Raw genomic sequence first — 57,671 nt, 5'->3', positions numbered from 1 at the left:
GCAATCACATGCCATTGCAGACCCAGATTGGCAGACTCCTGTGAATGACCACTGATATGCATGGCCAGCGGAGCAGACGTCATCAGAAAATTCATCAACATATAAGCGACCGCGCCACTGATGGCCGCCGCGATGAATCGCGGTTGCGATGCGATAACAGAAAGCGGACGCCCTCCAGCCTGCTCGCTTACCGTAGGCGCTGGCAGACGCACGCCCAGCAACAACACCGCCGATAGCACTGCCACTACAGCCTGCACCAGGAAAGTTGCGGCAAATTTATAAGGAATCCACATGTCCATGGTCCAGGTCACCAACTGCGGACCGATGACACCAGCCACGACCCCACCAGCCATGACAAGGGAAAGGGCCCGCGCACGTCGGGCTTTTTCCACCCCATCGGCCGCGGCAAAACGAAACGTCAATACCACCGCGGCATAGCTGCCACCAAAGAACGTGGCCAGACAAAACAGCCAGAACCAGGCCTGGATCACAGCAACCATCGCCAGCAGACCAGTCAAGACACCAGCGCCGGTTCCCACCAAAAAGGCGGCTCGCCGACCATGACGCTGGGCAATTTTGCCCACCGGCAAAATGCATGCGGCCATGCCTACAACAAAGATGGAAATGGGCAACGTCGCCAGCATCGGCGTCGGAGCCAGATTCTCGCCCACAATGGCCCCGGTAGCATAAACCACGACAGAGTTGGCGCCTGCCAGCGCCTGCGCCGTGGACAAACGCCAGATATTGCCTCGCTGAACGCTTTCAGGGAGTATTAAAGAAGCGTCTTCAATGGTCGCGTTGCTGGATGTCATGTCAATCGTATCGGTTGTGAATTTGATATTAGGACCAGATCCATACCTTTCTGCGCAATGCCACGGCATCACCAAAATGACCCGACTAACAGCGCTGGTTATTATTTCTGGTTATTAACGTATTATTCTAAGTCATTAACGATGAGCATCGCCCATTAGTCGGTCGGCTACGGAAAAATCGATTTGGCGGTGAATTTATTTAGGCCAGCTAGCCGCTCGCATTTAACGATGATTGTCCGGGATAGCCCATACGCAACCGTACGCAAGCAATAAAAAACCCCGCAATTCAATGAATGAATTAACGGGGTATTTTTACTATGCCCAACTTGAGCATATGAATTTTGGCGGAAGCTGTGAGATTCGAACTCACGGAAGGTTTAACCCTTCGCCGGTTTTCAAGACCGGTGCATTCAACCGCTCTGCCAAGCTTCCTGTTGATGCGAGACCCATCTCTGGTGCACTCGGCCGGAATCGAACCGGCACGGGCGCAATGCCCGAGAGATTTTAAGTCTCTTGTGTCTACCTATTTCACCACGAGTGCGTGAACTGGAGAAACGAGAATATAGCACATCTGATTTACGGACGTCTACACACTCACCGGAAAAATCTCACAAACCCGTTATTGCACCACTTATTCGTGACGTCAATGCGACACCACTGCCCCGCTCGCAACGCTTTTGCGCATAGCCATAAAAGGCCTTATCTCGCTACTTAATAACGTCTTGTTTTGTTACTCGAGATGGCGGCGCAAGGTATCCCTAACATGTCCCCACGCGTTGCGGACGTCGCCAAAACGAATAGCCAAACAACGCGCCGCTTACGGGCTGCCAGCGCACTACTTCATGCAGGATACTACGTTGGCGACAACCAACACGCCGCAGGCAATACCGCTAGATGGGCCCTGTTTTGCCGGCCAGCAAGCATTTCGATTCATTACGAACTATCTTATTATTTATCAAAAGCTTACATAAATAGAAGGCAATTTGTAACAGGCCGGACCTCATACTTTGCATCTGTCGTATTTCAGAAACACATTGGACACACAATAAGAACGATAATCAGCGTAACGGTATCTCGTTTACATATTGGTAAATGGGATATATGCTTTTGTATAGCAAGACAAACAAGAATTTTCAAATCTGGAGGTCGATATGAGAAAAATATTGGTCATGTTTTTGGTAGCACTGGGAGCCCTAAGCGGCTGTGTCGGCTACGCTGGCGACGGTTACGGGCGTTATTCTGACGGTTACGACGGGTACAGTGGAGGTTCAAGCTACTACGGGAGCGGTTATCGCAGTGGTTACCGGAATGTAGACTATAGGCGCGGTGACCGCCGCGACTGGGAACGTCGTCAGGAAGCACGGCGAGATTCCGATCGCCGTCGCGACAGAAATGATTGGCGCGAGCGCCGGGATCATGATCGCAGCAACTGGAATAACCGGCGAGATAACGACAGACCAAGCCGCTCTTCGTATCGCCAGACTCAGCGTGGCATGGAAGGCGCCAGCCGCAGACTGGAGCAAATGCGCAACAATCAGGGACGCTAAGCAGGTAAAAATGTAGATTTTAAGGCACACCCCACTTGTCATTAAATCGAAGTTTATGTTAATATCCTTTTCTTCGCTGATTTAGTGAATACGTCGGGGCATAGCGCAGCCTGGTAGCGCATCTGGTTTGGGACCAGAGGGTCGTAAGTTCGAATCTTACTGTCCCGACCACAAAAATATTAGTGATATCAAATACTTAAGTCGTTTAAAGAGTCGAATTCTTTAAGCGGCTTTTTTATTGCTGTGGGACTTTTGTGGGACTCGGTTCGCATACCTAATCTGCGCTTGTCGGATCATCGCATGCAGATTGAGCGTTTCCTCATCTTCGCCTGGGTGTGCAATACCCTCTAATGCATCATAAATCTCACGCAGCTGAGCAATTGCATAATGCGAGTTCATGGACTTATTGCTGTGCCATAAAATCACATCCTGCGTGCGCTCCCCTACTCCAGTCAGTCGAAGCCGCATGCCAACGGTATGCCGTAGATCGTGGACATGCAAATCCTCCACGCCCTCACGCCTTTCTGCCAGGCCGTATTGTTGATAAAGTTTACCGGCTAATGCTTCAGATCCACTTTATCTTCACCTTTACGTGGTCGCCAATAGGTAAAAACAGCTTCCTTATGCAGACCTCGCTGTGATTCGACAATGGATTGTGCGACTGAATTGCATACAACAATACGCTCAGATTTTCGCCCTTTGACATTTACTCGAGGTATAACAAAGACGGAAACTGGCAAATTTGGCTGCAGATTGATTTTAAGCTCCCAATCCCAACGCAGGGAACAAACAACGTCTTCTCTGAGACCTGTATTCAGGTCAAACAAGACCATATTTCGAAAATGCTCCGGAAGTTGCTGTAATAGTTTTTCTTGCTCATTCCACGTGATTGGCCTGGGAAGTCTCTTAACATCTTCATCGAGCAAGGCCACCTACCCTACTTTCCGTGCGGCATTTCATGAGCACACACCACCGATTGACTCTAGTCCCGTATCGAATGCTGCTTCATCGAAAGAACACAGTGGCGCGCTGGTGGAAACTTAATCCGGATCAACCATCCGAATACCTAATTGATCCACCTCGCTGCGGTTTGCAGGTTCTCCCGCTCTTTGGCGCCGGAAACATCCGCCGATCATCGTTGGCGATGGCTTAAAACCTATCCGCAAATAATGTTTAAACTCGGCGGGACCAGCAGCTCCGCCCGCTTCCAGAACTCGTCCGTCACCAGCCACGAAACGACTCGCTTAGCCAAAACTCTCGCTCCGAGCCTCATTCAATGAGGCTCGGAGCGTCAGTTTGTCTATTTACGGATAAATTCCAAGGCGTGAATCCAACGCATAGGCTCCGCCGTCCCGTGCAACTACATAGCGTGCCAAGAACCCCATCAGTACCGGGAACTCGATTCCACGGCCAAGTCGGCCCAAGGGCGTAGCTGATTCCTGCCATCTCCAAAGCGACAAGCAACGCAACCGCGCGAGCACAAAGACAGAGCGCGAGCGAGATAAGCAGCGGAAGAAAATTCTGACGGCCTTCACTCTCGTGGGAGTTCATCTTTAGGCACAGTGAGAAATTCAAGTTTGGCCGGTGTTTGCCAACGCTTCGGCGTGCAACGCTGGACGAGATCATCCACCACTTCGTAGAGCACGGGGATCACCAGCAAGCTCAGGAAGGTCGAGGTGATAAGGCCGCCGATCACGACGATGGCCATCGGCGCGCGAAAGCTTGGGTCGGCACCAAAGCCCAGCGCGATGGGGAGCATCCCGGCGCCCATTGCCAAGGTCGTCATCACGATGGGCCGTGCACGTTTGTGGCAGGCGTCGAGCAGCGCGTCGAGCCGGGACATGCCGTGATCGCGCTGCGCCACGATGGCGTACTCCACCAGCAGAATGGAGTTCTTGGTGGCGATGCCCATCAGCATGATCATCCCGATCATGGCGGGCATGCTGAGGTTGGTGCCGGTTACGAACAGGGCCAGGATCGCTCCCGGGATCGATAACAGCAGCGCCCCGAGAATCGTCACCGGCTGCAGCCAGGCGTGGAACAGCAGCACCAGCACGATGTAGATGCAAGCCACGCCCGTGCCCATCGCCAGCAGGAAACCCTGGCCGAGTTCGTTGGACGTTTCCGCTTCGCCGATGTCGTACTTGACCAGGCCAGGCGGCAGGTGGGACAGGCTGGGCAGCGCGGCGGCGCGCTGCTGCACATCGCCCAAGGCCTGACCGTTGAGTTCGATCACGAAGTTCACGTTGCGAAGACGGTCGAGGCGATTGATCTGTGCGGGACCGCTGGCGATCTCTACCTCCGCCACATCACGCAGCGGCACCGGACCGCGCGCACCCGGCACCGTGAGCTGACGCAGCAGTTCCAGGTTTCTCGCCGCGTCTTCGGGCAGCCGCACCACAATTGGCACTTGGCGCTGGCTCAGGTTGAGCTTCGGCAGAAACTGGTCGTAGTCCCCTAGGGTCGCCACACGCACCGTCTCTGCAATGGCGACAGTCGTCACTCCCAGATCCGCCGCGCGGGCAGTGTCCGGGCGCACGATCAACTCGGGGCGCTGCAGACTTGAGCTGCTGGTCACCTGGCCGATTCCAGCCAGGCTGCGCAGTTCCTGCTCCACCGTGGCCGCGTGTTGCGCCAACAGGTCACGGTCCTCGCCGGAGAGCACCAGTGTGTAGACCACATTGGCGGCCACTTTGACGCGTGCGCCGGCCACGTCCTGCAGGCGCGTATACAGCTCGCGCTCGATGTGCTGCTGGCTCAGGCCCGGGCGTTCCTTGCGTGGCGTCAGGTTCAGCGTCAGATTCGCCGTGCGCGCTTCGGCCACACCGCCTATCGAATTACCTCCGGCGCTGCCCGCGCCAACGGCCGTGTAGACCATCGTCACATGCGGATGCGCTGTCACGGCCGCGCGCACCTGCTCGGCGATGGCGCGCGTTTGTTCGAAGGTGCTGCCCGGCGGCAGCTCGACGCTGATCTGTGTCCGGCTCAGGTCTTGCGGCGGCATGAAGTCGCTCTTGATCGCACCAGCAACCAGCGGCATGCAACTGGCGATTCCAAAGACCGCCAGGATCGTCAGCGTCGCGCGCTTGTGCGTAAATGCCCAGCGCGCAGCCTTCAGATAGGCCGGCATCCAGAATGGTTCGGCATGGGGCCGGGGCGGCTTCTTCAGTAGATAGGCCGCCATCATGGGCGTGAGCAGGCGAGCCACGATGAGCGAGAAGAACACGGCGATGGATGCCGTCCAGCCGAATTGCACGAAGAACTTGCCAACCAGACCTTTCATGAAGGCGGTGGGCAGGAAGACGGCGATCAGCGCGAAGGTGGTGGCGATCACCGCCAGCCCGAGCTCGTCGGCTGCCTCGCGGGCGGCCACCAGGGGCTCCTTGCCTTGTTCGAGGTGGCGCATGATGTTCTCGATTTCGACGATGGCGTCGTCCACCAGGATGCCGACCACCAGTGACAGCGACAGCAAGGTAATGAGGTTCAGCGTGAACCCCATCCAATGCATGAACAGGAAGGTGGGGATGATGGACAGCGGCAGCGCTACGGCGGCGACGAACGTCGCGCGCAGATCGCGCAGGAAGATCCACACCACCAGCACCGCGAGCAAGGCGCCTTCGATGAGCAGCGACATGCTGCCTTCAAAATTCTCCAACACCTGATCGACGGCGTTGAACGCCTCGGTAATTTCGATGTCGGGCTGTTCCGTCTTCAGTACGGCGAGCGCCTGGCGCACGCCGTTGGCAACGTCGATATCACCGGCGCCCGTGGTGCGCAGGATCTCAAAGCCGACCACCGGCTTGCCGTTGAGAAAAGCGCCACTGCGTTGCTCGGCCAGCGCATCGGTCACGGTGGCCACCTGATCCAAGCGCACGACATGCCCATCGGGCAATGGGATTGCAATGGCGGCCAGGGCGGCGGCCGAGGGTGCCGTGACGACCATGCGCACAGTCTGTTCGCTACTCCCCAGCCGTGCACGTCCACCCGGGGCTTCACGTTGCATCTGGACTAGCAAGCGCGAGACATCGGCAGCACTCAGACGCAAGGCCAGCAGCCGATCAGGATCCAGTTCCACCCGCACTTCGCGGCTCACCCCACCCACGCGGGTGACGGCACCGACGCCTGGCACGGCGAGCAGGCGCCGGGTGATCTTGTCATCGACAAACCATGACAGCGCTTCATCGTCCATACGTGGCGACGCCACCGTATAAGTCAGGATCGGATCATTCTTGAACTCGATCTTGCTAATGATGGGATCGCGCAAGGCCGCAGGCAGGTCTGCTCGCACCCGGGCCACGGCGGCTCGGGTATCGTCCAACGCTTCCTGTGGCGGCTTCTCCAGGCGGAACTCGGCAGAGACAGTGGCCGTGCCGTCCTGGACCGTCGTATGCAGGTGCCTGAGCCCCTTCATTGTGGCCATGGCGTTCTCCAGCTTGCGCGCGACCTCGGTTTCCATCTGGGCCGGGGCGGTGCCTGGCAGGCTGGCCATGACGGTGATCATGGGCAGATCCACGTCCGGGAAGTTCTGAATCTTGGCGGCGCGGAACGCGAACAGCCCGGCCACCGTGAGCATGACAAATAGCAGGATGGCCGGCACGGGGTTGCGGATCGACCAGGCGGAGAAGTTCATGATCGTCCCGTTCAACGTGTGGTGGTTTGGGTGGGCGTATTCGGACTTATGCCGGCGGCGACGCGCACCATCACGTTGTCCGCCAGGAAACCGACGCCGGACTCGACGACCGCCGTGTCGGCGGCCAGCCCGTCGCGGATTTCCACCCGGTCACCGCGCCGCACGCCTAGCGTCACCTTCTGCTGCCGCACCTTGTCGCCCTCGAGGCGGAAAACATAGCTGAAACCGTCGCGCAGCAAGACCGCGGTTTCGGGCAGCGTCAGCACCGTATGCTGATCCAGCAGAAGCTCGCCGCGGGCAAACATGCCTGCGCGCACTGCAGCGGCGGGCTCGAGGTCCACGTACACGATGCCGGTGCGGCTTTGCGGATCGACCTGGGGCGAGATCATGCGCACGCGGCCTTCTATGGCCTGCGTGCCGCCCAGTTTGAGGAGCACGACCTGGCCAGGTGCCACGCGCCCGAGTTCTGGCCCCGGCAATTGGGCACGCCACTCCAGCCGGCCCTGGCGTTGCAGGCGCATGATTTCTGCACCCACTTGAACGAGCGCTCCTTCAACCGCAGGCCGGACGCTGATCACACCGTTGTCCGGCGCGCGCACCTTGGTGTAGGCCAACCGCAGCCTGTCGGCCTGCACGCGCGCACGGGCTGCGGCCAGACGGGCTTGCGCGGCATCGCCGGCCGCCAAAGCTTGATCGATGTCCTGGGCCGACAAGGCCTCGGTGCCCTGCAGCGCCCGGGCGCGATCGGCTGCGCGCCCCATCTCTGCGGCATTGACCTCAGCCTCCTGAAGCGCAGCACGGCTGGCGTTCAGGTCGGCTTCGAGCGTGCCAGGACTGAGTTGCGCCAGAAGCTGCCCCTGCTTCACTTGGTCGCCGACATCGACCAGCAGCCGCGTCAGGCGCCGTCCGCCGATCTCGGCGCCGATCACGACTTCCTGCCAGGCAGCAATGGTGCCAACGGCGTTCAGCGTCTGAGGCCATTGCTGTGCGGCGGCAAAGATGCGCTTGACCGTCAGTGCCGATGGCGCAGCCGTTGACGAGGTGGGTTCAGCGCCGCTGCGCGTGGTCACGATCAGCGCGGCGGAAGCAACGGAAAGACAGACGGCCGCAGCGACGAGATACATGTGGTGATGCTTCATGGTTGAACTGCCAGTTTTTCGGTAGGGCTAGGTTCGGCGCTCCAACCACCGCCAAAACTGCGGTACAGAGGAAACCAGGCTTGTGCCTGATCAGCCTGCGCGGTAAGTAGGTCGCTGTGCGCCGTCAAGGTATTGCGTTGGGACGTGACAAGCTAGTACCGCGCTCGACGCCATCGACACCCGGGACGAGCGGCAGCCCCTCGCTGCTGGAGCAATGAACGCCTGAAGCTTGGCCGCGAGTGACGTGATGCAGACCGGCCGCGAGCATTTCTCCGGGGCCATTTGGCACGGGATCGGCGCAGTCGCTGTAGTGCGGCGGTTGGTCGAGTGAGGTAATGACAGCAGCTTTCACGGGGTCTCCTTCGAGGTCAGGTAAGCTATATAGTTCGTATTACGATCTATTATTGATCTGCAATACGAACTATGTCAAGATAAAACCATGACGAAAGAGAAAAAATCCATGAAGCAAGCCACCGCGTCCAATGAAGGGCTGGCCGATGCACTTGTGACGACCGCCTTTGTTACTATGGCCGTGATCAACAAAATTGGCGCCGAGAACGACTTGTCCCTCTCGCTGATCCGCGTTCTGGGCATCCTGTGGGACCGGCGTCCTCGAATGGCCGAACTCGCCGACTACCTCGGGTTGGAGAAGCAGACGATATCAGGGCTTATCGCCCGAGCAGAAAAGCGGGGACTGGTAGCGCGTGCGCCGAACGAAGAAGATGGCAGGGCGACAGACGTGTTTCTGACGGTCGACGGGGCCAAGCTCGTCAAGCGGCTACATGTCCAGGGGCAACAGGCACTGGCCCCGATCATCGAACAGCTCAGCGCGTCAGATCAGCAACTCCTTCAGAAGTTGCTTCAGCGTATGCTCGAAACTCGGAAGCGTTGAAAACCGAAGGGGCGGCTAATCGGGCGGCCATAGCTCTCTTAAAATGACATCAATGCAGTCCCTGCCAGCGATTGTGGTGTGCCATATCGCCAGGCCCTGAAAATTGTGTTTTTCGTTAGATGGGCCTCTTGAGACAATAACCAAAAGGTTTATGTGAATCCTATCATTTTCATCATTATTGTTCCTATTATTCATTAGCCAATGATGCTTGTTTTCACCTGATTATTTTCCCTGCCTTACTCCTCTTTTGCAACGGCTAAGCTGACTCGTATTAGTGTACGGGTGAATACCCTCAAGGCTGAGAGTTCATAGGGAAACCACCCTGAGGGTTTACCAAACCCGCATCAATATTAGGTTTTAGCCTTGAGGGTTCGATGTGGTTTCCCCGTCAAACGATCAATAGGGCAAGCTACATTTTCAACAGCAGACACCACGGCACCGCTGACAGAATACGTGTTTTTTTAACCAATTAAGAATAATTTCTTGGTCGGGAACTTTGTCTTTCAGATCGAAACGTTCAGGATGAAAATACATCTGTTGTACGAGCGGCACTAGTTTTAAATACTCCGTGACATGCTAGAAATTCAGACCTTGATCACATGTTCGGCCAGACTCTCCTTTTACCTTCAGTTCCGCGATTTCAACTCTCAGCGCGTCAATTTCCAGTTCCATCTTCTGTAATTTATCGGCCTGGCACTGGTATTCGGGGATCTGTTCCTGTAACCTCTTTACCTGAGCCCGCAATTGTGTCACGTCGGTACCTGATGGCCTCTCCTGTTCTCCCCCCACGGGATAGGCCAAGCTAAACCATTTTGATGACATAGGCATCTGACATCTATCATAGAGAGCCGCCAATAATTGACTGGCGTGCCAGTTACCGCATTTTTAAAATAAAGATGGTAGACATAAAACTACAGACCCAGGAATCTGAACGGTTTTGACTCTTTGAATTGGCCATTTGCCATGCCCGAGTATATTTTTGACTGATTAGGCCCCAATTCCAGTGTCAGTACTTTTCCTGTTTTTTCCGAAAAATCTAGTTGTTTCAGGTCGATCCAGAACACATTCGGGGCCAGCGCAGACTCAAAAAAGTATCGCATGCGCTTTTGGTCCGCAACGGTACGCCAACGGGTCGAGGAAATATTCGGTTCGTTCTCTGTCGTCAGGCCATAGGGGACCGACACATTGCGGATGACGGAAAACACGCTGGCAACTGATTCAACTTCGTCCTCGCTTTTTGGAATCGCATTCACGTAGAACATCGCCCGGGCATAACGGTCCGCAGCGCGATTGGTGCCGGGCAGCATGACTGTGCCGCCGATTTGCTTCCAGTATTCTTCCATAGCTAGCTGTTTTTCGAAAATCGGCGAGTTAGTCATTACCTGGTAGTCGCGGCTATGGTGAATAACCTGCGTGCCGTCAATGTATTCGATGATTGCGCTATCGCCTGACGCATCCGAAAGCGACAAGTGCAAAGTAGCAAGCCGGTCTTGGCCTGGAACATTGTCCGTCACCACGGTGAACGGTTGCTTCTGCAGTACCTGCACCGCCTCCTGAACTGTGGCGAAGTTATCCAGAACATATTGCGCCCAAGCTGCGATCGACAAACCTGGGGTTTTGACGTCGTATTCCGGGTATGAAGACTCCGCCAACCAAAGTACATTGGCGACCAAGCCGGCCTCATTCATCCCATCTGTCGTGGAAATGTCATAGCCCGAAGCGATCACGCTTCCGTACTTTGACGTCCACTTGACCGAATTAGGCCCAGCCTCCCCGTTACGCGCCATTCCCCGTGGGAAGACCCATAAATTGGTGCCAACATCCGTTTTCCAATCCATGGAGCGCGCCGTAATCACCTCGCCTTGTACGCCGTGGTAGACAAATCGGGTGCAGGCTTGCACTGAGGTCACGACCATACTGGTCGCCAGCGCCGTAGCTGCGCAGATCCTAGAAAACGACTGTGAGCGGAGGGACATGTATGTTTCTCTATCAAATTACTATAAAAAATTTCAAATGAAACTAAAGTATACTAGTATTCTCAAATTTCGGCGAAAACGACCGATGCCTGCGCAGGCATCGGATTCTTGCATACTTACCCTGTGATAGGCACAAAGTTGCAGTAACACGCGTAGGAAAGAATCAATGCACAGCAGATGTTTGCTTGTTTTACCCGTCATTCTGACGTTATATGGAGCTTGCGTCGCTAATGCTGCCGAGCCGACGATGACTCAGACCCCGCTGCCTACTTCGGTATCAGATAGCAAAGCCGGCTGGGCATTACAGATAACGCCGTACCTGTGGGCTGCCGAAATGCATGGACATATCTCGCCTTTTCGTCGTGGCCCGACGATCAGTGTCGACAAATCCTTTTCCAATGTTCTTGATGATTTGAGGGTTGGTGGTTTCATTGATATCTGGGGACGTTCAGGTCGTTACGTTCTATCTGGCGACATTACCTATGTTGATACGAAGGAAGGCCGGGCATCGGGCCCATTGCCCAGATTAGGACCGTTGCCGCCAGGAACGCGCGTAGAAGGCGCGGTTAATTCCAAGCTGTTCACGGCGACTTTGCTGGGCGGCTATCGCGTTGTCGATACGCCGACGCTCACGCTCGATGCGCTGGCGGGATTGCGAGCCTGGCATGTTTCAAACAAGGTCCAGGTGAGCGCGCTTGGCCGTTCCCGCAGCTACAAGGAAAGCTTTGGCTGGACCGAACCGGTAATCGGTGCGCGCGCGTTCACGCAACTGACAGACCGGCTCTCTTTGCAGGGGCAGGCCAACATCGGCGGATTTGGTGCGGGCTCCAAGTTCGTATGGTCCGCACAAGCGACCTTGAATTACGTTTTCACCGACAAGCTCTCGGTTTCTGCTGGATACAAGGTGTTGGATATCAATTACGATCACAAGGGGAATGTCTATGACACACGCATGCATGGCCCAGTTCTTGGATTAACTTATCGGTTTTAAAAACAGACCGAGAAGTAATAAAGATCGGCATATGAATTGGGGTCGCTACCAGGCAGGAATCGACCCCGATGCCAATGATGGTCGATCGCATTGTGGAGTCATTTAAAATCGTAGACGCTGGTCATGGCGATGATGTTATCTTTCCTAACGCAAGGGTACGCCCGAAATCGGTGATCGTATATTCGACTTTGGGTGGCACCTCCCTGAAGTCGTGTCGCGCTACGATGCCCTCCGCGGTAAAATCGCGCAATTGCTGGATCAGCACTTTCTCGCTGCGATCGAGTACGCGCGTGGTGAGCGCCAAAGCATGGGGCCGGTGTCTGGAGGGGGAAAAAACGATGTTAGGTACTTTTGGCGTACTGCTTCTACTTTGAGCAAACGTTCCTGCGTTGATCCTGGGTCCGGCTTACACACTTGACCCGACAGTCGTGGCGTTTCTCGGTCTTTTCATCCTGATTATCACCGGCACAATTAACTGGGATGACGTACTTTCCGAGAAAAGCGCATGGGATACGCTGATTTGGTTCGGCGCGTTGGTGATGATGGCAGAACAGCTCAACAAGACAGGCGTCATTGCGTGGTTCTCCAGTATGTTGAGAAATGGCATCGCTTCCGCGGGAATGGGTTGGGAATGGGCCGCTATATTGCTCGTCCTCCTGTTTGTGTTCTCACATTATTTCTTTGCTAGTACAACAGCGCACATTAGCGCAATGATGTTGGCCTTCCTAACGGTGGGCGTTGCATTGGTGCCTCCAGATTATGTGGTGCCTTTCTTGCTCATGATGGTGGCGGGCTCCACGATAATGATGACCTTGACCCATTATGCGACAGGTACATCACCGATCATTTTCGGCAGCGGGTACGTTACGCTTGGCACGTGGTGGCGGGTGGGTTTCATAATGTGTATTATCGAACTCACAATTTACGCAACGATTGGGATTGTGTGGTGGAAGGTGCTTGGATTGTGGTGACTTACGAACATGAAAGAGCACATGGCGAAAACTGTGCCAATCGTGCAAGCCCAAATGGGACCTCACACGCCCAATTTTATGGCTGCTACAACAGCGCTGAGCGTTGATTTTAAAATACAAGTGCCTAGCCCAAAATTACGCCACAACAGGTATGACAGGAACCATGTTTAGGAATGCACGTCTTAGTTTACCCAGGAATAAAAAGCGATCCTGCGGCGATAGCTCCTTGCCTGATCTACGAGAGTTTGTCACGAAAAAACCGTGTAGCAACCAGATGAAAAGAACAGATTTGTCCACGCGGCGGTCTTTTTACTGATAGCCCTGAACAAGCAACTCTTATGCCTTGGCCTTTTGTTGCGCCAGCTGCGCCTCGCCCCACGTGCACATCAGGTTGATCACAGGTAGCAGGGACTGGCCTCGCTGCGAAAGGCTGTACTCGACTTTTGGTGGAATTTGCGGATATTCCTTACGGATAACCAACCCGTCATGCTCCATTTCCTTGAGCGTGCTGCTCAGCGTCTTGTATGAAATGGTCCCGATGCAGCGCTGCAGTTCGTTGAATCTGAGCACCGGCTTGTGTTCGGATAGCCAATACATGATTGTCATCTTGTACTTTCCGCTGACCCGCGCCAGGGTGTAGCCAAAGCCAGTCTCTTCCAGGGGAACTTCCATGGCAAAGCAACTGGGCTGCTCTTGGCGAGTAGGTAGGTTTGCATTCATTATATTATCCCTGCTTGTACTATCATTTAGGTTAGTATATAACGTAAATGTGCGTACTTATATTTTTTACCATAATCTATATCATAGTAGCGTCACCACTCAATATGGATCGCTCGAAATGAAAACATTGATCGTTGTCGCCCACCCCAATTTGGAAAATTCACGGGTCAACAAAGCCTGGGTCGATGAGCTAAAAAAACACCCCGACCTGTACACGATTCACGACTTATACGGCAAGTACCCGGACTGGCAATTTGATGTTGCCCACGAGCAAGCGCTGATCGAAGCGCATGACAAGGTTGTCTTGCAATTTCCCGTGTTCTGGTTCAATTGCCCGCCTTTGTTGAAAAAATGGCTGGACGATGTTTTTATCTATGGCTGGGCCTATGGGTCGAAAAGTGGACACAAAATGCGCGGCCGCAAGTTGGCGCTGGCCGTATCGGCTGGCGTGCGGGAACATGATTATTCACCCCAGGGCCGCTACCAATACCGCCTGGCAGACATTCTCAGACCGTTCGAAATTACCGCCAATTACGTTGGTGCCGATTACCAGCCGTTTTTTGCCATGTACGGCTTCGAAGATGAACCGGGCGAAGAATATCAATTTAACCAGCCGGCGCTACGCAGGGGTACCGCGGACTACCTCGCTTATCTTGCCGAAGCCCGCTAGCGCAGTTAGCTACCTGACCGCAGGGAAAGCCAGCAGTTGCCCACATGAAATGGTGGAATGGGCGTTCCCGGTTATACACTTTCAATGCCCAATTACCCACTCAAACTTTGTAGCCAAAGGCGGAGCACTGGATTTCTCGTGATCGCCGCATCTGGCTCAAAAAGCTGGCGCAGCTTTGCCTTCCATCCTGACATTGATACATGTCGCGCCATGGTTATCGACCGCTTGCTTAAGTATCTCATCCAGTTGCTCAGCTTGCTCTGCGTAAGCGCCTTGAGCGCCAAGCGCAGATGCCAGCAGGTCATAACGGGCGGAGTCGTTCAAGGTGCATCCGTACAGCCTGTCAGGGCCGTACTCGCGCAATTGGATCATATACTCGGCATTCCAGCGAGAGTCGTTTCCGACAACTGCAATAAACGAAGCGTTTTCCCGGGCCGCTGTTTCAAACTCGGTACTATGAAAGCCCACCGTCCCGTCACCCATCATGGCAATGATCGTTGCATTTGGTCGGGCGATACTCGCAGCGACTGCATAACATAAGGCACCGCCAATCGCGCCTGACAAGCCGTTGATAATTCGGGTCGGTGCCTGGCAAAATGCCTGCGCCCATTGGCCGAACTCTCCGCCATCAGATATCAGAATGGGGTCTGCCGCCTCATCCAGTATTTTCTGAACCGCCTGGCATATCGCTTGTGGCCCGGGATTGGCTGTGTTTTCATCAGATGGCGACTTCAGCGTCCGGTTTGAAATGGCGCGATCAACCTCATCCAGCCATGCGTCGCGCTTGCCAGGATAGGTGTAGTCACTCAGCTCGCGTAATGCGGCGTCCGAATCGGCTATCGCCTGCATGTACAATCGCGCTCCCAATAGTTGTTTGGCACGGTCGATCATCGTTTCATCGGGATCGATAACAATGATGTCCGCATCCGGATGCATACCTGCAGATCGTCCGAAGTCCAGAGTGAAGTCTAGTGTTTTGCCAACCAGAACGACCAGATCCGCTTTTTTCAGAACCTGAGGAAAATTCCCCAAAGAGGGATCTCGCAGGCCGCGAGGGCTTTCCATGGCAATAATCGGCGCCTGCAGAACGTTGATCGTATCCTTTCGTAAACCAGGAGCACGACTCGCATTGTTCATCGGCCCCACCAGCACCAATGGCCGTTCTGCCTTCGCGATTCGCTCCTTGATTTGCTGTGCATCAGCCTGCGACAGGGATGTGCTGACCCGCGCGGGCACCTGTCCGCGCTGTACTTTGCCAATATCGACCTCTTCCTGCAAGAGATCAAACGGCATCGCAATGTGAACAGGACCAGGTCGGCCAGATAGTGCCAGAGATATTGCAGATGTAATATCTTGGTCAATCTGTTCGGCGCGGCCGAATCGCATTGATTTTTTTACCAGCTTTTTTGTGACATCTGTCTGGTCCAATTCCTGGAATGCGCCCATGCCGTCCTGCGAGACTGGTGAATCGCCCGAGAGCAGCAAGATGGGGCTTTCAGCCAGACGGGCGGAAAATACCGGCGACAGGCAATTGGTAATGCCCGGCGCTGCCGTTACCAGCGCTACGCCAATTTCACCAGTCAGTTGCGCCCACGCATCGGCCATATATACCGCAGCCGCTTCGTGACGCACATGAACAATGCGAATGCCGGCATCAATGCAAGCATCATAGATGGGCATAATCTGATTGCCTGACAGACTGAATATCGTTTTGACACCTGCACGTTGCAATGCGTCTGTAACAAGATGAGCACCTAGCATAAACACGATTACCTTCAAAAAATTAAATGGTGGCGGCCCAACAACGGCAGGCCATCTTAAATCCCTGGCCTCTGAAATATCGTTTCTCACATATCCGATATCAAGGCGTATTCCCTCTTCAATTTGTCACACTTTGGTCCATTGTGCCATCAGTGATTACCTCGTTTAAGTCACGGCGCTATCAAGCTTGCAATTTATCTTTAATTGAACGGATCACTTTGGATTGATTTTCTGCTCTGCGATAATTGTTTTCCAGGATGCCAATTCATTCGTGATCCTTTGCGTCATATACGCCTGCCCGTGCTCTGCTGCCGTCAGGCCAAGATCCTGGAATTTTTTTGTCATGCGTTCAGAAGCCATTGCCGTTTTGATGCCTTGCTCCATCTTGTCCACGATATCATCTGGCGTCCCTTTCGGAACAACCACACCAAACCAACCCTGAGCGTCGAATTCCTTATCAAGCTGCTCTTTTACCGTTGGAACGTCAGCCAGCGCAGCGGATCGTTCGCTGCTGGTAACGGCGATTGCCTTTACGTCACCAGACTTTATAAAAGGCATGAGCGCAGCCAGATTTCCTGTTACTACCTGAAGCTGGCCGGCAATCAGGTCTGTCAGCGCCAGCGTTTCACCGCTATAAGGGATGTGCGTCATCTTGCTGCCAGTCTCATGCATCAACATTTCGGATGCCATATGCGTCTGACTTCCGACGCCGGATGATCCGAAATTGACACCCGACTTGTTCTGCCGAATATAAGAGAGCAGCTCTACAAGATTATTGGCGGGGACCTTTTTGTTTGTTGCCACAACAAATGGCCCAATGGAAACGATGCTGACATTTTTAAAATCGTCGACACGATAGGGAAGATTCTTATATAAATTGGGGTTTACCGTGAGCATGCTCCCGGAAACCATCAGCATGGTGTACCCATCTGGCCGAGCCCTGGCCACCTGTGATGCAGCCACGGCACCACCCGCACCCACCTTATTTTCCACGACAATCGTCTGCTTCCATTGCTCACTAAGCTCCTGCCCCAATGATCGAGACAGAATATCTGCAGTCCCGCCTGCGGGGAAAGGAGAAATCAGGCGTACTGGCTGGTTTGGCCAGTCGCCCGCAAACGCCGGGGCGCCCATTAGAAAACAGCTTGTACAGGCGGCGATACAGCGAAAAATCAGCCATGTAAATACGCTTCTTGCTTTGCACATCTTTGCCTTCTCCTTGAATTACTTTTGAAATAAATAAATCCGGATCCAAGCAAAAGGCGCTGTCATAAAAAAATGTGTGACGGCGATGTTGCCACCTTTTGTTACTGTTTATTATTGTTTAAAGACAGGGCAAAGTAAAAGCAAAAAAAATTTCACTCATTAAAGTTAAATTTTAAATAGTCGATTTAATTGAACTGAAAAATACGTCGCCATCAACAGTAGAAATTGAAGCAGCGATTATTACCAATGTCTGCTTGCGCGCTGGCTTACGCGTCTATCCTGTTTGTCACAATGGCGAATACTCCGACGCACTCCTCAGCGGTGCCTGGGACAAATTGCATTTATGATACGGCGCTGAAGCAGCAACTGCGATACTTTGGGAAGCCATTGTTTTGCTGACTATTACCGACCAGCACATCGGCTTTTTCCAAATCCTTATGCTGCCGCCGGGCTTCAGAGGGAACAGATGATAGCCGTGGCACCAGAACGCATGCCTTTTAATGTGCCCCTCACGATTACAAAACGCAAGATACGAAGACAATACCTGATTGTTGATCTTTCCTCGTTGCGCAGCTTGAGTATTCTATAACCACATTTATGTCATCGTTCCTTACGGGTTTTCCACATATTGCGCCTGTGATTATATTTTTATAATATATCGTATATCATCTTTCATATAGGAATTGAAGATCATGAAAGCCGTATTCGTGTTATTCGATTCGCTCAATCGTCACGCGCTTTCTTGCTACGGCGCAAGCGATATCGTGACACCCAATTTTGACCGACTGGCGGCCCGCGCCGTCACCTTTGACTCGCATTTCGTGGGAAGCCTGCCCTGTCTTCCGGCGCGCCGGGATATCCAGACCGGGCGGCTGAACTTCCTGCATCGAGGCTGGGGACCTCTGGAACCATTCGATCACTCTCTGGCCAACATGCTGCGCGATAGCGGAGTCTACAGCCACCTGATCACAGATCATTATCATTATTTTGAAGATGGCGGCGCCGGATTTCACGGCAGATACTCTTCCTGGGAATTCATCCGCGGCCAGGAGAAAGACAAATGGCGCCCGGCCCTCAAGCCCGATACCGAGCGCTTGAGCAAACGCTACCACGAAAAAATGCAGGATTTCTCGTGCGACATCAACGCCAAGCTGCCCTACTTCGTTAATCGGCAGTACCTTGAACAACGCGGCGACTTTCCACTTGCACAATGTTTCGAATCGGCGGGTGAGTTTCTTGATGCTTACCACGCAGAGGACTCATGGTTTTTGCACCTGGAATGTTTTGATCCACACGAACCGTTCTTCGCTCCTGAGCGCTTTCTACAAGCGTTTCCCGAAGCGCTAAGCGGCAAAATTTTCGACTGGCCAAGTTATGGCCGACTGGATATCGAGCCCGAACTACTGCAAAAGTTGCGGGCCAACTATCATGCGCTGGTACTTGCATGTGACCACTATCTGGGGAACTTGCTGGACCAATTCGATCGTCTGGACTTGTGGAAGGACACCTGGCTGATCCTGTCAACCGACCATGGGCTGCTGCTGGGAGAAAAAGAATATCTGGGCAAGAACCGGCCACCCTTTTTCAACGAAGTAGCACATATACCTTTAATGATTGCAGCGCCAGACGACTCTGGAATTAAAACACGCAGGGAGCCGGCATTAACGCAAACCATCGATCTGATGCCGACCATACTGGATATCTTCGATAAGCCCATACCTGCCGAAGTCACCGGCCACACATTACTTCCGCTCATGCGCACCGGCACGTCCGTTCACAGCGCCGGTGCCGATTGTCCCGGTGCGATCTACGGCCAGTTTGGTGCAGCAATCAACTATACCGATGGCCGCTACACCTACTTTCTCTATCCCGAAGTCCCCTTCGAAACCAATCTTTATCAATATACGCTGATGCCCGCGCACATGCGCACATTTTTCGAAGCAGAGGAATTTTCCGGTGCAGCACTTGTTGAGCCGCTTGCATTCACACAAGGTTTCCCCGTCATGAAGCTGCCCGTGCTAGCTCAATCGAAGGGCAATATGACACGCCGATATCCGCTACTGGAGGCCAGCACTGTGCTATACGACCTCCAAAATGATCCTCAGCAACGGCACCCTATCAAGGATCCCGATATCGAGCAACGCATACGGAAGGATATCGCTGCACACCTGCATGCCAATCACGCGCCGCACGAAATGTTCGTCCGATACGGGCTTGCAAACGATATCGAAATTACTGAAGCTGCCTGATTTTTTTCAACCCTATCGTACGCATCACTATGAATACGCAGCAATCCGGTCTCTCTACCATTCGACCCACCAGCCTGGCGGATCAAGTCCATGCGCAGGTTCAGCATATGATCACCGCCGGACGCTTTGCTCCTGGCGCCGCAATCAATATCGCCCAATTGTCCCGTCAATGCGGGGTGAGTCATACGCCAATACGTGAAGCGCTTGCCAGATTGGCAGCCGAAGGACAATTGATTTTCGTGCGAAATATCGGCTATCGACTTCCGGAGCCACCCACCGTCAAGCAATACACCGATTGGGCTGTCGCTCGCGTTGTGGTGGAATCGAACGCGCTGCTTTACATTCTCGGCCCCATTGATCTTGCTTTGATCGACAAGGCACAGGACATCAACGATCAAATCAGACAGTCCGACTTCGGCAAGACCGCATCCGGTATCCGCAGGTTCAGTGAACTTAACTGGCGTTTTCATGCCACATTGATAGGTCTAGCCGACAATGCAATGCTTGAAGATGCCCATTCGAGGCTTTATGCCTCACCCCAATTTTCTCGTATTTTTCTGGGCCGCGGGGTAATTAACCAAAATGACGTCGCAGAGGAACATGAACGCGTTCTTGCGTGCCTGCGTGACGGCGACTGTCAGGCGGCGGCGCAGGCGCTACGGGACCATATCGTCGATAGTCTTGACCGCGATGCCCAGCAGTCTCATATTTCCGGCTTGATTCGGCGTGCCCTGAATGGACGTCTGTCTGAAGACAATTCCGGCACAGCCTGATATCGATACGAGCGCCCCTAACTGCCGGACTTAAGCACTGATTTCCAGACGCTGTACCAAGATGCCAAAAACAAGAGGAGACACTTGAAATGAAGCGAATGAAATTATTGATGGCAAGTATCAGCAGCGCATTTATCCTGGTCGCAGCGCCGGCGCTCGGTCAACCCTATCCCGACAAGCCGATTACCCTGATCGTAGGATTTCCCCCGGGAGGCGGTGTAGACATGGTTGCGCGCCAGCTCGCGGACCGTCTTGGCAAACAGTTGAAGCAACAGGTAATTGTCGAGAACCGCGCAGGCGCGGCAGGCAATATAGCCATGGAATATATCTCTCATGCCCGCCCTGACGGATATGTGCTACTGATGGGAAATGTCGGGATGCTGACTGCAAACCCGCTGCTGTACCCCAAGCAGGCCGCCGACGCTGTCAAAAAATTGGTGCCCGTGGCACGTTTGGTGGTGACGCCACTGCTCGCCGCTGTGCCGTCCAAAGCGCCGGCGTCAAATATCAAGCAGTTCATCGAGTTGGCCAAAAGCAAGCCTAACGCCATGTTCTTCGGTTCTGGGGGCAGCGGCAACATCAATCACCTGGCGGTGGAACTGCTCAAAATTCAAACGGGCATATCACTCACGCACGTGCCATACAAGGGTAGCGCCCCGTCCGTCACCGCCCTGGCGGCCAATGAGGTACAACTGGTCGTTGATGGCGTAAATGTGGTTCTGCCACAGGTCACCGGCGGTCGAGCGCGCGCGCTCGCTATTACTGGAGAAAAGCGAACACCCGCGCTTCCGGACGTGCCCACAATGAAGGAAGCTGGCTACCCAGATTTAACCATCTACGGCTGGCAAGGCTTGTTTGCGCCTGCAGGCACGCCGCAGTCGGTCATCAACACCTTGACCCGCGAAGTCGATAAGGCATTGGCCAATCCGGACCTTGCCTCGCGATTCGTCAAGCAGGGAACTGATCCGGCCTACCAGAATCCCGAAGCGTTCCAGAAATATATTGCATCGGAGCAAGCGCGCTGGGCAAAAGTGATTCGCAAGGCCAATATCAAAATAGAATAAAGCACCCTGCATTACACGTTGACCCTCCCTGTGTGGCGCATGCCTCTCCAAACCGTCGATAGCGTATCGAAGACAGGTTAGTTTTTCCTCTCTTATGCCCCCAAGTGGGCCCGACGGCCTGGCGATGGGTCAACAACCACCCGCTTAATCGGCTCTGGAACGCATTCGTCAATCGGAAGCGGCAGAACCGTCCAGGTAAGCAAGGCTGCTACGCTATTGACCCGGCCGAAAATTCGCAGTCTTGCTTACTGGCTTCTTCCCGCTTGCATTACCACGCTGCAACCCGCTTCACCCGGCAATACCCTGTTCCTGATGCTGGATCAGGCGTGCGTAAGGTCCATATTGGGTAAGCAACGAATCATGCGTCCCCTGCTCCACCAGTTTGCCATCATCCAGAACCAGGATTTGATCTGCCTCGCGAATGGTCGAGAGCCGGTGCGCAATGATCAGGGTGGTACGCTCACGCATCAGCAAAGTGAGCGCATCCCGTACCTGCATTTCACTCAGACTATCCAAATGCGACGTTGCCTCATCCAGTATCAAAATGGGCGCGTTCTTCAAAAAGGCACGTGCAATGGCAATACGCTGTCGTTGCCCTCCGGACAGCTGCGTGCCGCGCTCACCAACGAGCGTGTCCAGACCTTGCGGCAGCGAGGCAACGAACGCTGATAACGCAGCAGAGGCCAGCGCTTCACGTACCTCGGCTTCACTTGCATCAGGACGGGCGAGCCGGATGTTTGCTAGCAGCGTATCGTTAAACAAATAGGTGTCCTGTGTAACCAGGGCAACATGGTCTCTCAGGTTATCCAGTTCGAGTTGGCGGATGTCGGTGCCACCGATCCGAATTGCTCCGGCACTAACGTCCCAAAATCGCAGCAGCAAGTTGGCAATTGTGCTTTTGCCAGCCCCGGAAGCGCCTACCAGTGCGGTAGTCGTACCGGGCGCAAGCGAAAAGGATAGGGCATCCAGAGTAAGGCGCGAGACCGGCGTATACCGAAAGCCCACCTTATCGAAGTTGATCGATAGTCCTTGCGGTGTGGGCACGAGCCGGGCCGGCCCATTTCTGACAGGAACGGGCTCCTGATGCACCACATGCAGCCGCCGACTGGCGGCCACCGTATCAGCCAACTGGCGACTGACCTGTGATATTTCGGATACGGGCAGAAACGTGGCAACCGCCACGAGCACCAGCAATGGGACCATGGTCGGATCAAGCGCTCCGGCATTGGCCAGCAAGGCGCCGGTAACGGCAACCGCCAATCCACCCAGCCCCATCGCCAACTCGAACCAGGCGCTCTGGGCCGATAAATCATTCAAGATGGCTTGCCGCTGGCGGCTGTATGATTGAGCAATATCCAAAAACTGCTCGCGCCGACGTGCGGTAGCCTGAAAGGCGGTCAGATCGGCCATCCCCTGGATGGTGTCGGTCAGGTGCGCACTCATTTGGCCAAGGGACTGACGGGCCTGTTCCCCCAGCGCGTCAATCCGTCGTCTGCTGCGCACCGGAGACAGCAGCGCATACGCCAGAAATGGCAGCAAGGCCAGAGCGATCGGCCAGCTATAGATTGCCAGAAACCCGAGTACGGTAGCAGGCACAAGCACCGATACAATCGCCGGCGCGATGGTATGGGCATAAAAATATTCAATCATTTCCACGTCCTGCGTGGCCAGGGATACCAGATCCCCTGAGCGACGTTCCAGCAGATACGCGGGCGCAAGCTGCTCGAGCTTGTCATACAAATCGATCCGCATGTTGGCCAGCAATTTATAAGCCATCGCATGCGCGAGCCAGGACTCCAACCAATGAAATAGCGCGGCCAGCGGCGCGACAATCAGCAATGCAATGACCAGCATCTGCGTTGGCTGGCCATTGCGCAGAGCGGCGACAACAAGTGCACTGAGCACGCCCACGCCGATAAAAGCGGCAACCCGTGCCACGCCGAGCAGGATGGTTGCCACCAGCGTCAGCCGCCAGGGCTTGACCACCGACAGCAACGTAGCCAGTACATCTGGCCACCCCACCCTGGCGGCATCTTCCTCCAGTGGTCGTGGTTTGGGACCGTTGGGGCGGTTTGGTGGCGCTATAGGGTCAGCCTGCGTATCGGACTTTTCCGAGATCTGGCTAACACTGGTCTGCTCCCGCATCAATCGATAGTACAGCCCCTCTTGCTGCATCAATGCCTTGTGGGATCCAGACTCAACAATCCGCCCATGATCCAGCACCAGGATTCTATCGGCATTAATCACACTGGCCAGACGGTGCGCCAGGATCAGTGTGGTTCTTCCGGCCATGAGCCGGTCCAGCGCCTCCTGGATCAGGAACTCGTTCTGGGAGTCGACCGATGACAGCGCCTCGTCCAGGATGAGAATCGGCGCGTCCCGCAACAGCGCACGGGCAATACCGACACGCTGCCGCTGCCCGCCAGACAGTTGAAGTCCACGATCACCCACCTGCGTCTCGTAACCATCAGGCAAAGTCATAATGAATGTGTCGATATTGGCCGATCGGGCGGCCGCGCGCACCTGTTCATGCGTCGCATCGGGACGGCCCAACCGTATATTCTCGCTCAAGGTGCCGTGAAACAAGGTAATGTCCTGACTAACCAGGGCAATGCGCGATAGCAATGCCTCTTCGGAGAGATCACGGACGTCATAGCCACCCAAGTATATGTGCCCGCTCTGCGGCGTCACTTCGCGCAAGAGCAATCGAACAAGGGTGGATTTACCTGCGCCACTAGGTCCGACGACACCAATGCGCTGCCCAGCAGCTATTTCGAAGCTCAGCTCACGGTGTGCTATGCGCTCGGGCTGATATGCGAAGGTCACATTATCAAATCGGATATGCGGCTCCAGATCCGTCGGTGACATTGCCCGCTCGGATGCTGTCTTGACGCGACGCGCATCGTTAAGCTCATGAATACTGGCCGCCGCCGACTGCCCAAGCATGCCCTGGTGCAATACCGAGCGCAGGTCGCGCAGTGGGCGAAAAATTTCGGTACCCGCCATCAACACAATCAGAAGCGCTTCCAGGCTCATCTCACCCTGGACCACGCGAGTTGCGCCCACCGCGATGGCAATCGCGGCTCCCATGGCAACACCCAGGTCGCTCATGCCCCGCGTGAGAACGCTAACCGACAGCACCCAAAATGTCTTGTCTGACAAATGCCGTGCTCGCTCAGCCAGCCGCAGGCCAAAACTTTTTCCTTGTCCAAAGGCTTTGAGCGTAGGCAAGCCCTGCATGGCATCCAGAAAATCTTCTCCGAACTCCCTGAGTGCCTGCGCGCGCTCGCGGCTGGCACGCCGGTCCAGGGCATGGACTGCCGCCGGGGCCAACAACGAGAAAAGCGCCGCAACAAGCAATACTGATGCCGTTGGCACGTCCCAGAACGCGATCACGGCAAAGATAGCAATGGGTGCAATGAGCGAAATGGCGACCTGAGGTAAATAGCGACCAAAAAAGGTCTGCAATTGCTCCACACCATCGATGACACTCAACATGACACCACCGGTACGCTGGCTACCAAGCCATGCTGGTCCCAGATCGACAATGCGATCATATAGACCTGCACGCAAAGTAAGCTGAATCCTGGCCGCGGACCGGTTAGCTTCTATAGTTCGTAGATGATCGAGCCAGGCGCGCAGCAGTATCATGGCAACCGCATACAACGCTGGCGCCACCCATTGCTGCCAGGGTTGCTGATCGAACACGCGGGACAATAATTGACCCAGAAAAACGTAACGGGCGATGCCCGCGAGCAAGGCCAGCAGGCCAAGCATTACCCCACCGAACATGCGGGTGCGCAAGCCGGCGGTCATGATCCACAGACGATAGTCAAAGTACATAGCCACTCCTTTACATCACGGTATCTTACTGACTGGACAAGTCAAAGACAATCGATTGTGGCCAGGCGGAGATATTGCAACCGCGGTTATCGTTCAGCCGTGCGTCAAGATAGCGGAGAAACCTTGCTTACATGGTCAGTAAGGGAGGAATGCCGACCGAAAGACCGCGAAATCTTCGTATGCAAAAAACTAACAAGTCACTGCATAAAATTCGTTTGCAGCACACCCCGGTACTCTCTACCATGACTATTGACCAATAAAGCCCGGGATATATGGCAAATCAGCGCTGTTATTAATACAAGCAGCCGCTTCACTGGAGAACAGGAGACAATGCGCGATCAAAATAAAACACCCAGCCGGATCATTCCAAACTTCCCAACACTAGCCGTAGCAGTCATTTTGGCTATCAACTCCGGTATTGTTCTTGGACAAGATTATCCGACTAAACCCATTCGATTGGTATCAGCACATGCCGCAGGCGGAGCGGCCGACACCCTCTCTCGCATCGTGGCAGAGCAACTGGGGGCAAAGCTTGGGCAGCCGATAGTGGTTGAAAACCGCCCAGGAGCCAGTACGGCGCTTGCCGCCGAACATGTAGCCCGAGCAACGGCTGATGGATATACGATACTGATGGCGACCGTGACTACCTTGTCAATCAATCCAACCATCATGCCCAACCTTAAGTATGACCCTATCAAGGATTTCGAGCCCATCACGATTGTTGCTTCAACACCGTTCTTTCTTGGCACCAATGTCAATCTACCTGTTGCGTCAGTAAAAGATCTTATAAAACTGGCTAAACAAAAGCCAGGTAAACTGAACTATGGTTCCTCGGGAAACGGCACTTCATCACATTTGGCTGGGGAATTGTTTAATGACATGGCCAATATCAATATGCTCCAGATCCCATATAAAGCCACCTCAGCCCGTAACACCGACCTTTCGTCTGGCATTATCCAAGTCGTTTTCGGCAATGACCTGCTGCCGTTTTCCGAAACGGGAAAAGTGCGGATTCTTGGCGTAACATCTAAGCAACGCCTTTCAGGTCACCCTGAAATTCCTACGGTGGCCGAAGCCGGGAACCTTCCCGGTTACGAAGCTTCGGTATGGTATGGATTAATTGCACCCAAGGGCACGCCGCCAAAGATCGTAAACCGTTTGAGCTCAACGATTCACGACATTGTGATTGATCCCGAGGTCAAGCAAAAGATCATGGCAACCATTGGCGGCGAAGCAATTGGCAGTTCACCTGAAGCATTCTCCGATCTTATTCAATCTGATACGCAAAAATGGCGCGACGTCATCAAACGAGCTGGCATAGCAACCGTTCAATAGCAAGCATAATCAGAAAATGGACCGGAGCGGTCGCTAGAATGCCATCTGTCGAACAATCGTAGCAGGTGGCTGAAGGCGGCAATTTTGCCGATCCTGCACTTTAAAGCAGTGAAGCGGCTTATTGGCTGGCAGTTCTATGCATTATTCATCACCTACCCCGGATCAAGCCGCCCTTTTTCACAGACGGAAAAACAGATAGACTCTTGGCCTATTCACGGTAGGGAACAGCCTGTTTCGCAGCCGCCCAGATCGCTTTGCCAGAAGGGTTTTCAAGCTCTTCCAGGTAATGGCCAACCAGGCCTGCGGCGCGCGAGACGACGGAATACCCCCTTATGGCGGCAACAGGCACATCTATCGCCAATAAAAGCGCGGCAATCGCCCCTGTAGCGTTAATCGTTATATGACGGCCATATTGTTTATCCACCTCGTCACCCAGACATTGAATTAGTCGCACATACCCGTTAGAACAACCTAATTTGGACGCGATTTTGAACAACTTTAGCGCGCGAGGATCGTCAGGCTGATGCGTACCATGACCAAAGCCTGGAACCACACGCCTCTCCCGTTTATAGCGCCCGACGATCTCCTGCAGTACCGCATCGACGTCTTCTGCTTTTTTCACCCGCTGTTCAATTTCCAGCAACAGCACCGCACATTGCTCGGTGGTACCGGCATAAACGCTGCCGATCGCCAGCAGCCCCGAAGAAATTGCTACCTGAGCCTCCTGTGGAACGCTCATGGCCATGAGTCGCGTAATGACTGCTGATGGAGTCATTCCATGTTCCATCAATGTCACCAGACACGCGTCAAGAACTTCGCACTGGACCCGTGTGGGCATACGGTCGCAGGTCAGAAAATACAGCATTTGTGTAAAACTGGCGGCCCCCATCAAGTCGTTGGCTAAGTTCCGGCCTCGCACTTTGACCTCTTTTGTGAACGAGGCGCCAGTGCGCGTATAGGGTTGTTGGGCAGAAGGTTTCATTGCCATGGCATCAGGCCAGCTCAACGGAACCGACAAGCGTTGTCTCAAATTGCGACTTGCAATGCACTTGATTGTCCGTGGTAATCGTTGTCACCAACTCATCGCCGGGACACACTCCTCGCACGTACTTCACCGTAATCCGGCCTCTATAATGCCAGTCACGGCCGAACTTTTTCGCAGCAAGATCGCAAACATACGCCGTATACATCAGACCATGCCCAAGCGTCCCGCGAAACCCTCGCTCTTTGGCATACGCGTCGTCATAATGCAAAATGTCATTATCGCCATTGAGGATTCCATAGTTGTCAAACAACGTTTGCGTCTGTTTTACGGTTTTTTTTAGCTCTTGATTGCTCATTTTCAGTTACCTTAAAGCGGTTTACACACTATTGATTTAGGATTTCACTTAGCTAGGGAATGCGGACGTGTGATTCACCGCTACCAGCAACTGTCCTTCCGGGGTTTTGAACTCGACGTCGTACTTTATATACTTCAGCCCTTTACGTTCGTACTTGTCAGTGACTCGACCAGTTCCCACTACCGTCGTTTCTTCATCGGCCCAGATAGGATGATGAAATTGAATCGTATTTCCAATCATGATGCCACCCTGCTGCGGTGGGTATTTCCGATACATCACCGCCATCATGTATACCAGCACCACGTTAGGAGGGGCGGCTTGCCGTCCGTCAATCACATAATTTTCCGCATCTGCATTTACCACTGACTTGTACTCCTGCACGATGTCTTGCGTAATCGTGAAAGGCAGCGCATCGAACTCCTGCCCTATCGTCCAGTCCTTATATAACGCGCCAGGCAATTCGCCTTCCCTTGGTTTCACTTCACTGGGCCTTGTCATTTATAGCTCCTTGAAAAATAATGTTGGCTTTTATAAGTTGATCAATCTGGCTGGTCTCATATCCGCAAACCTGAGTCAGAATTTTCCGCGTATGCTCTCCCAATGCCGGCGGGTAAGAAGCAGGCTTGGAGCCTTCATACTTGAAAGGATTCCCCATAAAACGCAACGTGGCCAGCGTCCTGGGATGCACCAGTTCCTCGACCATATTGCGCTCATGAGCCAGGGGTTGAGACGTCGCCTGTGCCACATTATTGACAAGTGCGGCCGGCACTCGCTTGTCAAACAAATGCGCCGCCCAATCCGCCGCCGTTCTGGTTCGAAAGACCTGGTTCAACTCTCGCGTCAGACTTTCCACATTCTCAATACGGCGAACCGGATGATCAAATCTGGGATCATCGGCAAGGTCGGCGCGATCAATTGCCCTGCAAAACGTCTCCCAGAATGTCTGGCCTGTCGGAGACAGGGCAATAAACTGTTCGTCGGCGCATGGATAAATATCGCTGGGAGCGATCACAGGATGACGGGCGCCATTGGCTTTTGGAATCACACCCGAAATAAAATAGTTCTGCGCCTGCCACGTCAGCATCGCGAGCTGGCAATCGAGCAACGACACCTGCAGTAGGTCGCCGCTACCCGATTTCAACGCCTTTAGCATGAGACCTACACAACCGAGCGCCAGATACAACCCGCCGGTCAGGTCAGCGGCCTGATAGCCTAGCCGCACGGGCTCAGCATCTTTGTTTCCCGTAATGCTCATGACTCCGCTCATGGCTTGCACCACCAGATCAAAAGCGGGCGCTTTGCCATAAGGGCCTTCATCGTGCAGGCCGATTAACTGCCCTATCGCGATTTTTGGATTAACAGCCAGTAATGACTGCTTATCCAGGCCCAGACGTTTTGGCACATCAGGGGCAAAGCCGTAAATAATGGCATCGGACTGCCGCACAAGGTCATAAAGTACTTCCCGGCCTTGTTCAGATTTCAAGTCCAGCGCGATACTGGATTTACCTCGGTTCACCGAGAGAAAAAATCCAGAATCTCCTTCGAACACCGTCGAATGACTGGACACCCTGCGTGATAGGTCACCCTCCACAGGTTCTACCTTTATCACTTCTGCTCCAAGCTGAGCAAGCAATTGGCTGGCGAACGGCCCGCCCAGCACCCAGGTAAGGTCCAGCACTCGAAAACCACTTAACATATCAGCTCCGGCGATCTTAATTTGTACGGCACAAAATGTATGACGTGTTCTTATGATGCACGTAAGAGCGACCATCGTAAATCGACTAAAAATCGAAAGATGTGCATTAATCTCACAATAGATTAAGCAAGGCTAAAGAACCTGGGTCGCCATTAAAGGCCGGATAGGCAATCCCTGGCACATGGGAATCTTCTAATATTTATTGAAGCTTTTGGAATTATGCTGATGCCGCCAGGGCATTTAATATGCGGTGGGTTGACATACCATCCGTCGGCGACGGGTGTACACTCATATCGCAAGTGAACCTGGTTACCCCGTCATAGGCGGCGCGATGCCACATATTTATATCACCGTGCCTGCAAATTGATTGGACTGCCGACCCTCTTCTGACAGCCATGAACAAAACTCATTGAGCAAGGCACGATTGTGGCCACGCGGCGTCACAACATAGGCATAATCGGCAGCACTGACATCGGGTCCATCAAATGCAAGCACCAGATTGCCGGCAGCCAGATCGTCAGCGACGAGTGAAAGAGGAACAAGCGCAGTACCCAAGCCCTCCAGGGCAGCTTGTACCACGAAAAACATTTCATCGAATCTTAGAAAATCAGTCGACGGAGGTTTTTCACAGCCTGCTTGCTCAAACCATTGCGTCCAGGCATGTACATTGCTCTTGGCCTCCATGAGACGATGCTTTGTTATATCTTCGGCACGCAATACCGGGCACGCTTCAAGCCGTTCCGGTGCGCAAACGGCCACCAGCTTACCCGAGAGGAAGGGCTGCGCATGCAGATCCGATACCAATTGGGGAAGCCGGCGTATAACAAGGTCAACATCGCTCAGCTTAATTGACTCTATTCTGGTCGTGCTGGCAGTCAGCCGTACCTCTGCCTTGCTGTGCCGGTGCTGAAAAACAGAGAGCCGGGGAATCAGCCATTTCATAGTGAAAGTGGGCGGTGCGTTGACCAGTAATGTCTGCCCCCCCGGGCACATTAAATTGTCCACCGCAGTGGACAAGCGATCAAACGCAGGTGCTACGCCAGAGAAAAGCGCTTCCCCCTCGTCAGTCAGCTCAATGGGTTGGCTGCGGCGAAATAAGCGTAGCCCCATCATCGACTCGAGCATGCCGATTTGGCGACTAACCGCGCCGTGTGTCACCCCAAGCTCACTGGCCGCGAGGCTGAAACTCCGATGACGTCCCACAGACTCAAAAGCGCGCAGGGCGTTCAGTGGCAATGAGCGACGATCCATTTGGTGCTCCCAGTCAAATCAAAATTTGACTATAACTGCGCAATGAGCACTCGGCAATAATTAATCTTACCTATATCCGAACGTGCCAGGAAACCGGCCTTGCTTAGCGACCATGGGTGATAGCAACACGTCCACAGGCGGCAGGTGAAACTGATTCAACATTACCCGCAAACACTCCCTTATCGCCCATTCGACGCTGCAAGAAATACCGCCAGTTGGTCTTCGAAAGCCCGCCTGTACGCAGGCCGCGCCTCGCCGCGCGCCACATACGCAGCCAAATTCGGATAGTCTTTCACGATGCCTGTGGACTGCAGCCTGAGCAGTACCGACACCATCATCAGATCGCCTGCGCTGAAATAGCCTTCCAGCCAATCAGCATCGCCCAGCCGCTCGGACAGTTGGCGCAGCCGGACACGAACCCGTTCCTCGAGCATCACGTTACGCTCCGCATACCAGGACTTGTCGCGCTCAAAGTATTTGGCCATGCCATATTCTACGATCGGCGGCTCCATGGTATTGAGCGCCGCGAAAATCCAGCCGATAGAGCGCATGCGGGCATTCGCGTCGTCGGGCAACAGGCCAGCATGGCGCTCGGCCAGATGGAGCAGGATGGCCCCCGACTCGAACAACACGAGATCGCCTTCCTCATAGGTAGGAATCTGGCCAAAAGGGTGTTGCGCCATATGCGCGGGTTGTTTCATCGCAGGGAACGATAAAAGACGTACTTCGTAGGGCTGTCCTGCTTCTTCAAGCGCCCAGCGCACACGCATGTCGCGCGCCAGGCCCTTGCCTTCGTCGGGAGACAGCGCAAAGGCCGTAATGATGGGGGTCATGGTCAGCTCCGAATGGCTCTCATTACCGAATATTATCCACTTTGCCGTAGCCTGTCACTGCCCACGCTCGTTCTGAATCGTTGTATCGTCTCAATGAATATCAATTTCTGGACAGAAGCAGCATAAAGGGCAAACACTAAGTGCCATTTAGCGGCGCAACCAATACTGATAATTATCATCTATCCAATAATTTGGTGGGTCAGCTATAACCAGAGCAGTGCCGTATATTCATATTTAGAACACGCTTGAATCCGTCAAAAGATCTGACACCAGTAATCTGACCCTGGACGATACAAGTCTGGCGCCTTCGGACAACGGACGCTGGCGGCTCACACTCAAGGCGATCGTTCTGCGTATTCCGGGACTGATGATCAGGCTGGCTCCCAGTTCTCCGGCGGCAATTTCCTGGGCCACTGCAGTCATGGGCAGTAGCGTAAATGCATGGCCACCGGCAGCAACGTCTTTCATCGCCGTCGCGGTTTCCACTTCCATGACGATGTTCAGCTTCGTATCGTGGCGACGAGACAATACATCCAGCGTCGCGCGTAAGCCATTTGGTACGGCCGGCAATACCAACGGAATGCCGTCAAGGGAATGAAAAGGCAGGCTTTTCGCCGCAAGCTCGGGCAGACCGGCTTTGCCGACCAGAAAGGTATCCAGCTTGCCAAGCACATCCTCCCCGCGCGATGCGGACGAACCGTAGCGATTGACCACGATCATATCCAGGCGCCCCGACGCAAGCTGTTCATCAAGGGAGCCGCTAAAGCCCTCCGTCACATGCAGACGAAGTTGGGGTGCGCGCTCACGGATATCGGCCAGCAACAGCGGCAATAATTGCCGTGCCAGCGAGGGCAAGACACCGATATGCACTGTCCCGGTCAATATGCCGGCAGCCTGGTGAGCGGTGGCCCCGAGCTGTTCGACCTGATCAATTATCCGCTTGACTTCGGGATACATGCGTCGACCAAATTCGGACAGCACCATGCCCCGCCCGGTTCTGTCAAACAGACGCTTGCCCCATTCTTTTTCCAGCATGGCGATCTGACGGCTGACCAACGACTGCGCCATGTCCGATGCGATCGCTGCGCGAGACAAAGACTGCATGTCGGCCACCAACAGGAAAGTATCCAGCTGCTTGAGATTCATGGTTTCACTTAAATGGAAACCTGAAATTATAAACTTTGTATTTATATATATCTCAATTGTGGCTAAGCTTGTCTCCATTAACGTAGAACAAATATGGAGACAACCATGAAACTCACCCATTGCCTCATTGCGGCATTTGCCGCAACCTGCCTGCTGACCTCATCTGTTGTGAATGCGGAATCCTCGTATCCAACCCGCCCTGTCAACCTGGTAGTCCCCTTTTCCGCTGGCGGTCCCACCGATGCCATGGCGCGCATCCTGGCGCAAAAGCTGGGCGAACGACTTGGACAGCAAGTGGTTGTCGACAACCGTGGGGGTGCCGGCGGCAGTATCGCGGCCGAACTGGTGGCTCGTTCCAAGGCGGACGGCTATACCCTCTTTTTCGGGACGACCGGCACCATGGCGATCAATCCGAGCCTGTACGCGAACCTGCGTTACGATCCAGTCAAGGATTTCGCGCCCGTCAGCTTGATGGCCACAACGATGAATGTCCTGGTCGTCAACCGCCAACTACCCGTAAAGACACTTGGTGATCTGGTGAAGCTGGCGAAGACGAAGCCGGACGAACTCACTTACGGCTCAGCGGGCAATGGCAGTTCCAATCATCTGTCGGGTGAGCTGTTTCGCACCGCCGCCGGCATCCGGATCAATCACATTCCATACAAAGGCTCGGCGCCTGCACTCGTTGATCTACTAGCCGGCCGCATTTCAATGATGTTCGACACCATTGCACAGCAGACCCAGAATATTTCCGCCGGCAAGGTAACAGCCCTCGCGGTAACCGGTCCAAAGCGCTCGCCACTGCTGCCTGATGTACCCACTGCCCAGCAGGCCGGGCTCGATGGCTTCGACGTCACCATCTGGTATGGCGTGCTTGCCCCACATGGCACACCCGACGCTATCGTGAACCGACTGCAGCGGGAAATTGGAACCATCATGGCGACCGAGGAAATGAAAACGCGCATGCAAAGGGACGGCGCTGCTGCGCAAAGTACCACACCTGCAGAGTTTGCCGCTCTGATTAAAAGCGACACCGCTAAATGGGCGCCGGTCGTCAAGAACTCCGGCGCCAGCCTGAATTGATACGAGCAGCATCCATGACATTTTCTCCTGATCCTCGCCTGTGCAACGCCCTGGCTCCACGCAGCATCGCCGTGATCGGCGCGACGGAAGACCCCAATAAGGTCGGTGGCCGCCCCCTGCATTACCTTAAGCGCTTCGGATTTTCCGGCGCAGTGTATCCGATAAACCCAAGACGCAAGATAATACAGGGTATGCAAGCATATGCATCGCTCGCGGAACTGCCGGAGACACCAGATGTCGCCATTGTCGCAGTCGGCCAGGATGCCGTTGCTGACGTCATAGAACAATGCGCTACGCGGGCAATTGCATGTGTCATCGTGATGAGCTCGGGCTTTGGCGAAACAGGCAGCGCGGGAGTCCAGCGACAAACCGCACTGGTACAACATGCTCGCCGACTGGGCGTTCGGCTGGTGGGCCCCAACGCGCAAGGCGTGGCCAATTTTCAAACCGGCGCAGTAATGAACTTTAGCACCATGTTCATGGAAATTGAGCCCGAAGACGGGCCAGTTGCCATCATTAGCCAGAGCGGCGCCGCAAGCGTCATGCCCTACGCCATGCTGCGTGAACGCGGTGTGGGCGTGCGCTATCTGATTGCCTCTGGCAATGATGCTGATGCCTCGGTGTGCGAATTAGCGCTGGCAGCCGCCGTCGATCCTGCAATCCGGGTAATCCTGTTGTATATCGAATCGCTCGCTGATCCGGCCATGCTGGCCGAAACAGCCCGACTGGCCATCTCGCGCGGTGCAGCGGTCATTGCCCTGAAGGCCGGACGCAGCGTCCAAGGTGCGAAGGCAGCGGCCTCGCACACAGGCGCGATGGTCAACGATGATATCGTCGTGGATGCCTTCTTGGAGCGCCACGGCATCTGGCGTGCCGCCGATGTGCACGGACTGGTCAATGCCGTTGAACTTTATCTGGCACTGCCGCCCCGACCCGCAGACAGCCTGGTTGTCATGAGCCACAGCGGCGCTGTCGGGGTACTGTGCGCGGATGCAGCCGAAACCCTGAACCTGCCGTTAACGGCATTGGCCCCTGCTGTGGTACGCAGCCTGGCCGATATTATGCCCAGCTTTGCAACCGCACAGAATCCGGTAGATCTGACCGCCTCGCTGATGACCCAAAGCGGCATGTATGCCGCCACGCTCAATACCCTGGCTACCGATCCACAGGCAGATATGTTCCTTATTGGCGTGCCCGTGGCTGGCCCTGGCTATGACGTGCAGGGCATGGCTACCGATACCGCCACGTTTGCAGCCAATACAGGTAAACCAGCCGTGGTGTCTGCCCCCCAGGCGTCGGTGCGCCAGGTTTTTCGCTCGGCCGGCGTACCCGTGTACGCGCACGAAACGGATGCCATCAATGCGCTGCACCAGTGGAGCCGCCATGGCATCCTGATGCGACAGGCATCGGCACGCGACCAGTTGGAAGCAGCGGCAGCATCAGTGCTCGCCCTCCCGAACCGAACGAGTCACTTCCTGAGCGAAGACGAAAGCCTGGCCGTACTGGCAACAGCGGATATTCCAACTGTGCCGTATGTACTGTGCCGCAATGCGGATGAAGCCCTCACCGCCTGGCGTGCACTGGGACAGGACGTTGTGATGAAAGCCTGTTCTGCCCACATTCCGCACAAATCCGAGCATGGTTTGGTATTTATTGGCCTGGACAGCGAACAGCAAATCGTTGATGCATGGAAACAGTGCACGCAACGCGTTGCCGCCCTGCAGGTCCCGTTCGATGGCGTTATTGTCGCCAGGCGCGTTTCAGGTCGCCGTGAGTTTGCGCTGGGCGTTCGGCAGGATCCAGCCTTTGGCACCGTGGTCATGATCGGCGATGGCGGCAAATATGTAGAAGCCCTGCGCGACTTCGTTGTGCTGCTACACCCGTTTTCTCAAGATGACGTTATCGCCAAGCTGAACACACTTCGCATCGCGCCGATTCTGGCCGGTGTACGCGGCGAGGCGCCCATCGACCTTGATACTGTAGCGCATACGGCCGTGGCGCTTGCTCGCCTGGCCTCATCTCATCCGCGCGATATTACATCCATCGATCTTAACCCGCTGATTGTCGGCGATACGGGCAGCGCAGGCTGGGCCGTCGATGCCGTCATCGAACGTTGCAAGGAGCAGGCATGACCCCTCAAAGTACCGTAGTGACAGACTACATCGACGAGATTGCCGTCGTTCGCCTCAATCGACCGGCCGAAATGAACGCCGTAAATGCCTCGTTGCGCGCAGAACTCACAGACACTTTATATGCGCTCGAGGCTGACGACACAATCCGTGCCATCGTGCTGACAGGTACCGGCGAGCGCGCCTTCTGCGCAGGCCAGGACCTGGATGAGGCGGCCACGATCGACACTGGTAATCTTGCTGACTGGCTCAATCGCCAACACGCCATGTACCAGGCTGCACGCGACATGACCAAGCCAATTGTTGCAGCACTCAATGGAACCGCCGTTGGCGCAGGCTTTCAGATCGCCCTGATGTGCGACTTGCGGGTCGCCCATCCAGCGCTACGCATGGGACAGCCCGAAGTCAAGGCCGGATTGGCGAGTATTGTCGGTTCATATCTGATGTCATTACAAATTGGCCATTCCCTCAACCAGGAGCTCTCGCTGAGCGGAGAACTGATCACGGGCGAACGGGCGCATACACTCGGGCTCGTCAACGACCTGGTATCTGCCGAGCAGGTATTACCTCGTGCCCTGGAACGGGCAGCCAAGCTGGCTGCATTGCCGCGTACCGCTGTCCGCTTGACCAAGCAGCGCTTCAGAGAACGCACACAGCCAGGCTTTAACGAGGCGTGCAGCGCCGGCATCCGCTATCAACTTGAATGCTATGCATCCGGGGAACCACAACAGGTTATGCGCGCGTTTATCTCTCGACGCGCTTCATCCACAGCGGCCCGCCTCCACAAGGATTAACTACCCATGCTTAAACAGACTCACTTATTAATAGACGGCGTCATGACAGCCGCAAGCGGCGAGCAGGAGCTGCCCGTCACGGACAGTTTCACTGAAGACGTTTTCGCTCGTTATCGTTCTGCCTCGGATGACGACGTACACCGAGCAGTTGCAGCGGCACGAGCAGCACGGATCGGCTGGTCCGCCACGCCCCTGGCCGAACGCATCGCGGCAGTGCGTCGAGTGGCTGCCGCGCTGTCGGAAAAGGCCGAAGCGCTGACAACAGCAATCTCCCGCGAAGTGGGAATGCCGCGCAAATTAGCTGCGCGTATCCAGGTGGGCGCACCCATTGCCGCGTGGAATAGCTATGCCGATCTTGCGGCTGAGATGGTTTGGGAATCCCGCATAGGTCATTCCCTGGTGCAGCATGTCCCGGTGGGCGTAGTGGCCTGCATTACGCCATGGAACTATCCTTTGCACCAAATCACCGGCAAGGTCGCACCGGCGCTGCTGGCCGGCTGCACGGTTGTCCTGAAACCCTCTGAAATCGCACCGACCAGCGCTGCTCTGTTGGCCGAAGCGATCCAACAGGCCGGTTTGCCACCAGGCGTATTCAACGTGATATATGGCACCGGCCCGGATATCGGAGAGATGCTGGTCTCCCATCCCGGTATCGATATGGTCTCCTTCACCGGTTCCACACGCGCAGGCAGTCATATCGCAGCCATCGCCGGCAGCCAGATCAAGCGCATGGCTCTGGAACTGGGCGGCAAATCTGCTGCACTCGTGCTGCCCGGCGCCGAGCTGCCGACAGCCGTCAAAGCCACCCTGGCCAGTTGCATGCTCAACTCTGGGCAAACCTGTTCCTCCATGACGCGCCTGCTGGTACAACGCGATATGCTGCCAGAAGTCGAGCGACTTGTTCGAGACCTTATTGACACCTATCGCATGGGTGACCCGGCAGACGCAGCAACGCGACTCGGCCCCCTCGTTTCGGCGGACCAGCGCGAAAAAGTGCAGGCCATGATAGACAATGCCGTCGCCGCAGGTGCTCGTTCGGTTGGAGACAATCCGCCCGTTCCCGATCACGGTTTTTTCATTCCCGCGACGGTGCTGTCGGACATCACACCCGCAATGACAATCGCAATGGAAGAAGTATTCGGCCCGGTCTTGTGCATCATGTGCTATGACGATATCGAAGATGGCATCGCCCTGGCCAATGGCACCGAATACGGGCTGGCTGGCGCTGTCTGGGGTCCCGTCAAGCCCGACACACTGGCTGTAGCGCGCCGCATTCGTGCAGGCCAGGTTGACATCAATGGCGCTCCTTTCAATCCCGCCGCACCCTTCGGAGGCTTCGGAAAATCCGGCATCGGACGCGAAAACGGTTGTCACGGAATACAAGAGTTTCTTGAACCGGTCGCCATCCAGCTTCCCACCCCCTTCACCGAATCACTCTCTGAATACATATCCTGACTATGACATACGAAACATTGAACTACGCCGTCGACGACGCAATTGCCACAATCACGCTGAACCGGCCGGAACGCATGAACGCACTGACCAAAGTCATGGAGGCAGAATTACGTTCAGCCATCGAAACTGCTGGGCGTGACAACACCGTGCGCGCCATCATACTGACCGGCGCGGGACGTGCGTTTTGTGCAGGCATGGACATGGACGAACTGGAAGTGCTGCCTCCCGAAGACATCCGGGCTCAAGAGTGGATGCGTCCCTACGACATGAATCGCCGCGCCGACTACCAAACACGTTATTCCTATTTCCCTGCTGCCCCCAAACCCATTATCAGCGCCATCAATGGCGCGGCAGCCGGACTCGGACTGATCATGGCGCTCTACAGCGATTTTAGGATCGCGGCGGACAAGGCTGTATTTGCCACCGCCTTTGCCCAGCGCGGCCTGATTGCCGAACATGGCATCGCCTGGATACTCCCGCGCATTGTCGGCCATGCTCATGCGACGGACTTGCTGCTGACCTCACGCAAAATCGACGCCCAGGAAGCGCTACGAATGGGCCTGGTTCACCGTGTTGTTACTGCGGATGCACTACCGGAGGCCGCTCGGCAGCTTGCGCACCGCCTTGGCAACGATGTGTCGCCACGTTCAGTGCGCATCATGAAACAACAACTATGGGAAGCGCCATTTCAGACGCTGGGAGAAGCGATATCGCAAGCCAATACCGAGATGGTCATGAGTTTGCAAAGTGAAGACTTCAAGGAAGGTATCGCACATTTCATCGAGCGGCGTCCCGCTCGCTTTCAAGGATATTGACCTAACAGGCATCGAAACGTCACCAACTGTCCTGCGCACGTTATCTGGCAGATACCAGTTAAAAATGATTGCAGACATACGGCATGAAGAGCGCGCGAAAGATAGAAACACTATAGCCTGCCCTTGCCACTTTCCTCCAAACATTGAGGTGGTCCCCGGCTTTCAAGATTGGCGTGACATATAAACATGTTTGTCCACGACACCGCTACTGTTGCTTGATACCCGTTTCACGCACGATCACTTCGTACTTGGTCATCTCCGCCGCAATAAATCTGGAGAATGCATCGGGCGACAGTGGTGTCGGGGTCAGCCCTTTTTCCTTCAGGCTGTTTTGAAACGCCTTGTCTGCCATGATCGCCATGACGTCCATATTAATCCGCTCCTTGATGGCTTCGGACAAGCCTTTAGGGCCGAACAGACCAAACCAGTTGGTCAGTTGCAGTTCCGGCATGCCCTTCTCAACTGCCGTGGGCACGTCGGGCAGCAGGGCTTCGCGCTTATCTCCTGCGACAAGTAACGGCTTGATCTTGCCCGCCTGGATGTTACCCAGCAATGGCGGGGTGGTGGCAAAAAACAAGTCGATCTGCCCGCCCACAAGATCGGTCACGGCAAGCGACGTTCCTCGATAGGGAACATGAACTAAGGGCATGCCCGTCAGTTTGCGCAATACTTCGCCTGCCATATGTTGTTGTCCGCCGACCCCAGGCGATCCGTATGTGAGTTCGGACGCCTTTCCTTTCAAAGCAAGTAGTCCTTCAATGGACTTAATACCCTTACTTGGGCCTGCAGCCAGGACCAGGGGCGCCGACGCAACGAGATTCAAGGCAGTTAGGTCGGTGGCCGGATCATACCGGATGTCTTTGAATACCAATTTGTTGATTGATACCTCTGGTGTGTAGGCAAGCTGCAGGGTGTAGCCGTCAGGTGCAGCGCGCACGACCTGCTCGGTTGCAATCATGCCACTTGCGCCACCCTTGTTCTCAACAACAACCGCCTGCCCCCATTTCTCGCTCAGCGCATTTGCAAGCAGCCGGGCTACAATGTCGGTAGAACCTCCTGGCGCGTAGCCAACGACCAGCCTGACGGATTTTTCCGGATAAGCGGCATGCACTGCAGAAGTGCCAAGTGCCGACAGGGAAAATAACACTGCTACCAAGATACGTGCTTTCATAGGACTCCTCCTGTGGCAAGATCGCCACACCATTTTTTTGCGTTGTCCATCAAATCAAAATCGCCTCATGACCCGGTTACCGGCGTCGTTTCGGTGTGCAGCAAACCCTGGGAAGAAACAGGCATGCCCGTCGCCAGATCAAGTACGCTGGTCGTGTCTTCAGTGCTCGCATCTAATACATGAAGATGCGTCGCCGCTCCCGCCTGAGCTGCTGTCAACCCGTACTGGTCGCTCCCTACCGAGAATCTCAACGCCCATTTCTCGTCGCTGCCCTTCGCCACACGAACTGCCTGCCCGCCACCCAGAATTGCCATCAATGTTGTAAAAGCGCGTGCCATGGGACGCGGGTTGTATCGGCGGTCGATAAAGGCATGTCGCGGGAAATATCCTCGATCGACATCCATAAAAGTGTCATAGACGAACTGAATCCCGCGCGTGGTGGCGGCAAACACCATCGCATGCGCGACACTGGCAACATTGGCTGCGTCATCTGCCCGCTCGGTCGCGATGCCTGGCCCCGAAAGCTTTAACGACGCCAGTATTTGCGCGCCGGTGCGATCATGAAAGGCCTGCATACGGCGGCAAGCCGCCCGTAAACACTGCGTTGAATCGACGCGTACGGTAATGCCGTCGATCACGCCATCTTTGACTGCCTGGGTGATGACCTCAATGTATCCATCAAGCTCATCAAGCTCAAAGCCGGCGCGCACCACATGGGAAAAATGCGTGCCATCATATTGCGAGGGATCGGCGGTCAGAAGCTTGGCGTAATAAATTTTCACGCCGTGCTCACGGCGAATAGCAGCCAGATTTTCTGCCGCTTGCTCAAAACGCTGCGCTGTGAGATTGACTTCAAATGCGCTGACACCTGCATTTTTTAAATTGACGTCTGACAGCGCTTTCTTTTTTGGCATGCCTACACAGGTCACAACAAAGTGGTGACCTACTGCAGCCAGTTTCTGCATCCGCTCCCGGGATTCGTCTTCGATGAGGTCAATATCGGGCACTTTTGCCAGACGCGCGCCCATCTCCCATAACGCCTGCAACGGGTAGTCGTTACGCGCCCATTTACGTCCGAACTCCTGCACCCCTCCTGTGGAGGTAATCTGCACGCTCTCTGCCCATGGATGCCGCAGTTCAACGCCGATAGATGCAAGGCCGGACACTTTCGGATGAGCCCGGTAAGACATGGGTTGGTCGGAGCATGGCTGACCCGGTTCGGCGCTACGACCGTTACTGCGCACCGAGTAACACACGTGGCCAGTCTCGTAGACGTCAACGATGGCATAGCCGAATTTCTGAAGGTCGCCGCGGCCGAATTCGTCACCTGCTTCAGGCGCACAACGGAAGAACTCGGAAAAATCGTGACGCAGGAATGCAGTAGAAGGCAGCATATAAAACTCCGACGTGCCTACCCTGTCGTACCAAAAATTGTGAACATGACCGGCAAATACGGCCTCGACCTGGGGCCGGGCCATCAAGCCAAGCAGCCAGCCTCTGCCCGGCTCGTCCAGGTTGTCGTAGTTGCCCTTCTCTTGGGTCGAATAGATGTAGGGCGGGTAATGCATGAACATGAAGACCCGTTGTGCTTTGGCCTCAGCGACCTCCAACTGCCGTTCCAGCCATTGCTGCTGACGTTTCTCATCTTCAAGGCCAGAATTGATGAGCAAGGAATTAACCAGGATAAACCGTAAGCCCTCTTGCTCGAAAGAAAAGAAATCATCTCCAAACGATGCGCGGTATTTTTCCAGGAAAGAATCACATACCTGTTCGGCCGGCATCCATTCGATGCGCTTGTCTCCCACATCATGGTTGCCCGGCAGCACGTGCACCGGCACTTTGACCGGTTTGATAATATCTTTGAAATGCCTTACGGCCTGATCAAAAGTCGGCAAAGAGGGAACGGGATTGACGATGTCGCCAAGATGAATCACAAATTGCGGCTGCTCCGGCATGGCGGCGATTTCCAGAAACACCTGGCGAGCGCGCGCATTTGCCAATGCGTTGGTTGCATAGGGTGAACTGGAGGTGTGCTCATCCTGATTGATATGTGTATCGGCCACTACTACAAAAGAAAAGCATTTCTTACCCTTGGGACGCAATTCAAAATCCATGACCAAATCCTTTAATTCAAATAAATGGAATTATGATATAATTATTTGAATTTATTATTAACTTATTGGCGTTAGCTGTCAAGGCTGCGCCGGTCATTTTTTGCGTATGCGTCCATCCAAAACAAAAGCAAGCTCCGAAATACTTGATCCTGCAGATCTGCTCAACCACCCCCAGTACGCGTCGACACTGGCCAATGGTCTGTCGATATTGGGATGCTTTTCGGCAACGACAACCAGCCTGGGAAATAAAGATTTTGCGGACAGGCTTGGCATGGCTCGCCCCACCGTCTCGCGCCTGACCTTTACCCTGGTCGGATTAGGTTATTTGCGCCGCGATCCGCATACGAGCAAATATGCGCTTGGCCCTGCCGTGCTCTCTCTGGGCTATCCTTTGCTTTCGCAATTGATGCTCCGACAGGTAGGCGCGCATGAAATGCTCAAGCTGGCGGAATACGCCAAGGGTCCGGTGTCAGTGGGCACCCGGGACCGCCTGCAAGCGGTATACGTTGAAACCATCCATAGTCGGGAATCCAACGAAACGCGCCCTGGCATCGGTTCTACCCGCCCTTTGTTGCGTACCGCGATGGGGCGCGCGATTCTTTACGGCTTGCCGCAAGCGGAAAGAGAATCGGTATTGAGGCAACTTGAACGCCACTTGCCGCAGGAATGGGCGCAGCACAGGGAAGGCGTGACACAGGCATTCGAAGACATCGAAAAACACGGCTTTTGCTCTGTGGCCGGTGCATGGCGATCGTCGCTTGCGGCAGTGGCCGTTCCTCTTGGCACACCAATCAACGGCATGTCGCTGGCTTTCAATTTGACCGTGCCCAGCCATGGCACGACATCGCAAGACCTGTACGACGATCTCGGGCCGCGCCTGCTCGCGCTGGTCCAAGGCATTCAGGCGATGCTGGGGGAGTGATGACGCATCGTTCATGCCGGCATCCTTCTGCCGCCATCCCGCTTGATTATGGTGAGTGTTGGACCATCCCCCGCAGCCCTGCCTTTCTCATTTGCCCAGGCCGTTTTGGCCGTCGGTAACCAGGATCTGCCATGGCAGGGGCAGATCCCGGGCGATTCAGGATAGAGAGTTGAGCGTTTCGCCCACCGCATTAAAAAGGGAATCCAGCTCTTCACGCGTCGTGGTAAACGGCGGGCCAAATTGCAAGGTATCGCCCCCGAATCGGACATAAAAGCCTTTCTCCCACAGCTTGAGGCCGGCTTCGAACGGCCGGATCGCACCGTCCCCGTCTCGGGGCGCCAGCTGAATGGCCCCAGCCAGGCCGCAATTGCGGATATCAACCACGTGCGATGCCTCTCGCAGACCATGCAACGCCTGCTCGAAATACGGCGCCAGCACCTGCACCTGCTCAATCAAATGATCCCGCTGCAGGATATCCAGGGCCGCCAGTCCTGCCGCACATGCAACCGGATGGGCAGAATAGGTGTACCCGTGGCCGAACTCGGTCACATGCTCGGGTAAATCCTGTTGCATGAATGTATTATAAATTTCAGAAGATGCGATGACTGCACCCATTGGAATGGCGCCGTTGGTAAGTTGCTTGGCAACGTTCATCAGGTCAGGGGTGACGCCGAAATACTCGGCGCCGGTGGCTGCCCCCAACCGTCCAAAGCCGGTGATGACTTCATCGAATATCAACAAGATGCCGAACTGGTTGCAGATTTCACGCAGGCGTTGCAGATACCCCTTTGGCGGAACGAGCACGCCGGCAGAACCGGCCACCGGTTCGACGATAACAGCGGCAATATTCGATGCATCGTGCAACTCGATCAGCTTAAGCAGTTCGTCGGCAAGCGCAATCCCGCCGGTTTCGGGTTCACCCCGACCAAAGGCAAGGCCGGGCTGCAAGGTATGCGCAAGATGATCCACGTCCATAAATGATCCAAACGCCTTGCGGTTTGCCCCAATGCCTCCAAGGCTGGTGCCGCCGATATTGACGCCGTGATAGCCACGGGCTCGGCCTATCAGCTTGGTCTTGTTCGCCTGGCCTTTCACACGCCAGTAGGCGCGCGCCATTTTGACTGCCGTGTCGGCCGCTTCGGAACCGGAATTGGTGAAAAATACATGATCCAGCCCTTCGGGGGTGAGCCCGATCATTTTTTCCGCCAATTGAAACGACAAAGGATGCGCGTATTGAAACCCGGGAGAGTAATCCAGCGTTCCGAGCTGGCGGGATACGGCCTGCTGAATTTCCTGCCGGGTGTGGCCCGCACCGCAAGTCCACAGGCCCGACAAACTGTCGTAGATTCGCCTGCCTCTGGCGTCGACCAGCCAGTTGCCTTCGGCGCCCACGATAATCCGCGGGTCCTTATGAAAATTGCGATTTGCACTAAAAGGGAGCCAGTGCGATCTTAAATTCAATGCATCTGTCATTGCCGTGGTCTGCAGATCCGGATAGTTCATGGCGTGTCCTAATTCAAATAGTTGGTGTCTTTGATTATAGGAACTCAATTGGTTTAGTAAAATATAACTTTATTTACCAATAAATACGGAAATACTCACGTAATGAAAAGCCAACCCCTTGCCCAGGTGACGGACTTCGATCTCCGGTTGCTGCGGGTATTCAGAACCGTTGCAAAAATGGGCAGCTTTACTGCGGCCGAAAGCGCACTGGGCATCACCCGTTCCGCAATCAGCCTGCATATGAGCGACCTTGAAAAGCGTCTTGGCATGCGGCTATGCCAACGAGGCCGTGCCGGATTTTCTCTGACCGACCAGGGAAGAGAGGTGCTGCGGGCAAGCGATACCGTACTGGCCTCAATCGAAGATTTTCGCAGGGAGGTCAATCAACTGCATCACAGTCTTCGCGGTGAAATCAATATCGGACTTATGAATAATCTGGTCACGCAGCCGCAGATGCGCATTACCTCTGCCCTGAAGACACTGCGCCAGCAAAGCAACGATATACGGATCAATATCAGCATGAGTACGCCCGGCGAGATTGAACGAGGCCTGCTGGACGGCCGTCTTCATATTGGCGCATTACCGCTGATCAATACCTTGACGGGATTGGATTATCACACTTTGTATGAAGAGCACTCTTTACTGTACTGCAGCAGTACGCACCCTTTAGGCAAGAATGCCGGTGCCGTCTGCGATGCTGATTTGCGTGATGTGCCGGCAGTCGCACCCAGCTATCGCCTGAATGCCGAAGCCGTTGAACTGCACCATCGCATGAATTGCGCGGCGACGGCAACAGACAGGGAAGCCATTGCTTTTCTGATATTAACCGACCAATATATCGGCTTTCTTCCCGACCATTACGCGGCCACCTGGGTAGAGAAAGGACAGATGACTGCCATTGCACCAGACCGCATGCACTTTACCGTCCCGATTGCGATCGCAATGCGCACCGGAAGAAGGCACAATCTGATTGTTGAACGTTTTCTTGCTGCGCTGGACTGTGTCGCATAAGACGTCGCACCCATGAACCTGTCGTAACACGTCAACTTGCACGTCGCCTGCACCGAATTGCCCCGGAACCCCGAGGCAATAGGTACATAGCCAATCCTACCGGGTTGTGCGTCCACCAATCACTCATTCTCCGGTCAAAAGCGGCTGAGCAGCACCCGGCCTGCCCCCTCCCCTAACCAACAACCGCAGCCTGCCCCCGCGCGTAATGCAATTTCTTATAGCTATCGATCAGCCGGTGATGCCGATCCAGCCCCTCCAGTTTCATACTGGTTGGCGTGAGTCCGAAGAAGCGCACACTGCCGTCCACCGACCCCATGACGGCGTCCATGCGGGTGTTGCCGAACATCTTGCGGAAGTTGACTTCGTAGTCGTCCAGTTCCAGTTCGTCATCAAGCAGCACTTCCAGCACCACATTCACGGCCTGATAAAACAATCCGCGCTCGACCGTGTTGTCGTTGTACTGCAGAAACGCGCCAGTCAGTTCTTGCGCCGCCTCAAACTGCTGTAAGGCCAGGTTAATAAGCAGCTTCAACTCCAGGACAGTGAGCTGTCCCCAGTCCGTATTCTCATCAAACTCAATACCGATCAACGTAGCAATATCGGCATATTCATCCAGATCGTTGTTCTCCAAGCGTTCAAGCAGCGCTGCCAGCGCGGCATTGTCCAGGCGATGCAGGTTCAAAATATCGGTGCGGAACAGGAGCGCTTTGTTTGTGTTATCCCAGATCACATCATCTACCGGGTAAACTTCCGAATAACCGGGCACCAGAATCCGGCAGGCGATGGCGCCCAGTTGGTCATACACCGCCATATAGGCCTCTTTGCCCATGTCTTGGAGAATACCGAACAAGGTTGCTGCTTCCTGGGCATTAGCGTTTTCACCCTGGCCGGAAAAATCCCATTCGACAAACTCAAAATCTGCCTTGGCGCTGAAAAAGCGCCACGACACAACACCACTGGAATCAATGAAATGCTCGACAAAATTATTTGATTCGGTCACCACTTCGCTGACAAAGGTGGGCTTGGGCAAATCGTTCAGCCCTTCGATACTGCGTCCCTGCAGCAATTCTGTGAGGCTACGTTCCAGCGCCACCTCAAAACTTGGATGCGCGCCGAATGAGGCAAACACACCTCCTGTGCGCGGGTTCATCAAGGTCACGCACATGACCGGGTAGATCCCCCCCAGCGACGCATCCTTTACCAGCACCGGAAAGCCCTGCTCTTCCAATGCCTGAATGCCGGCCAAAATGCCAGGGTATTTCGCCAGCACTTCTTGCGGCACATCCGGCAATGCAATTTCTCCCTCCAGAATTTCACGTTTTACCGCCCGTTCGAAAATTTCGGACAAGCATTGCACTTGTGCTTCTACCAGCGTATTGCCGGCACTCATGCCGTTGCTAACGTACAGGTTCTCGACCAGGTTTGACGGAAAATACACTACATTGCCGTCGGACTGCCGTACAAACGGCAGCGAACAGATGCCGCGCGACATATTGCCCGAGTTGGTATCGCACAGATGCGAGCTGCGCAGCTCATCATCCGGATTATAAATTTGCAGGCAGTATGCATCCAGAATGTCAGCGGGCAGCGTATCCGCGGTGCCCGGCTGGAACCAGCGCTCATTCGGGTAATGCACAAACGGCGCATTGGCGATGTCTTCGCCCCAAAAGGAACCGGCGTAAAAATGGTTGCAATTGAGGCGCTCGATATACTCCCCCAACGCTGAGGCCAGCGCGCTTTCCTTGGTCGATCCCTTGCCATTGGTAAAACACATGGGCGAATGCGCATCGCGAATATGCAGCGACCAGACATTGGGAACAATATTGCGCCATGAGGCAATTTCAATTTTGATACCCAGGTTAGCCAGAATGCCGGACATATTGGCGATGGTCTGCTCCAGCGGCAGATCTTTGCCCGTTATATAGGTACTGGCGTCGGAAGCGGGATTCAATGTCAGCAAGGACTGAGCATCGGCATCCAGGTTCTCTACCTCTTCAATGACGAACTCGGGTCCGGTTTGTACGACTTTTTTCACCGTACAGCGCTCGATAGAGCGCAAAATACCCCGGCGGTCCGCCTCGGAAATATCCGAAGGCAACTCGACCTGAATCTTGAAAATCTGCTTGTACCTGTTCTCCGGGTCCACAATATTGTTCTGCGACAGGCGGATATTTTCCGTAGGAATGTTGCGGGTAACGCAGTACAACTTCACAAAGTATGCTGCACATAGGGCCGAGGAAGCCAGAAAATAATCGAAAGGACCCGGCGCCGAGCCATCGCCCTTATAACGGATCGGCTGATCGGCCACAACCGTGAAGTCATCAAATTTGGCCTCAAGGCGTAGCTTGTCGAGAAAGTTGACTTTAATTTCCATGGGGAATTCTAAAATTGGAGCTAAAAAGAGCCTGTCCGGATATCTTGTGTACAGGGCGGAGTAACAGAAGTCAACTGCGGGCACCGGTAAATTGCATACCTTGCCATCGCATAAAAAATGACTGAGATGTTGCTTTGGGGGGCGAACAATTGTCAATACAGCTTGAAGCGCAACAAACCTTCAACGGGCGCCTATCCAGGACGATCCGGCCCAGACAACCGTGATGAATGGTCTGAATGGCTGTCTGGCAGCGCGGTTTTCTAAATAATGTTCAATCAATTCAACATTATAAGGCTCTATCATGGAAAGTTTTTCTTAATTTGCGCTATTGGCATTTTCTGCTCTTTTGGCTTATCCGGTGGATAATGAAACCAGTCATTTAATTTTTTATATTAATAACGTAATTTTCGCAGAACATGACGCCGCAATCGGCCCTGGCTTCATTTCTTCTTGTAGATCCCATCAAACGACGCCGCATTCCCACAAAAGGACTGGCAGCTCTTGGGCTTGACCGAAAATTGTGAGCCGGACACGTTTAAATCTACTATGCATTGATCAGTTGTTCCGGTCTCCTCTTCTGTGAAAACATGGTGAACCGCGGTGCCTGCCAGCGGTGCAAGAAAGGTTACCGAACACGAATCATAGGAAGGAGCCCCCACATCAGTCGAGATATTGACCGACAGGTTTCCGTCTGGAAACAGAACACTGTCAAGAACCCCCTTATTGTTGCTAAACTGACCTGTGTACTGTTGTTTATCATAGGATGAACTCAGTTCAATATAGCGGGCGCGATAACTGTCGACCAGGCAGTTCATGACTTTCTCATCTGAGCCTTTGCACTGGTTACGCTTTGCCAGCCAGGCACGCTGGCTGGACTCAAGCGCAGCAAGATTTGTATCAGGCACTTTGCGGATCGCCTTGTACAGGTTAGCCATCGTCTGGTCGATCCACCCCATACCCGAGTTGCCGCCAGAACAAAGAACTTTTTCAACTTGCGTCTTTGCTTTGGCGCAGTCAAAACTTGGCGCTTCCTGAGCGCTTGCCAGGCAGGGAACCAAAAGCAAACATATGCCAAGCCCGTATTTGAGTTGATCATTCATGCGCCAGATGTCCTTCTATTTGTAAGATTTTGGTAACCCGTGCGTGTTGCGCGACTTGCAAACTTAGCAAAATATAACATCAAAAGAGGATTAGAATATCCCTTCGATACATGACTGACCATAGCCAGCCAGAATATTGCACTTGCAGCGTTAAGTGGCAGTAAAAATTCCCTGAGAATCACCTCTATTTATCGATTTTCAGTCCAAAACCACCTTCACAAAAAAAGTCTATTATGTATCCGGGTGAACGATTCAATTGTCTGAGCCATCTTGCCGGACTTGTCGTCATGTTGTGTGGATCAGTTTACTTGTTGACCAACGTAATCCATGCAGGAGATTTATTTAGAATCTCTGGCGTTTTCGTTTTTTCAATAACTGTAACGTTACTGTTCATAACATCGACGATTTACCATGGCACACGGGAGCCTCTTAAGAAATTCTGGCAACGCTTCGACCACTGCTCTATTTACCTTCTTATTGCAGGCACGGTCACGCCATTTGTCCTGAGAGCGGGTATGGGCTATGTGTCCTGGTTTTTACTCGCCCTAATATGGGGTCTATCCATTTTGGGTATTTATCAACAAATCCGTGCAAAAAATGACAGTGCGCCGTCAATATGGATTTATCTTATTCTCGGCTGGATAGGCGTCCTTGCAGTTCTACGTGAATGGCGATTTTTTAGCACCATCTCAGTGTCATTTCTTTTAATCGGCGCGATACTTTACACGATCGGGACGATTTTCTATTCTAATAAACGGCAATTTCGCCATGCTCATGGCGCCTGGCATTTGTTTGTCCTGGGCGGCGCCATATGCCACTTCCTTTCCATTAGATTCTACGTACTTTAGTCCCTATATCCTTTTTACGATAGAAGACGAAATCCCGAAAAACGCTGCTGGCCAGCATTGTGCGTCCCCGGCACTATTCCCATAGTGTCCGCTCGTACTTAAGCCCCCATGGGGGCGCAGAATAAGTGAGTGCACTTGATCGATGTTGAAGCTATACTGGCAAAAAAAACGACATCGGTATAAGGAGACAACAGTATGGCTATATCCACCCGGCGCCGCAGGTTGGTGCAATCGTTGATCGCCATCAGTGGCGCAGCAGCGCTGAACGTCAGGGCTCAACCGGAAACTGCGCAATGGCCGACCAAGGCTATTAGACTGATCGTTCCATTCAATGCGGGCGGCGCCACGGACATTATTGCGCGCACGATCGCCGAGGCGCTAGCCAAGCGCATGGATCAACCTGTGGTCGTGGAAAATCAGCCCGGCGCATCAGGCATTATTGGCACCAATGCCGTCGCAAAATCGCGTGCGGATGGCTACACACTGTTGCTATCGCTCAGCACATCAATGCTGATCAACCAGTTCTTATATGAAAAATTGCCTTACAGTCCACAGAAAGACCTGTTGATGCTTTCTCAGATCGCCATTGCCCCTGTTACGCTCGTTGCGCATCCATCACTGCCTGTCGATGATATGAATGCCCTGCTGGCCTATAGCAAGGCGAATAAGGGTAAGTTGACGTATGGATCCTGGGGTGTCGGGTCATACGCACATCTGGCTGGTGCCTACATGAGCAAAAGTATGGATGCCGGGATGGTACACGTCGCGTATAAAGGTGAGTCGCCAATGCTTCAGGATCTGATTGGTGGACAAATCCAGATGTGCTTTGCCAGCGCACTCAATACCAAGCCCTTTATCGATGCCGGCCGCATCAAAATTCTCGGCGTTACCGGAACTGCGCGCATGGAAATCCTTCCGGCGGTGGCCACCATCAAGGAGCAAGGTGTGGCAGACGAGGCCTATTCCATTGCAGGCTGGGTGGCAATGGCGGCGCCCACGGATACGCCGCGCAAAATTATTGACAAGCTACAATCACATTTGGCCGAGATTGCGAAGGATCCCGTTATCCGTCAGAAAATTCTGGCCGCAGGTTTTGAGCCGCTCATCAATACGCCGGAAGCGTTTCGCAACAATTACGAGCGTGATATGCCCATCTGGAAATCCCTGGTGGAGCAATCAGGAGCCAAACTTGGATAAGACTATCGCAGGCCAGCATGCAGATGCAAACCGCAAGATGATCCCCAGCGCTACCCTTGAGATCGAAACCAGGCGATTGACTGCCGTATTGGTCTGCTTTTCCATAGGCGGATACCCGGCCTGGGCCGTTGCCGCTGCACCCAAACTGCAAATGCACCGGCAAATGGTGCAACAAAAAGATGCGAATGGCCTGTACCCCGCGCAATCGACCAAAGGTCACTTTTCGGTAATATCGCCGATTCCATTTAACGACTACACAATAACGACAGAAGATCCAAACATCGGCACGTTGACGATGCATGGCATTGGCAGCAAAAGCGTCGATGGCATGGAATTTGGCACGATAGAAACCGTGCGGACCGCAAGACAAAAAGACCTGAATTTGCGTGATTTTATTACGCGCACGGCAGCCAACCTGGGAGCGATGGCGCCTGCAATTGTCGTGAAGCAGGAAGGCCCTGAAGAAGTGGCCCGTGCGGCTTTCGAGGGCACGTCGCGCGCCATTGTCATGCGGCTATCGAAAACAGCTGGCAGCGTATTCAATGTCATGTGCGATTATCCGGTCAAGGCAGCACAAACGGCCCGACAGAAGTGCGACAACTATGTATCCAGCTTCCGCTTGAAAAATTGAAGTCACGGTGCCAACTAACAGCGAAGTCCAAAACCGATATTGCCTGGGAAAATTCCGGCTGGAATCGCGACGCTATATCAACGTTTTCCGACACCGCCCGCTTCAAACGATGGCTTTCGGGCTCTTTGTTGGCAATTGCATCACAATACTTACATACTCATACTACTAATTTCAAGTAACGCAAAGGCAAGCGGCACACCGGATCGCCGCGCCTTTACGTCCCGTTGCGACTATGCGCTTGATTTTTCTAGAAAAGATCGACTGTCTTCAGGGAAAATGCCTTGCCCATCGCTTGTTGCCCATGGGGAGTCACCGTAACAGCGCGAGTGCCTGCCGCACGCCGAATCCAACCCTTGTCCAGATAACATTGGCATAGTGCAGCCCCGAGCGCACCCCCAATATGAAAGCGTCTCGCACTCCAGTCCAGGCAAGGACGGCAGAACATGCGCCCGGTTCCGCGACTTGACGCACGGTGACGGGCAGCATCCAGGTCAACACCCAGGGATCGCAGAAATCGGTCGCCCTCATCGGTCAATAGGCCCCCATCACCAGATAGCTCAATGCACCCGGACTCAATGAGGTGGTCAGTCATTTCGACCGCCAATTGTCCGGCCAGGTGGTCGTAGCATGTGCGTGCATAGCGCAGGGCCTTGTCGCGCGGGCCAGTCACAGGGCCGGCAGATCGCGGCCGGCTATCTTGCGCATCCGGATCAGCCGACAAGGCCATGATGCTTTCGATCATGTGAGCAACCGCCGGCGAAGCCAGCCGGTGATAACGATGCCTGCCTTGGTGTTCCCTGACAAGCAGGCCGGCCTCGACCAGGCGCGTGAGGTGTCCGCTTGCAGTTTGCGGCGCAATACCGGCAATACGGGACAGCTCGGTTGCGGTCAGAGCGCGCCCATCCATCAGCGCGGTAAGCATGCTGGCGCGGGCAAGATCACCAAGCAACGATGCTGTTTGGGCAATGTAAGCAATACTGACCATGGTTTACTCCTGGAACATATTATGATTTTAACAAAGTTATCTCGCCCCATGGTACGGTCTGCGCCGTAGCAATTGGCGCCCCTCATCGTCATAATGCACTTATATTCTCTCAACACAAAGTCGGCATTTTCCGCAATCAAAGGACGATCTACATGGGCTCTTCTCTGACTAAACAAACACCGGCATTTTTTGGCGTTTGGGTTGTACGTGCCGCCTTCCTTCTGGCAATTTTTGGCTGGGGCGTCGGGTTCTATGGACCGCCGATCTACCTGGCCGAGGTAGCACAGCGCACGAACTGGCCCTTGAGCCTTATTTCACTGGCTGTCACCTTGCACTTTCTGGTCGGTACATTGGTGATCCTCAGCCTGCCTCGTCTATATGCCAGGGTTGGGTTACCCGCAACGACAGTATGCGGCGCCGTCCTTACCGCTATTGGCGTCGTTGGCTGGGCCACTGCCTACGAGCCGTGGCAATTGTTCTTGGCGGCCAGCCTCACCGGCCTCGGATGGGTCACGATGGGGGCTGTTGCGGTCAATACTATTGTTGCTGCCTGGTATCACAAGAATCGTCCTATCGCGTTAAGCAAGGCGTATAACGGCGCCAGCGTCGGCGGGGTTATATTCTCGCCCTTGTGGGTGGCATTGATCGGCTGGCTGGGTTTTACCGGCGCTGCAAGTATCGTAGGCGTGATGGTCATTATTATCGTATGGCTGCTGGCCCGCTATGTGTTCACTAAAACACCAGAAAACACCGGGCAGGCGCCAGATGGCAACGTTTCGGACACGGCTCCAGTTCAGCGCCGCCAACAAAGCAGCAACGTAATGCTGCCTGGCGCCGCGCTTTGGCGCAATTGGGCCTTCATCACACTGTCTGCGGGTATGGCAATCGGCCTTTTTGCACAGATCGGTTTGCTGGCTCATTTGTTCAATATTTTTTCCCCTGTAATCGGAGCCCAGCAAATGGGCTGGCTCATGGGACTGGGAACCGCTTGCGCGATTGGTGGCCGCGCCATAGCCGCACGGGCAGTTCAACGATTTGGAAACCGACGTACCGTTGCCGCGGGGGGTTATTTGATCCAGACGCTCGGCACGGCAACGTTGCTTCTTTTTGGCGCGGACAATGTCTTGCTTCTTACCCTTGGCGTCATGCTGTTTGGCTCCGGTATCGGAAATGCCACCTCTATTCCACCGCTGATTGCACAATCAGATTTTGCCCCTGAGGATGTGCCCAGAGTTGTAGCCCTGACTGTTGCCATTGCGCAGGGGACCTATGCTTTCGCACCTGCCTTCTTTGGCGTGCTGCAAAGTCATGCTGATGGCCAGCCAAATGCCATGCACGACATGTTTTTTGCTGCCGCCATTGGTATACAGGTGCTGGCTGCTGCGGCATATCTGGCGTATCGCGGGCCTCGCGCATTGCTCAATATTCAACGATCATAACTGCGCTCTCGCATGCTGCGGTAATCCGCTACGCCGTCGTTCCCGTGCTATGCAGTGGTAGCGCTGGTACGACACGAAATAAACGCAAAAACCGCTCAAATCATTCACGTGGCCGAATGAGTACATTAAAATCCACGCCAAAGACAATGAATATCGAGAAAATCAAGATGGATCTAATTTTGAACGACGACGTCGATAGCCCAATTGATGGCGTCCAAGAGGCAAATACCTCGCACACGCTGATCGACGCTCTTTTCAACTCCAATACAGCGACCCTGCGCAATAGAGTCGACGACAGTTGCAGGAAATTCTTCACATCAACCGATGCCTCCACTGACCTGCACATCGACGACATTCGTAGCAAGTTCATGCAATTTGATGCACCAGCGCAGGGAAAGTCCGCCGAGGCTTATATTGATCTGCTTGACAGCGAAGTATTGCCGCATTGCTCGCATCTGGCGTCGCCAAGATATCTGGGACACATGACTTCGCCGATTCCACAGTTTCTGCCTGAAATCGGACGACTGGTCCAAACGCTGAATCAGAACGTTGTCAAAATGGAAACGAGTCGCGGGATGGCATTCCTGGAGCGCCAGGTCATTGGCATGCTTCACCGGGAAATCTTTCGTGCAGACAGACAATTCTACGAAGAGAATTTACAAGCCACTTCCTCAGCACTTGGCATCTTTACCAGCGGTGGAACACTCGCAAATATTTGCGCGCTCTGGACTGCATTGCGCCTGGCGGATACAGCGCAAGCATCCGAATCCACAAAGGCATTGTCGCCCGACGAACGACCGGTCATTATCGGTTCGGAGTTGATGCACTATTCGTTTGACAAAGGCGCGCAGTTGCTAGGCGCGCAGCTGCATAAAGTGCCTGTGAACAATCTCTTTCAGATTGACCTGGACGCGTTGAACGATGCCGTTGAAAAATACCGACAGGCAGGCAGAAAAATTGTCTGCCTGGTTGCCATTGCAGGAACAACTGATTACGGCAGTATCGATGCAATCGCAAAAATATGTGACATTGGCAAGAAAATTGGTGCGCATGTGCATGTAGACGCTGCCTGGGGCGGTGGCTTAATACTGAGCGAAAGCAATCGGCATCTGCTGGACGGGATCGCGCAGGCAGACACCGTTACTATCGATGGCCATAAACAGCTGATGCTGCCCTTGGGTTGCGGCATGCTCTTTTTCCGTGATCCTGCCCTCTCCCAACTGACCATGCATCATGCGCCCTATGCTGTTCGTGCCACATCGTTTGACCAGGGACGGTTTACCCTGGAAGGTACGCGTCCCGCTACCGCCCTGTATTTGCACGCGGCATTACATATTATCGGAAAAAACGGCTACGACGATATTTTCTCAAAGAGCATGCAGCGGGCACGCTACATGGCTCAGACAATCGAGACGCGTCCTGAATTTGAATTGATTGCCGCGCCAGTCATGAATATTCTCACGTACAGATATATCCCTGAAAAATACCGCAATAAAAAAATTGACGATCTGGATAATATTCAGATCAATCGCTTCAATATTTCTCTACAAAAATGGCAAAGACAGAAGGGAGACAGTTTTGTCTCCAGAACCTTCCGTGCAATCGGCCAATATAACAATCAGGGTCTCACGTTGCTGCGAGCCGTGTTGCTCAATCCGCTGACGACCAATGACGACATTGATTTTCTGCTGAACGATCAGTTGCATATTGCCCGCTTGCTCGAAAGCCGGATTCGTGACACCCCTGCATCACATTCATAATAATTTATACAACTTAGGGCGGAGCGCCCTTCGGCAAATGATCAACCTCGCTCCGGCCCTGCCACAATCGTAATCAAGGCGACACTGATGCTGTCGCTGCAGCGCGTTGCTCCACGCCCATGCGATCCAGATAGACGTCAAGCTCAGCGACACTATCTGCATCAACGATCGCACCTACATACCCGTCCGGACGGATAAGCACACTCTCTTCTGGTGCCAGTCCATAAGCGTCGTGGATGTTTCCCCATGCGTCGATGACATCACCCTTCGGGCCGATGTAGTGCACATGCAGCCCGGGCCTTGGCTCGACCTTCTCCAGTCGCTCTGCATGAACAAGTAGCGTCCAATGCCCGCCTTTGAACAATTGAAACAGTCGCGATGGTTGACCTGCTGCACCACGGATCTGTGCATCGGGCGCGCGATGCCCAGCCCGAATACCGTTTTTACGTTGCGGCAGCTCGATTGCAAGCGGCGAGTCCATGTAACCGATGTCCAGCTGGCGCGTCTCGCGTCCGCGGCGCATGCCACCCGGCTTCTGATCCTTCAGGAGCCGGGTGGACAGGCCAAGCACGGATTCAGCCACCGGACGGCGTTCTGCCTCGTAGCTATCCAGCAGGCTGTCTGGCGCACCCCGCAGCACGGCCGCCAGCTTCCAGCCCAGGTTGTAGGCATCCTGCACACTGGTGTTCAGCCCTTGTCCGCCCGTGGGCGGGTGGACGTGAGCGGCGTCGCCGACCAGACATACCCGGTCCACACGATAGCGCTCGGCCAGCCGCGCACTCATCTGGTAATCCGAGGCCCACGACACGGTATGCACGTTTATATTCGCAAGTCCGGTTCGCCCTGCGACCAATGTGGTCAACCCCTGAGCCGACAGGTCTGCCTGCTCATCCGGCTGGATCGGCGCCTGGATCTGAAATAGATCGGTACCGGCCAATGGGCAGATGGCAACCATCCGCGGCATATCGCCGTCATTAAAAATGTGCCAGGCATCTCGATCCAGGCCGGTCAGCGTCACGTCAGCCACGATTGCACGCACGTCCAGCGTCTTGCCCGGAAAGCCTATACCAAGCGTTTTTCTCACGAAGCTGCGCCCGCCGTCGGCGCCCACGAGGTAGCGAGCACGAACAATCTGCGGGCCCGCTGGCCCTGACAGGGTTGCCGTGACGCCGTCGGCATCTTGCTCGAAGCCAAGCAGCTCGCAACCGAATTGCACCTGGTAGCCAAGCTCATGCAAGCGCTCGCGCATGATTTGCTCTGTCAGAAACTGCGGGAGCATAAGCGGCAACTGATACGGTTCGGCCGGCGAGGCCTCATCACGTCCTGACAGATCAGATTCAACATAGCTGCCATCGTCACGATGCAGGCGCTGGCGGGGATAATAGCCGCCGCGGGCCACGACTTTGTCCAGAATGCCCAGATCCTCGAACAGCTCTTGGGTTCTGGGCTGTATACCTTTGCCGCGTGATCCGGTAAACGGCGTCGCTCCCTTTTC

Annotated in this window: 45 protein-coding genes, 3 tRNA genes and 1 pseudogene (2 of these 49 running past the window's edge); 22 read left to right on the top strand and 27 right to left on the bottom strand. The window is 54.4% G+C overall.

What is annotated here, in order from left to right:
• The 3 genes from EV681_RS08305 to EV681_RS08295 form a co-directional block, all read right to left on the bottom strand.
• On the bottom strand, positions 1 to 812 hold the 5' portion of the coding sequence (locus EV681_RS08305; protein ID WP_128396897.1) for an MFS transporter. Its footprint begins 421 nt before the window's first position; the window shows 812 of its 1,233 coding nt (coding positions 1-812); the start codon lies at positions 810 to 812; its stop codon lies beyond the left edge, outside the window.
• A 342-nt stretch (positions 813 to 1,154) separates the two neighbouring features.
• A tRNA-Ser gene (locus EV681_RS08300) sits at positions 1,155 to 1,244 on the bottom strand.
• A 21-nt stretch (positions 1,245 to 1,265) separates the two neighbouring features.
• A tRNA-Leu gene (locus EV681_RS08295) sits at positions 1,266 to 1,353 on the bottom strand.
• Positions 1,354 to 1,963: 610 nt separating this feature from the next.
• On the opposite strand from EV681_RS08295, the gene EV681_RS08290 reads away from it, so the two are divergent.
• A complete protein-coding gene (locus tag EV681_RS08290; protein WP_128396898.1) occupies positions 1,964 to 2,359 on the top strand; it encodes a hypothetical protein in 396 nt (131 codons plus the stop codon).
• Between the two features lie 94 nt (positions 2,360 to 2,453).
• A tRNA-Pro gene (locus tag EV681_RS08285) sits at positions 2,454 to 2,530 on the top strand.
• Between the two features lie 51 nt (positions 2,531 to 2,581).
• Here the strand turns inward: EV681_RS08285 and EV681_RS22515 are convergent.
• The 4 genes from EV681_RS22515 to EV681_RS08260 form a co-directional block, all read right to left on the bottom strand.
• The gene (locus EV681_RS22515) at positions 2,582 to 2,758 is read right to left on the bottom strand and encodes a hypothetical protein (RefSeq protein ID WP_165392975.1); all 177 of its coding nucleotides are present in this window, start codon (positions 2,756 to 2,758) and stop codon (positions 2,582 to 2,584) included.
• Between the two features lie 158 nt (positions 2,759 to 2,916).
• The gene (locus tag EV681_RS08275; protein WP_130303715.1) at positions 2,917 to 3,285 is read right to left on the bottom strand and encodes a hypothetical protein; all 369 of its coding nucleotides are present in this window, start codon (positions 3,283 to 3,285) and stop codon (positions 2,917 to 2,919) included.
• Between the two features lie 605 nt (positions 3,286 to 3,890).
• On the bottom strand, positions 3,891 to 6,989 hold the full coding sequence (locus EV681_RS08265) for an efflux RND transporter permease subunit (protein ID WP_130303714.1): 3,099 nt from the start codon (positions 6,987 to 6,989) through the stop codon (positions 3,891 to 3,893).
• Between the two features lie 11 nt (positions 6,990 to 7,000).
• Positions 7,001 to 8,128, bottom strand: coding sequence for an efflux RND transporter periplasmic adaptor subunit (locus tag EV681_RS08260; RefSeq protein ID WP_130303713.1), 1,128 nt, complete (start codon positions 8,126 to 8,128; stop codon positions 7,001 to 7,003).
• A 439-nt stretch (positions 8,129 to 8,567) separates the two neighbouring features.
• On the opposite strand from EV681_RS08260, the gene EV681_RS08255 reads away from it, so the two are divergent.
• Positions 8,568 to 9,020 carry a MarR family winged helix-turn-helix transcriptional regulator gene (locus tag EV681_RS08255; RefSeq protein WP_207227021.1) on the top strand — a complete coding sequence of 151 codons (453 nt, stop codon included), beginning with the start codon at positions 8,568 to 8,570 and terminating at the stop codon, positions 9,018 to 9,020.
• Between the two features lie 911 nt (positions 9,021 to 9,931).
• Here the strand turns inward: EV681_RS08255 and EV681_RS08250 are convergent.
• Complete coding sequence (locus tag EV681_RS08250; protein ID WP_341273439.1) at positions 9,932 to 10,936, bottom strand: linear amide C-N hydrolase; 1,005 nt, start codon at positions 10,934 to 10,936, stop codon at positions 9,932 to 9,934.
• 307 nt (positions 10,937 to 11,243) lie between these two features.
• Here EV681_RS08250 and EV681_RS08245 point away from each other — a divergent pair, with 307 nt between their 5' ends.
• Positions 11,244 to 11,987 carry a hypothetical protein gene (locus EV681_RS08245; RefSeq protein ID WP_130303711.1) on the top strand — a complete coding sequence of 248 codons (744 nt, stop codon included), beginning with the start codon at positions 11,244 to 11,246 and terminating at the stop codon, positions 11,985 to 11,987.
• Positions 11,988 to 12,108: 121 nt separating this feature from the next.
• Here EV681_RS08245 and EV681_RS22825 read toward each other — a convergent pair whose 3' ends face one another.
• Entirely contained in the window at positions 12,109 to 12,252 is a 144-nt protein-coding gene (locus EV681_RS22825) for a winged helix-turn-helix transcriptional regulator (protein ID WP_423191192.1), read from the bottom strand.
• Positions 12,253 to 12,261: 9 nt separating this feature from the next.
• Here EV681_RS22825 and EV681_RS08240 point away from each other — a divergent pair.
• Positions 12,262 to 12,958, top strand: a pseudogene (locus EV681_RS08240) (anion permease); the annotation flags it as partial.
• Positions 12,959 to 13,294: 336 nt separating this feature from the next.
• On the opposite strand, the gene EV681_RS08235 reads toward EV681_RS08240, so the two are convergent.
• Positions 13,295 to 13,678, bottom strand: coding sequence for a winged helix-turn-helix transcriptional regulator (locus EV681_RS08235; protein WP_242612170.1), 384 nt, complete (start codon positions 13,676 to 13,678; stop codon positions 13,295 to 13,297).
• 118 nt (positions 13,679 to 13,796) lie between these two features.
• On the opposite strand from EV681_RS08235, the gene EV681_RS08230 reads away from it, so the two are divergent.
• Positions 13,797 to 14,348, top strand: a complete 552-nt coding sequence (locus tag EV681_RS08230; RefSeq protein ID WP_130303710.1) for an NAD(P)H-dependent oxidoreductase — start codon at positions 13,797 to 13,799, stop codon at positions 14,346 to 14,348.
• A 156-nt stretch (positions 14,349 to 14,504) separates the two neighbouring features.
• Here the strand turns inward: EV681_RS08230 and EV681_RS08225 are convergent, their stop codons facing one another.
• Positions 14,505 to 16,109 (bottom strand): thiamine pyrophosphate-binding protein, encoded by a 1,605-nt coding sequence (locus tag EV681_RS08225; protein ID WP_130303709.1) that lies wholly within the window; start codon positions 16,107 to 16,109, stop codon positions 14,505 to 14,507.
• Between the two features lie 213 nt (positions 16,110 to 16,322).
• Positions 16,323 to 17,243 carry a Bug family tripartite tricarboxylate transporter substrate binding protein gene (locus tag EV681_RS08220; RefSeq protein WP_242612224.1) on the bottom strand — a complete coding sequence of 307 codons (921 nt, stop codon included), beginning with the start codon at positions 17,241 to 17,243 and terminating at the stop codon, positions 16,323 to 16,325.
• 764 nt (positions 17,244 to 18,007) lie between these two features.
• Between EV681_RS08220 and EV681_RS08215 the strand changes: the two genes are divergently transcribed.
• From EV681_RS08215 to EV681_RS08205, 3 genes are all read left to right on the top strand, one after another.
• Positions 18,008 to 19,564, top strand: a complete 1,557-nt coding sequence (locus EV681_RS08215; RefSeq protein ID WP_130303707.1) for a sulfatase — start codon at positions 18,008 to 18,010, stop codon at positions 19,562 to 19,564.
• A gap of 29 nt (positions 19,565 to 19,593) precedes the next feature.
• A complete protein-coding gene (locus EV681_RS08210; protein ID WP_130303706.1) occupies positions 19,594 to 20,337 on the top strand; it encodes a GntR family transcriptional regulator in 744 nt (247 codons plus the stop codon).
• Between the two features lie 89 nt (positions 20,338 to 20,426).
• Positions 20,427 to 21,401 carry a Bug family tripartite tricarboxylate transporter substrate binding protein gene (locus EV681_RS08205; RefSeq protein WP_130303705.1) on the top strand — a complete coding sequence of 325 codons (975 nt, stop codon included), beginning with the start codon at positions 20,427 to 20,429 and terminating at the stop codon, positions 21,399 to 21,401.
• Positions 21,402 to 21,689: 288 nt separating this feature from the next.
• Here the strand turns inward: EV681_RS08205 and EV681_RS08200 are convergent, their stop codons facing one another.
• Positions 21,690 to 25,244 carry an ABC transporter ATP-binding protein/permease gene (locus EV681_RS08200; protein WP_130303704.1) on the bottom strand — a complete coding sequence of 1,185 codons (3,555 nt, stop codon included), beginning with the start codon at positions 25,242 to 25,244 and terminating at the stop codon, positions 21,690 to 21,692.
• A gap of 330 nt (positions 25,245 to 25,574) precedes the next feature.
• Between EV681_RS08200 and EV681_RS08195 the strand changes: the two genes are divergently transcribed.
• The gene (locus tag EV681_RS08195) at positions 25,575 to 26,579 is read left to right on the top strand and encodes a Bug family tripartite tricarboxylate transporter substrate binding protein (RefSeq protein WP_130303703.1); all 1,005 of its coding nucleotides are present in this window, start codon (positions 25,575 to 25,577) and stop codon (positions 26,577 to 26,579) included.
• Positions 26,580 to 26,787: 208 nt separating this feature from the next.
• On the opposite strand, the gene EV681_RS08190 is transcribed toward EV681_RS08195, so the two are convergent.
• The 7 genes from EV681_RS08190 to EV681_RS08160 all read right to left on the bottom strand — a co-directional run bounded on the left by EV681_RS08190 (position 26,788) and on the right by EV681_RS08160 (position 32,845).
• Entirely contained in the window at positions 26,788 to 27,561 is a 774-nt protein-coding gene (locus EV681_RS08190; RefSeq protein WP_130304048.1) for a citryl-CoA lyase, read from the bottom strand.
• A 10-nt stretch (positions 27,562 to 27,571) separates the two neighbouring features.
• Positions 27,572 to 27,919: a MaoC family dehydratase gene (locus tag EV681_RS08185; RefSeq protein ID WP_130303702.1), complete on the bottom strand. Its 348-nt coding sequence runs from the start codon at positions 27,917 to 27,919 to the stop codon at positions 27,572 to 27,574.
• Positions 27,920 to 27,967: 48 nt separating this feature from the next.
• Positions 27,968 to 28,417 carry a MaoC family dehydratase gene (locus EV681_RS08180; RefSeq protein WP_130303701.1) on the bottom strand — a complete coding sequence of 150 codons (450 nt, stop codon included), beginning with the start codon at positions 28,415 to 28,417 and terminating at the stop codon, positions 27,968 to 27,970.
• Positions 28,401 to 29,690 carry a CaiB/BaiF CoA transferase family protein gene (locus EV681_RS08175; protein WP_242612169.1) on the bottom strand — a complete coding sequence of 430 codons (1,290 nt, stop codon included), beginning with the start codon at positions 29,688 to 29,690 and terminating at the stop codon, positions 28,401 to 28,403. The genes EV681_RS08180 and EV681_RS08175 overlap by 17 nt, the downstream gene beginning before the upstream one ends.
• Positions 29,691 to 29,957: 267 nt before the next feature.
• Positions 29,958 to 30,866 (bottom strand): LysR substrate-binding domain-containing protein, encoded by a 909-nt coding sequence (locus EV681_RS08170; protein WP_130303699.1) that lies wholly within the window; start codon positions 30,864 to 30,866, stop codon positions 29,958 to 29,960.
• 179 nt (positions 30,867 to 31,045) lie between these two features.
• Positions 31,046 to 31,699 (bottom strand): glutathione S-transferase family protein, encoded by a 654-nt coding sequence (locus EV681_RS08165; protein ID WP_130303698.1) that lies wholly within the window; start codon positions 31,697 to 31,699, stop codon positions 31,046 to 31,048.
• 234 nt (positions 31,700 to 31,933) lie between these two features.
• On the bottom strand, positions 31,934 to 32,845 hold the full coding sequence (locus EV681_RS08160; protein WP_128396877.1) for a LysR family transcriptional regulator: 912 nt from the start codon (positions 32,843 to 32,845) through the stop codon (positions 31,934 to 31,936).
• Positions 32,846 to 32,950: 105 nt separating this feature from the next.
• Between EV681_RS08160 and EV681_RS08155 the strand changes: the two genes are divergently transcribed.
• From EV681_RS08155 to EV681_RS08135, 5 genes are read left to right on the top strand one after another with little or no spacing between them, the layout of a single operon-like run.
• Entirely contained in the window at positions 32,951 to 33,928 is a 978-nt protein-coding gene (locus EV681_RS08155; RefSeq protein ID WP_128396876.1) for a Bug family tripartite tricarboxylate transporter substrate binding protein, read from the top strand.
• A 14-nt stretch (positions 33,929 to 33,942) separates the two neighbouring features.
• Positions 33,943 to 36,060: an acetate--CoA ligase family protein gene (locus EV681_RS08150; RefSeq protein ID WP_128396875.1), complete on the top strand. Its 2,118-nt coding sequence runs from the start codon at positions 33,943 to 33,945 to the stop codon at positions 36,058 to 36,060.
• Complete coding sequence (locus EV681_RS08145; RefSeq protein ID WP_128396874.1) at positions 36,057 to 36,851, top strand: enoyl-CoA hydratase/isomerase family protein; 795 nt, start codon at positions 36,057 to 36,059, stop codon at positions 36,849 to 36,851. The genes EV681_RS08150 and EV681_RS08145 overlap by 4 nt, the downstream gene beginning before the upstream one ends.
• A 6-nt stretch (positions 36,852 to 36,857) precedes the next feature.
• A complete protein-coding gene (locus EV681_RS08140; protein WP_128396873.1) occupies positions 36,858 to 38,306 on the top strand; it encodes an aldehyde dehydrogenase family protein in 1,449 nt (482 codons plus the stop codon).
• A gap of 2 nt (positions 38,307 to 38,308) precedes the next feature.
• Positions 38,309 to 39,121: an enoyl-CoA hydratase gene (locus tag EV681_RS08135; RefSeq protein WP_128396872.1), complete on the top strand. Its 813-nt coding sequence runs from the start codon at positions 38,309 to 38,311 to the stop codon at positions 39,119 to 39,121.
• Between the two features lie 205 nt (positions 39,122 to 39,326).
• On the opposite strand, the gene EV681_RS08130 is transcribed toward EV681_RS08135, so the two are convergent.
• Together EV681_RS08130 and EV681_RS08125 are read right to left on the bottom strand one after the other, a co-directional pair.
• Entirely contained in the window at positions 39,327 to 40,292 is a 966-nt protein-coding gene (locus EV681_RS08130) for a Bug family tripartite tricarboxylate transporter substrate binding protein (protein ID WP_100695691.1), read from the bottom strand.
• Positions 40,293 to 40,357: 65 nt separating this feature from the next.
• A complete protein-coding gene (locus EV681_RS08125) occupies positions 40,358 to 42,406 on the bottom strand; it encodes a metallophosphoesterase (protein WP_130303697.1) in 2,049 nt (682 codons plus the stop codon).
• A gap of 106 nt (positions 42,407 to 42,512) precedes the next feature.
• On the opposite strand from EV681_RS08125, the gene EV681_RS08120 reads away from it, so the two are divergent.
• Positions 42,513 to 43,328 carry an IclR family transcriptional regulator gene (locus tag EV681_RS08120; RefSeq protein WP_128396870.1) on the top strand — a complete coding sequence of 272 codons (816 nt, stop codon included), beginning with the start codon at positions 42,513 to 42,515 and terminating at the stop codon, positions 43,326 to 43,328.
• A gap of 156 nt (positions 43,329 to 43,484) precedes the next feature.
• Here the strand turns inward: EV681_RS08120 and aptA are convergent, their stop codons facing one another.
• Positions 43,485 to 44,831: an omega-aminotransferase AptA gene (gene aptA, locus EV681_RS08115; protein WP_130303696.1), complete on the bottom strand. Its 1,347-nt coding sequence runs from the start codon at positions 44,829 to 44,831 to the stop codon at positions 43,485 to 43,487.
• 102 nt (positions 44,832 to 44,933) lie between these two features.
• Here aptA and EV681_RS08110 point away from each other — a divergent pair, with 102 nt between their 5' ends.
• Positions 44,934 to 45,842, top strand: coding sequence for a LysR family transcriptional regulator (locus EV681_RS08110; protein ID WP_130303695.1), 909 nt, complete (start codon positions 44,934 to 44,936; stop codon positions 45,840 to 45,842).
• Positions 45,843 to 46,014: 172 nt separating this feature from the next.
• Here EV681_RS08110 and EV681_RS08105 read toward each other — a convergent pair whose 3' ends face one another.
• Both EV681_RS08105 and EV681_RS08100 read right to left on the bottom strand, forming a co-directional pair.
• Positions 46,015 to 48,216: an OsmC domain/YcaO domain-containing protein gene (locus tag EV681_RS08105; RefSeq protein ID WP_130303694.1), complete on the bottom strand. Its 2,202-nt coding sequence runs from the start codon at positions 48,214 to 48,216 to the stop codon at positions 46,015 to 46,017.
• 440 nt (positions 48,217 to 48,656) lie between these two features.
• The gene (locus EV681_RS08100) at positions 48,657 to 49,316 is read right to left on the bottom strand and encodes a lysozyme inhibitor LprI family protein (protein ID WP_128396866.1); all 660 of its coding nucleotides are present in this window, start codon (positions 49,314 to 49,316) and stop codon (positions 48,657 to 48,659) included.
• A 233-nt stretch (positions 49,317 to 49,549) separates the two neighbouring features.
• Here EV681_RS08100 and trhA point away from each other — a divergent pair, with 233 nt between their 5' ends.
• The 3 genes from trhA to EV681_RS08085 all read left to right on the top strand — a co-directional run bounded on the left by trhA (position 49,550) and on the right by EV681_RS08085 (position 51,992).
• The gene (gene trhA, locus EV681_RS22820; RefSeq protein WP_128396865.1) at positions 49,550 to 50,164 is read left to right on the top strand and encodes a PAQR family membrane homeostasis protein TrhA; all 615 of its coding nucleotides are present in this window, start codon (positions 49,550 to 49,552) and stop codon (positions 50,162 to 50,164) included.
• A gap of 195 nt (positions 50,165 to 50,359) precedes the next feature.
• Positions 50,360 to 51,361, top strand: a complete 1,002-nt coding sequence (locus tag EV681_RS08090; RefSeq protein WP_128396864.1) for a Bug family tripartite tricarboxylate transporter substrate binding protein — start codon at positions 50,360 to 50,362, stop codon at positions 51,359 to 51,361.
• Entirely contained in the window at positions 51,354 to 51,992 is a 639-nt protein-coding gene (locus tag EV681_RS08085) for a hypothetical protein (RefSeq protein ID WP_128396863.1), read from the top strand. The genes EV681_RS08090 and EV681_RS08085 overlap by 8 nt, the downstream gene beginning before the upstream one ends.
• Before the next feature lie 247 nt (positions 51,993 to 52,239).
• Here the strand turns inward: EV681_RS08085 and EV681_RS08080 are convergent, their stop codons facing one another.
• On the bottom strand, positions 52,240 to 52,977 hold the full coding sequence (locus EV681_RS08080; protein WP_128396862.1) for an ArsR/SmtB family transcription factor: 738 nt from the start codon (positions 52,975 to 52,977) through the stop codon (positions 52,240 to 52,242).
• A 152-nt stretch (positions 52,978 to 53,129) separates the two neighbouring features.
• Here EV681_RS08080 and EV681_RS08075 point away from each other — a divergent pair, with 152 nt between their 5' ends.
• Positions 53,130 to 54,416, top strand: a complete 1,287-nt coding sequence (locus EV681_RS08075) for an MFS transporter (protein ID WP_130303693.1) — start codon at positions 53,130 to 53,132, stop codon at positions 54,414 to 54,416.
• A 116-nt stretch (positions 54,417 to 54,532) separates the two neighbouring features.
• Positions 54,533 to 56,176 (top strand): pyridoxal phosphate-dependent decarboxylase family protein, encoded by a 1,644-nt coding sequence (locus EV681_RS08070; protein ID WP_130303692.1) that lies wholly within the window; start codon positions 54,533 to 54,535, stop codon positions 56,174 to 56,176.
• Positions 56,177 to 56,249: 73 nt separating this feature from the next.
• Here EV681_RS08070 and EV681_RS08065 read toward each other — a convergent pair whose 3' ends face one another.
• On the bottom strand, positions 56,250 to 57,671 hold the 3' portion of the coding sequence (locus tag EV681_RS08065; RefSeq protein ID WP_130303691.1) for an FAD-dependent oxidoreductase. 105 nt of this gene lie beyond the right edge of the window; 1,422 of the gene's 1,527 nt are visible here — the last part of the coding sequence; the start codon falls outside the window, past its right edge — the gene reads right to left on this strand; it ends in the stop codon at positions 56,250 to 56,252.

Source organism: Advenella incenata (genome assembly GCF_004217095.1).
In the GTDB taxonomy this organism is placed as follows: domain Bacteria; phylum Pseudomonadota; class Gammaproteobacteria; order Burkholderiales; family Burkholderiaceae_B; genus Advenella; species Advenella incenata.
This window is presented reverse-complemented; position numbering and strand designations above follow the sequence as displayed.

Excerpts from the sequence above, each read along its gene's own strand:
- EV681_RS08290 (WP_128396898.1), top strand. The coding sequence starts at position 1,964 with ATGAGAAAAATATTGGTCATGTTTTTGGTAGCACTGGGAGCCCTAAGC.
- EV681_RS22515 (WP_165392975.1), bottom strand. The coding sequence starts at position 2,758 with ATGAACTCGCATTATGCAATTGCTCAGCTGCGTGAGATTTATGATGCA.
- EV681_RS08265 (WP_130303714.1), bottom strand. The coding sequence starts at position 6,989 with ATGAACTTCTCCGCCTGGTCGATCCGCAACCCCGTGCCGGCCATCCTG.
- EV681_RS08260 (WP_130303713.1), bottom strand. The coding sequence starts at position 8,128 with ATGAAGCATCACCACATGTATCTCGTCGCTGCGGCCGTCTGTCTTTCC.
- EV681_RS08255 (WP_207227021.1), top strand. The coding sequence starts at position 8,568 with ATGACGAAAGAGAAAAAATCCATGAAGCAAGCCACCGCGTCCAATGAA.
- EV681_RS08250 (WP_341273439.1), bottom strand. The coding sequence starts at position 10,936 with ATGGTCGTGACCTCAGTGCAAGCCTGCACCCGATTTGTCTACCACGGC.
- EV681_RS08245 (WP_130303711.1), top strand. The coding sequence starts at position 11,244 with ATGACTCAGACCCCGCTGCCTACTTCGGTATCAGATAGCAAAGCCGGC.
- EV681_RS08235 (WP_242612170.1), bottom strand. The coding sequence starts at position 13,678 with ATGAATGCAAACCTACCTACTCGCCAAGAGCAGCCCAGTTGCTTTGCC.
- EV681_RS08230 (WP_130303710.1), top strand. The coding sequence starts at position 13,797 with ATGAAAACATTGATCGTTGTCGCCCACCCCAATTTGGAAAATTCACGG.
- EV681_RS08225 (WP_130303709.1), bottom strand. The coding sequence starts at position 16,109 with ATGCTAGGTGCTCATCTTGTTACAGACGCATTGCAACGTGCAGGTGTC.
- EV681_RS08220 (WP_242612224.1), bottom strand. The coding sequence starts at position 17,243 with ATGGGCGCCCCGGCGTTTGCGGGCGACTGGCCAAACCAGCCAGTACGC.
- EV681_RS08215 (WP_130303707.1), top strand. The coding sequence starts at position 18,008 with ATGAAAGCCGTATTCGTGTTATTCGATTCGCTCAATCGTCACGCGCTT.
- EV681_RS08210 (WP_130303706.1), top strand. The coding sequence starts at position 19,594 with ATGAATACGCAGCAATCCGGTCTCTCTACCATTCGACCCACCAGCCTG.
- EV681_RS08205 (WP_130303705.1), top strand. The coding sequence starts at position 20,427 with ATGAAGCGAATGAAATTATTGATGGCAAGTATCAGCAGCGCATTTATC.
- EV681_RS08200 (WP_130303704.1), bottom strand. The coding sequence starts at position 25,244 with ATGTACTTTGACTATCGTCTGTGGATCATGACCGCCGGCTTGCGCACC.
- EV681_RS08195 (WP_130303703.1), top strand. The coding sequence starts at position 25,575 with ATGCGCGATCAAAATAAAACACCCAGCCGGATCATTCCAAACTTCCCA.
- EV681_RS08190 (WP_130304048.1), bottom strand. The coding sequence starts at position 27,561 with ATGAAACCTTCTGCCCAACAACCCTATACGCGCACTGGCGCCTCGTTC.
- EV681_RS08185 (WP_130303702.1), bottom strand. The coding sequence starts at position 27,919 with ATGAGCAATCAAGAGCTAAAAAAAACCGTAAAACAGACGCAAACGTTG.
- EV681_RS08180 (WP_130303701.1), bottom strand. The coding sequence starts at position 28,417 with ATGACAAGGCCCAGTGAAGTGAAACCAAGGGAAGGCGAATTGCCTGGC.
- EV681_RS08175 (WP_242612169.1), bottom strand. The coding sequence starts at position 29,690 with ATGGTCGCTCTTACGTGCATCATAAGAACACGTCATACATTTTGTGCC.
- EV681_RS08170 (WP_130303699.1), bottom strand. The coding sequence starts at position 30,866 with ATGGATCGTCGCTCATTGCCACTGAACGCCCTGCGCGCTTTTGAGTCT.
- EV681_RS08165 (WP_130303698.1), bottom strand. The coding sequence starts at position 31,699 with ATGACCCCCATCATTACGGCCTTTGCGCTGTCTCCCGACGAAGGCAAG.
- EV681_RS08160 (WP_128396877.1), bottom strand. The coding sequence starts at position 32,845 with ATGAATCTCAAGCAGCTGGATACTTTCCTGTTGGTGGCCGACATGCAG.
- EV681_RS08155 (WP_128396876.1), top strand. The coding sequence starts at position 32,951 with ATGAAACTCACCCATTGCCTCATTGCGGCATTTGCCGCAACCTGCCTG.
- EV681_RS08150 (WP_128396875.1), top strand. The coding sequence starts at position 33,943 with ATGACATTTTCTCCTGATCCTCGCCTGTGCAACGCCCTGGCTCCACGC.
- EV681_RS08145 (WP_128396874.1), top strand. The coding sequence starts at position 36,057 with ATGACCCCTCAAAGTACCGTAGTGACAGACTACATCGACGAGATTGCC.
- EV681_RS08140 (WP_128396873.1), top strand. The coding sequence starts at position 36,858 with ATGCTTAAACAGACTCACTTATTAATAGACGGCGTCATGACAGCCGCA.
- EV681_RS08135 (WP_128396872.1), top strand. The coding sequence starts at position 38,309 with ATGACATACGAAACATTGAACTACGCCGTCGACGACGCAATTGCCACA.
- EV681_RS08130 (WP_100695691.1), bottom strand. The coding sequence starts at position 40,292 with ATGAAAGCACGTATCTTGGTAGCAGTGTTATTTTCCCTGTCGGCACTT.
- EV681_RS08125 (WP_130303697.1), bottom strand. The coding sequence starts at position 42,406 with ATGGATTTTGAATTGCGTCCCAAGGGTAAGAAATGCTTTTCTTTTGTA.
- EV681_RS08120 (WP_128396870.1), top strand. The coding sequence starts at position 42,513 with ATGCGTCCATCCAAAACAAAAGCAAGCTCCGAAATACTTGATCCTGCA.
- aptA (WP_130303696.1), bottom strand. The coding sequence starts at position 44,831 with ATGAACTATCCGGATCTGCAGACCACGGCAATGACAGATGCATTGAAT.
- EV681_RS08110 (WP_130303695.1), top strand. The coding sequence starts at position 44,934 with ATGAAAAGCCAACCCCTTGCCCAGGTGACGGACTTCGATCTCCGGTTG.
- EV681_RS08105 (WP_130303694.1), bottom strand. The coding sequence starts at position 48,216 with ATGGAAATTAAAGTCAACTTTCTCGACAAGCTACGCCTTGAGGCCAAA.
- EV681_RS08100 (WP_128396866.1), bottom strand. The coding sequence starts at position 49,316 with ATGAATGATCAACTCAAATACGGGCTTGGCATATGTTTGCTTTTGGTT.
- trhA (WP_128396865.1), top strand. The coding sequence starts at position 49,550 with ATGTATCCGGGTGAACGATTCAATTGTCTGAGCCATCTTGCCGGACTT.
- EV681_RS08090 (WP_128396864.1), top strand. The coding sequence starts at position 50,360 with ATGGCTATATCCACCCGGCGCCGCAGGTTGGTGCAATCGTTGATCGCC.
- EV681_RS08080 (WP_128396862.1), bottom strand. The coding sequence starts at position 52,977 with ATGGTCAGTATTGCTTACATTGCCCAAACAGCATCGTTGCTTGGTGAT.
- EV681_RS08075 (WP_130303693.1), top strand. The coding sequence starts at position 53,130 with ATGGGCTCTTCTCTGACTAAACAAACACCGGCATTTTTTGGCGTTTGG.
- EV681_RS08070 (WP_130303692.1), top strand. The coding sequence starts at position 54,533 with ATGAGTACATTAAAATCCACGCCAAAGACAATGAATATCGAGAAAATC.